Raw genomic sequence first — 56,741 nt, 5'->3', positions numbered from 1 at the left:
CAAGTAGCCGAAGAGATGGGCCATTAGCTCAGTTGGTTAGAGCGCTGTGTTGATAACGCAGAGGTCCCAGGTTCGAGTCCTGGATGGCCCATGATAAAAAAGGAAGACGTTTGTCTTCCTTTTTTTGTCCTTATAAAACAGTTATACTAAAAATATGAAAGAGCATATTGAGAAAAATTTATCCGTCTTTGACCGTACCGATTTTTCGGCTGAGCAAAGCCGGGTTTTAGATGAGTTACAAGAATATATTGTCAATTCCTTGGCAGATAAGGATCACTATGTCGCCATTATTCAAGGTGCAGCAGGGACTGGCAAGTCAGTCGTTTTAACGAAATTATTCAAAACAATTCGTGATGGAAAGTCCGATAAGCAGAGCCCCTTCTTTAATTTAAAAACGGCCTTTACAGTCAACCATCCCGAGTTATTAAAGGTTTATCAGGATATGGGGGCCAAGTACTCGAATATCTATAAGAAGGACTATCAACGTCCGACATCAATCATTAATTCTTTGGACAAAACTGGAGAAAATCTTGATGTGCTCTTTATTGATGAAGGGCACTTGTTATTGACGAAACCAGAACCATACATTAAGTTTACACAGGATAATCAGTTGACTGAATTGATTCGCCAAGCCAAAGTCGTAGTCGTTGTCTTTGACTTTGCCCAGGTTATTCAAAGTAAGATGTATTGGGACCAGGAATTGTTGGACGAAATTGTTAAAGATGTCCCACATAAGTTCTTTCATTTGGACTTTCAATACCGGATGGATGCGCCAGTTGCTGTAAAGGAATGGATTGACGCATTTGCTGAAGGTAAATTATTACCTTTGCCAAGTGAAGCGGAACAGCAGGGTTATGATTTGGAAATTTTTGCCCGTGCCGATGATTTATTCACAAAACTGAAGCAAGTCGACAGAGAAATCGGGATGGCGCGGGTCGTTTCAACGACTGGCTTTGATCACGATGAGTCCGGCAGGCATCACGTGGTGATGGATGGCTTTGACCAGCCTTGGGATGAGTATGACCCGCAGGAATTGACCTGGGCCAAACGGCCGGAGTCGATTAATGAAGTTGGTTCAATTTATACTGTTCAAGGCTTTGACTTAAATTTGGTCGGTCTTTTGTTGAGTCCGGCTTTTGAATACGATGCTGACCATGACCGGATTTGGGTGATCTCATAGAAAGTCATCCACCGAGAAATTTATAAAAAATCACCGCATTTGCAGGGCACTAAAGCGATTGCCCAGGCCAAACAAGACTTTATGCTGAATGCCCTAAATATTCTAGCTAAAAGAGGCCGTCATGGTTTGTACATTGCCGCGGCAGACCCGGCGCTGCGGAAACGATTATTAGAATTAAGCAAATAAAAAAACAGTCTTCGGACTGTTTTTTTTGTTTAATCAAATGACCATTCATCAAAGTTGTTGATTTCGTGAGAGGGTTTGTCACTTAGCTTAGCGATTTCCTCTGGCTTTGAGACGCCGGTATAAACCAAAAGAGTGTCTAAGTTATTTTTGATACCTGCTAGAATATCAGTATTATAGTTATCACCAACCATAATTGGCTTTTGTGGTTGGTTTAATCGAGCCAAAGCGCCCTCCATGATCGGTGCTTCGGGCTTAGCGATAATGGTCGGCTCAACACCAGTCGCGGTGACAACAGCTGCAACTAGTGAGCCAGCTCCCGGTAGCATGCCTTTTTCGCTTGGCAAATTTGTATCGGCATTGGTTGCGATAAATTTAGCACCACGGCTAATGGCAAAGGTTGCCTCTTGCAACTTTTGATAGTTAAATTCACGGTCGAGACCCATGACAACGTAACTTGCCTGATCAGCTGGTCCAACAGGAATTTCAGCTTTTGCAAAAGCATCCTTTAAACCAACTTCACCAATGAGGTAAACCGATTGGTTGTTGGTCCGTAAGCCCTTAACATAGTCCGCCGTTGCCAGTGCTGAAGTATAGACTTGGTCTGGTCGGGTTGGGATACCGTGTTGCTTGGTTAAGTTGTCAGCAACAGTTTCGGGCGTTTTTGTCGAATTATTGGTAACAAATAAGTAAGGAATTTCTGCTTGATTTAGTCGGTTAATAAACCGTTTAGCGGCCGGGATTGGTTGGCTACCGTGGTAAATTGTACCATCAAGGTCGATGAGATAGGCGTCATATTTCGGCATCAGAACGCTCCTTTGCTTCTTTCAGATTAGTTATATTGTCACGTATTTATGTTGAATTAGCAAGAAAAAGAGAATAGAATAAAAATCTGGTCTAGATGTAAATTTAGCTGAAAACCCTTAAAAATAAAGGTATAATAACACTATTATGAAAAATGTTTTTAAAAATTTGCCGAGCTTTGTGAAGCAAATCTTCACAAAAAGTTGCCAGGCAATCAATACACGGCTGGGCTTCTACGTCCTAGTCGTTATTTTAATGGTTCTTAAGACCTTATTTGCGTATGGAATGGACTTTAGTTGGTTACACGTTTCAAGCCCTTACCAGGTCTTTTTGATGTTGATTAATCCAATTGGCTTTAACATGCTTGTGTTAGCACTGCCGTTGTTCTTCAAAAATAAACATCTTTTTTATGGTGGCATGATGGCCCTTTCGGCCGGACTCACGACATTCCTGTATATTAGTATTGTTTACTTCCGTGAATTCACGGACTACATGAGTGTCAACGTTATCCTGAATTACTCTTCTGTCAATCAGGGAGGAAAAGCAGCCGGTGCCATTAGTTTTAACGGCCATGACTTCTTATACTGGATTGACTTAGTAATCCTCTTGGTTTTGTTGTTGACGAGGCGGATTAAGCAGGATGCGCGACCAATTCGGACTGGTAAGATTTTCACTTTAATGGCCGCCGGTTGGCTCGTGATCATTGCCAATTTAGCTTTGGCAGATATCGACCGACCACAATTGCTCACACGGCAATTTGACCGGGAATACCTGGTTAAGTATCTTGGAATCGGCCCATTTACAGCCTTAGATGGCTATAATACCTTTACGACCAGTCAAGTTCGTAAAAAGGCCAAGCCGGAAGAACTCGATAAGGTCAAGAAGTACGTTCAAGAAAACTATGCGGGTATGAATCCAACCTATGCTGGTAAGGCAAAGGGTAAGAATGTCATCGTCATTCATTTGGAATCATTCCAACAATTTGCTATCGATAAAAAGATCAATGGACAAGAAGTGACACCGTTCTTGAACTCGCTGTACCACAGCTCAGATTCAATCTCATTTGATAATTTCTTCCACCAGGTTGGTCAAGGAAAGACTTCTGATGCGGAAAACTTGATGGAAACCTCAACCTATGGTTTGCCACAGGGATCGCTCTTTGCCAAGCTTGGGAATGATCAAACCTTCCAAGCAATGCCGGCCATCTTGAACCAGCGGGAAGGGTATTCATCGGCGGTCTTCCACGGTAACACTGGTTCCTTCTGGAACCGGACAAATGTTTATAAGAACATGGGTTACCAAAATTGGATTTCTGGGGAATACTTCGATACTGCAGGGAAAAAGTCAACGGCTTGGGGTCTTAAGGATAAGTTGCTCTTTAAGGATTCTGTTCCGTATTTGGAACACTTGCAGCAGCCGTTTTACGCCAAATATATTACGGTCTCAAACCACATCCCATATGAAATTGACAAGGATGATCAGGACCCTAATTTCCAAACAACTAATTCTGGATCGAAGTATATTGATAATTACTTTGTTACTAACCATTACCTTGACCAGGCCGTTAAGGAATTCTTTGACTACTTGAAGAATTCTGGCCTGTACGACAATACAATGGTTGTCCTTTATGGGGACCACTTTGGCATTAATAATTCTGATAGCAAGTATTTGGCCCCAATCTTGGGTAAGGATCCAGATAATTGGACGGACCTCGACAATGAAAATCTGCAACGAACACCATTGATTATTCACGTACCAGGATTGAAGAATGGTGGCATTAACCATACTTATGGTGGGGAAGTGGATGTTGCGCCGACGATTGAACATTTGCTTGGTATTTCGAGTGAACGTTATATCCAATTCGGTCAGGACTTGCTGTCAACCAGCCGAAGCCAATTGGTGGTCATGCGTAATAAGGATTGGATAACGCCGGAATACGCTTCAATTTCCGGAACAATTTGGGATACGAAGTCCGGCCAAAAGATCACAGACCCTACTCCTGAACAACAAAAGTTGTTCAATAAGTATCAGGCAGAAGCAAATGAAAAGTTAGCAATGTCTGATTCATTGAACCAAAAGAACTTGCTGCGCTTCTACCATCCATTAGGATTTAAAGCAGTGGACGCAGCGGCCTATGATTATTCAAAGACGAAGACCTTGAATCGTTTGAAGAAGGCTAGTGAAAATAAGGATAGTACATCGTTGATTAGCCAAAATGGTGGACAAAGTACAGTTAGTGAGTATATTACTGACGCACCGGAAATCAACGACGATCCTTCATCGACAGCGACGGATTATGATGGGGCTGCCAAAGCCTTTCTTAATTAAGTCGTCAACAAAATCAGGAAGAAATTCCTGATTTTTTATTAGGAAAATGCCAAAAGAAATGATTTATCAAAAAAATATCACAATGGGTGCGGAATTTGCTGATTATTCTATTAAAGAATATTTGCAAAAAATATACCTTCCCAAACATTTAAAGGGATATCTCCGGCAGGAACGTCAATTTAAACTGAATGGCGTTGTCAGCTCTACGGCAGCGGTTTTAAAAGCGGGTGACAGTCTAACGCTGAGTTTTGAACAAAGCGCATTTGGCGAGGCTCAGGGCCCCTATCCAGCCAATCCTGGCAAACGAGTCGAGCTAGTCTATGAAGACGATGACCTAGTGGTAGCGGTCAAGCCAGCTGGAATGAAGATGCACCCACACTCGCCGACCGAGCATGATACGCTGTTAAATTACTTAACAGCAGACTTTAACCAGCGCGGTTGTCAATCGGCCGGGCAGCTCGCGCAGGCCTTCATGGTCCACCGGTTGGATCGGGCGACGTCGGGTCTGGTGATTGTGGCGAAAAATCCGATTGTGGTACCAATCCTAAACCGTTTGATTAAAGAAAAAAGAATCCAGCGACGCTACTTTGCCAAAGTCGTTGGCGAGTTTGAAGAAGCGGCAGGAGTTTTTGATCAAGCAATCGGGGCCCATCCAACTGATGAACGCTTGCGCTGGGTCAGTCAAGACGGGAAAGCGGCGCGAACGAGTTATTGGCTGCGCGCTGAAGAAGTGCATGACGGTCAGAAGCAGTCGTTAGTCGAACTGCAATTAGAAACGGGCCGGATGCACCAAATTCGTGTGCACCTCGCCGCGGCCGGTCATCCAATCCTTGGAGACGAGTGGTACGGTGGGTTGCCCGTTAACCGGTTATACCTACACTCAGAATGGTTGCTGTTGGTTCTTCCGTTTACGCAAGAAAAGATAAAGGTAGAATTACCGCCAAATTGGTAAACAAAAAAAGGATTGCTCATTTGAGCAATCCTTTTTTATGCGAATTTTATTCTTCAATTGGCTTTGGTGCGAGATACTTCATAACCAAACCAGCTAATGCTCCGGCAATGATTTCGACAATTAAGAAGAACCAAAGGTGAACAGAAGTTGATGAAAGGTTGAAGAACGCAGGGGCCAAGGCACGGGCTGGGTTAACCAATCCGGCAGTCAATGGGTAAGCAACGTAAGAAACAACCGCAAAAGTCATTCCCATAATTGCTGGGGCTTGCTTAGCATGCTTCTTCAATGCCAAGAGCGTAATCAAAACAAAGAGGAAAGTGAAGAAGAATTCAACTGCCAAACCAACTTGCAAAGAAGTAACCGTTGCAGATGGTTCAAGCGTTGTTAATACTTGAGAAGCCTTCACTGATGAGCTTGATGATGAAGAAGATGATGCCTGTGAGTTAATCACTGGGACCAAGGTGATAACGGCAAGTCCAAGACCAGCCAAAGCACCAAGGAGTTGTGACAAGATGTAAGCACCAAATTCTTTCCAAGTGATGTCCTTGTTGATTGCAGCACCAAGAGAGACGGCCGGGTTGAAGTGACCACCATGTGCCATTGGGCCAAAGATGAACATCAAGACAGCCAATGTCAGACCAAAGAGTCCCATGGCGTCAAACAGGTTACCTGTTTGGAATGTCTGAGTGTAAATCAAGGCCGTTGTCGTGAAAATCAACAAGAGGGCGGTTCCGAAGAATTCTGCAAAATATTTGCGCATAAAAAAAGCTCCTTTTTATTCTGTACAACTGCTAATTATACATTTTTAAAATAAAAGGAACTTTAAATTAAGAGAGATTTAACTTATTTTTATCTTTATCTTTATTTGTGCAAAGACAAAGCATTCACGGCAACCACGACTGTTGAAAGTGACATGACGATGGCACCAATTAATGGGTTGAGCATGATTCCAGCAAAGGAGAAGAGGCCAGCGGCGGTTGGAATGGCTAAGATATTATAGCCAGCTCCCCACCAAAGGTTTTCGACTTCCTTGCGGTTGGCGTTGTGGGCCAGGTTAATCAGATCGATAATTTTTGGTAGTGACTTAGAAATCAAAACCGCATCCGCCGAAGCTTGCGCCACATCGGTCCCTGCCCCAATTGCCACGGAAAGGTCTGCTTGAGCTAAGGCTGGTGAATCATTAATTCCATCACCAATCATCATGGTCTTGCCCTTTTGCTGATACTGCTTGACCAAATTAATCTTATCTTGTGGTGATACTTCGGCTTGAACGACGTCGATGCCGAGTTGTTCGGCCACTTTTTTGGCTGTTTTTTTGGCATCACCAGTGACTAAGACGGGTGTAATGTTATGGGCCTTTAATTGACTGACAAAGTCTTTAGCTGTTTCCTTAATGCTATCCCCAAGGGAGACAGCCGCTAGGACGCTGTTTCCATCAGTCAAATAAGAAATGGAACCGTCAGCGTTTAGTGGCTCAAAGCTAATTTGTTGCTGAGTGAGATAACGAGCTGAAACTAATGAGTATTTCTGACCACTAATTGTTCCAGAGATTCCGGCTCCGGCGATGGTTTGGACATCTTTACCGGCGCTAACAGTAATGTTTTCACTTTCAGCCTTTTGAACAATGGCTTCAGCCAATGGGTGAGAAGATTGTTGTTCAAGGGCAGCCATAATGGCTAAGGCATCCTTTTCAGCGATACCGTTAGTCACTAACTTTTGGACTTGGAAATGACCGTTGGTCAAAGTTCCGGTCTTGTCCATCAAAGCGTAATCAAGGTGCTTAGCGGAAAGAATGGCACCGTGCTTTTTGATCAAAATGCCATCCTTAGCGGCGATGGACTTTGTTTGTTGGATAACCAACGGAATTGCCAGGCCTAAAGCATGGGGGCAAGCAATAATTAAGGTAGTGACCGCAATGTTAAAGGCGGTCGTTAGGCCACTAATACTTGTCCAAATGATGAGAGCCAAGATGGCGGCGGTTAAACAAACCCAAAAGAGCCAGCCGGCAACTTTATTGGCCAGTGATTCGGCCTTTGAAGAACTCGCCTCGGTTTCATTTAAAGTCTGCTTGAGGTGACCGATAAAGGAATCGGCGCCAACCGCAGATACCTTGACGACCAGGGTTCCCTCGCCGTTGATGGTTCCACCGATGACAGTGGCGTTTTCAGCTTTCTTGACTGGCTTTGATTCACCGGTCATTAACGATTCATCGACTTGGCTGTTACCAGACAAAACGGTTCCATCGGCTGGGAATGATTCCCCTGCACGAACTTGCACTTCGGCGCCAGCCTTGAGCGAAGAAACGGGCATATCCATGTAGGAATCGCCGTGCTTCACGTGAGCAGTTGCCGGCGTCAACTTTGATAACTCGGAAGTGGCGTTACCAGCCTTCATCGTTGCCTGCATTTCAATCAAGTGACCGAGCAACATAATGACAACCAAGGTGGCAAATTCAAAGAAGTAGTCCATGGCATCGACCTTAAAGAAGGTCTTGGCGATAAAGGCATAGACGGAAACCCAGTAGGTCACCAGCAGCCCCATCGAAATCAGGGACATCATCGCTGGTTTTTTATTTTTAATTTCAATTTTAGCGCTGGAAAAGAATGGCTGGGTACCGACCACGTACATAGCGGTGGCCAAAATTAGAGTGACCCAGTTGGATCCAGGAAAAGTTAAGGTGAAGGGAAGGTCAACGCCCATGAAGGGGGCAACAAAGACGAGTGGAATTAGCAGGATTAATGACCACCAGAACCGTTGCTTCATGTTGCTATGATTCATTGGCATCCCACCCATGCCGGCCATGCTATGATCCATGTGCATATCACCCATATCGTGATTCATGTCCATGTGGGCCATCTCATTGCCTGAGTGGTCCATTTTCATGTCGCCCATGTCATGACCCATTTGCTGGTGATCCATGTGATGATTCATTTTTTCATGGTTCATCTGCATCGACTGGTCAGGTTGTGTGGAATGCTTGTCCTGATGGTCCATGTTCATTTGATGGTTTTCATGATGATCCATCTGCATGTGGTGGTTCTCTGATTTATCCATGTGGTCGTGGTTCATGCCAGCCATGTCCATGTCATCATGATGGTGATTCATGTGCATCTGAGCCATGCCATCATTTTGACGGTTTTGCTTTTTTTCGTCTGCCATATGAATTTTTCTTTCTAAAACTAATTTTTTCCTTTACTGGTCTAACTTAAAACAAAATATCAAAATATGCAAGGTATATGTCAAGAATCGGGCATAAAAAGATAAAGATGTCCCTTTAATAGCGAAAAAATCTGACAAGTTGAAAAAATTAAGAACAAAAACCAAATAAATGTAAGGGTGATTTTTTAGAATTGGTATAGTTTTTTTATGATAATAATAATGGTGATTTTATTGAGAAAATAGAGGGGAAAATCAACTTTATTTTGAAATAAATACCGGTAAAAATGCAGTCTAACAGCTTTTTTGTTAAAATTAATAGCGCTAATCAACACGATTAAAAAGAAACTACATATAAAAGAGGAAAATTATGTCAAAAGAAAAAGGTCAGGTGGCAACACCTGATGAGAAAGCAGAAGAAAGCGCCTTTTGGTCCTTGGGGATTACAACGCTTATCTTAGCCTTGGTTATTGGTTTGGCGGCTGTTTTGCTGTCACTCTTTTTAGACGTGGTCGAAGTGTTCTTTTTGAATTTTCATGAATCCTTTCGCCACTACAGTCCAAATGCGGCCAGCCCAATCCGCCGCTTGGTCTCATCGATTGTCGGAGCGGCCATTGCCGGTTTAGTTTGGTGGGCCATTCGTGCTCGTGGTAAGAAGATTGTTGGAATTAACGGCGCCCTCAAGGGGGAACAAATGCCACCAATCAAGACGGCATTGAATGTTTTGACCCAGATGTTTTTTGTTGGAACCGGTGGTTCAGTCGGCCGAGAATTAGCACCACGGCAGGCCGGGGTGATGTTGGCGCAAGTTTATCAGCAGAAAACCAGTAAGTGGGCCTGGTTGCACCTAAGCGCAGAAGACCAAAAGTTGCTGCTAGCGGCATCGGCTGGGGCCGGATTTGCCGGGGTGTATATTGCACCAATTACGGGGATGCTCTTTGCGGTGGAGTTACTGTTGAAGAAGGCTTCGGTCAAAACCATTTCGGTTTCCTTGATCATGTCGACCATTGCGGCATTGTTGGGGTCGTTGGTGAAGGGCTTTGATCCATATTATGCCTTGCTCCAAGACGGCCACTTTTCATTAATTCTATTAGTGGCTGCCTTGATTATTGGGCCGATTGCCGGAATCTTTGGTGCCTGGGCTAAGCAAGCTTTCGGTTGGGCTCAACAGTATCAAGCCAAGGGGCGGTGGTTGTGGTTAACGATGCCCTTGGTCGGGTTAGCCACTGGGTTGACTGCTTGGATTTTCCCTTACGTGATGGGCAATGGTCGGGCGACTGCTCAGTACGCCCTTTTACAAACTAACAATCATTTGTTGTACTTCTTTATCGCTCTGGGTTTGGCGAAGTTTGCCATGACCTTTCTGAGTCTTTATGGTGGTGGGACCGGTGGAACGCTAACGCCTTCGATTGCCTTGGGGGCAGTTGTTGGACTAGTCATGTCGGTCTTCTTGCAACCATTTTTGCCCGGGATTGCACCTTGGCAATTCGCTTTGATTGGGGCGGTGGCACTATTAGCCGCTTCACAACAGGCACCGTTAATGGCTATGTTCATGGTCTTTGAAATTAGCCATTTGGATTATTCGGCCTTAATTATCTTCGCCCTCGCCGTGGCATTGTCCTCAGCGACAGCTAAAATTTATTTGAACTGGTTTGACCGGCAACACAGTCAGACAGCGATGAACTAGATAAAAAGCAGCAGGTTTTCATAAACCTGCTGCTTTTTTTATTACAGATAATACATAGGAAAATAGCGGTTTTTTGACCAATGTTCGTCTTTTATGAATCAGAACGAAATTATATGAGAATTTTATTATTAAATAGCGAACACAAATTGTGTCAGTTTTGTTATCATGTGTTTAAAGCGAACTGCATTTTTATAAAGCGGATCTATTTCCATAAAAGACGAACAATTGGAGGAAAACGCATGACAGCGCGCGTAGCAGTGGTGATGGGATCAACCAGTGATTGGCCAACAATGAAGTTAGCCTTTGACCTGTTGGAAGAGTTGGGAATACAGGCAGAAAAGCATGTGATTTCCGCTCACCGGATGCCGGTTCAACTACAAGAATTTGGCCAAAACGCCCGAGAAAATGGCCTAGAAATTATCATTGCCGGAGCTGGTGGCGCAGCGCATTTGCCAGGAATGTTAGCGGCCAGCACAACGATTCCGGTGATTGGTGTACCGGTCAAGTCAAGTAACTTAAATGGCTTAGACTCGTTGCTTAGTATCGTGCAGATGCCAGGTGGTGTCCCAGTCGGCACCATGGCAATCGGAAATTCCGGTGCCAAGAACGCCGCCCTTTATGCCGCCTCAATCTTGTCCTTGCACGATGCAGCGGTTGCGGCCAATTTAGCCGACTTCCGTGCAGCTCAAACTGCTAGCTCGATTGAAAGCGAGGAGGACCTCAAATGACCGAAGCAAACCGTTACCTCCAACCAGGGTCGACCATCGGGATTATCGGTGGTGGTCAGCTCGGCCAAATGATGGCGCTGTCCGCAAAAGAAATGGGCTATAAGGTCGTGGTCTTAGACCCCACTCCTGACTGTCCGACTGCTCAAGTTTGCGATGAGCAAATTGTGGCCGAATATGACGACCAAGAGGCGCTCCAAGCCTTGGCAGACAAAGCGGATGTCTTGACTTATGAATTTGAAAACGTCAGCCAAGAGGCCTTGCGTAAGCTAACGCATGTCTACGTACCACAGGGCGTGCGTTTGCTGGAAATCACCAGTAATCGTTTAGCCGAAAAAACCTTTATTCGCGATGAAGCTCAGGTTCCCGTTGCCAAATTTGCCCGGGTAGAAAACCCAGCAGACTTGGACCAAGCCGTTGCCACAGTTGGCCTACCAGCCATCTTAAAAACCGTTAGTGGTGGTTACGATGGTCACGGTCAATTTGACTTAAACACGGCTGCTGATGTCACGAACTTGAAGGCCAACTGGCCGGGCGGCATCTTAATCTTAGAAGAAAAGATTGCCTTTACAAAAGAAATTAGTATTATGGTCAGCCAAACCCGTCAGGGACAGTTGATAACTTGGCCAATTTCGGAAAATGTCCACCAAAATCATATTTTGAAAACCTGCATGATTCCAGCAGATGTCAGTTCAGACTTGAACGACCGGGTTCACGCCATTGCTAAAACGATTGCGGAAAAGTTGGATTTGCGCGGCGTATTGGGAATTGAGCTCTTTGTTAACCAAGAAACTGATCAGGTTTGGGTTAATGAGTTGGCACCACGCCCTCATAACTCTGGGCACTATACGATTGAAGCATGTAATGTTTCTCAATTTGAGGGGCATATTCGCAGCATCGTTGGCCTACCAATCCCAACCATTACCTTGCACGGCCCAGCGATGATGGTTAACCTCTTGGGCGACGAGTTGCTTCAGGCCCGCCAAGCCTTCCCAGACTATCCAGAGTGGCACTTCCACGACTATGGCAAGGCTGCTGTTAAGCCAGGCCGAAAGATGGGCCACCTAACGGTGGTTGGCGCAACAGGAATCGACGATTTAAGCAAGTATTTCCAAACAATTTAAGCAGGAGAGTACGGAAAAATGACAGACAACGCAGTTGAATTCAACGGACAGACCATCACGAAGGGTGACTTGCTCTATGAAGGGAAGGCTAAGCAGGTCTTTGCTACGAGCGACCCAGCCATCCTTTGGATGCACTACATGGACCAGGTCACTGCTTTAAACGGTAAGGTCAAGGAAGAATATGCTGGTAAGGGACAGTTGAATAGTAATATTTCCAACCGTTTGTTCACTTACCTCGCTTCAAAAGGGGTGACACATCACTGGTTGGGCTCGGTTTCAGCTACGGACGAATTAGTTAAGAAGGTCGACATTATCCCGTTGGAAGTTGTCACACGGAACTACACGGCTGGTCACTTCGTGTCACGCTTTGGTGTTGAACCAATGCAAAAATTGACGCCCCGCGTTCAAGAACTTTACTACAAGTCAGACGAATTAGACGATCCATTCATGAATCAGTCACAGGCGATTTCACTTGGCTTTGCGAGCGAAGCGGATTTGAAAACCATCTTTGCTTTGGCTGATGAAGTCAACGAATTGTTGGTGGCTTTGTTTGAACAAATTGATATCACTTTGATCGACTACAAGTTGGAATTTGGTCGTTTGGCCGATGGACAAATCATCTTAGCTGATGAATTATCACCAGACAACATGCGTTTGGTTGACCAAAAAACTGGTAAATCTTTGGATAAAGATGTTTTCCGCCAAAAGCAAGGCGACTTGCGGGTTGGCTACCAAGACGTTTTGGAACGCCTTGAAGATGTGCTGAAGTAAAAGGAGTACAGCAAAATGTATTTGGCAAAAATCTACGTAACCTACAAGCCTTCAATCTTGGACCCGCAGGGTGTGGTCATCAAGTCAGCTTTGGAACGACTTGAATACCCAGGAATTGAAGATGTCAGTCAAGGAAAGTATTTCCAAGTGAAATTGACTGGTGCTGATCAGGCAACTGTTGCTAAGGAAGTTGAATCCTTAGTGGAAGCTTTGCTGATCAACCACAACACGGAAACCTATACTTACGATTTGGAAGAAATTTAAAAAGGAGAACACCCATGAAAGCTGCCGTTATTACTTTCCCAGGCTCAAACTGTGATATGGATATGTACCATGCGCTGGAATCTTTTGATGTGGCCGTTGATTTATTAGACGACCAGGCCAGCGATTTATCAGCCTACGACGCCATTTTTATTCCGGGTGGCTTTTCATATGGTGATTACCTCCGTTCTGGTGCCGTGGCAAAGTTCTCACCTGCGATGGATGCCGTTAAGGTCGCTGCTGACAATGGTCAGTTGGTGATTGGTATTTGCAACGGCTTCCAAATTTTGACGGAAGCAGGTCTGTTGCCAGGCCAATTGCTAGTGAACGAGCAACCCGGCTTTATCTGCGATGAAGTTAACTTGGTTGTCGAAAATGAAGATAGTAACTTCACGAATGTCTTGAAAAAGGGTGACGTCATCAAGGTACCAATCGCTCATGGCGAAGGGAACTACGTCACAGACGAAGCCACTTTGCAAGAATTGGAAGATAACCACCAGGTGATCTTCCGCTACCAGGAAAATGTGAATGGTTCAATGAACCGGATTGCCGGCATCACCAACAAGGCCGGTAATGTTTATGGCATGATGCCTCACCCAGAACGGGCCGTTGACGCCTTGACTGGCAATGACAGTGGCCGGGCCTTCTTTGAAAGTCTCTTAGCTGCCGTTGATCACAAAGCCCGCGCTTAAAGTTAAAACATCCGTTTTAAAGGAGAATTTGGATGAGTACCCAACAAACTAACCCAATGGCCAACGAGCCAAGTCCAGATATGATTGCTGAAAAGCGCATCTATGCGGATTGGGGTCTGACAGACCACGAATATGATTTGATTGTCGACCACCTCGGTCGCCGACCAAATTATACAGAGGCTGGTATTTTTTCTGGAATGTGGTCAGAACACTGCTCTTACAAGAAGTCAAAGCCAGCCTTGCGGAAGTTCTGGTCAAAAAATGACCGTGTTTTGCAAGGACCCGGTGAAGGGGCTGGAATTTTGGACATTGGGGATGGCCAAGCGGTCGTCTTTAAGGCCGAAAGTCACAACCACCCATCTTTCGTTGAACCATATGAAGGGGCTGCAACTGGAGTTGGTGGCATTTTGCGCGACATTTTCTCAATGGGTGCTCAGCCAATTGCCGTTTTGGATTCATTGCGCTTTGGTCAATTGGACAATGCCAAGACCCGGCAAATTGTTGACGGCGTAATTGCTGGAATCGCTGGTTACGGTAATGCGATTGGGATTCCCAATTTGGGTGGTGAAATTGCCTTTGATGAATCATACGCTGGTAACCCACTGGTCAACGTGATGTCCGTTGGGTTGGTGAACCAGGACGAAATGCAGGTCGGTCAAGCCAAGGGTTCAGGAAACACCATCATTTACGTTGGGGCTAAGACTGGCCGTGACGGGATTAACGGGGCTAGCTTTGCCTCAGCCGAATTCTCATCAACGGAAGAATCAGACCGTTCAGCCGTCCAGGTTGGTGATCCATTCTTGGAAAAGTTGGTGATGGATGCCACGATTGAGGCCATCCGCAAATACGGGCAAAGCATTATCGGAATCCAAGACATGGGGGCCGCTGGTTTGCTGTCTTCTAGTTCTGAAATGGCCTCAAAGGCGGGCACTGGAATCGAATTGAACCTTGATTTGGTACCACAACGTGAAGCTGCTTTGACACCCTATGAATTGATGTTGTCAGAATCTCAGGAACGGATGTTGATGGTTGTCCAAAAGGGTGAAGAACAACCAGTGATTGATCTGTTCAAGAAAGCTGGTTTGGACGCGGTTGAAGTTGGAACTGTGACCGACGATGAGCGCTACCGCTTGAACTTCCACGGAGAAACGGTGGCCGATGTTGATATCGACTTTTTGACGCATGCGCCAGAACCTAAGTTGGCCCAGGAAGAACCCGCTCGGTTGAAGACGGCCACGAAGGACCAGTACCAACCAAACGTGGCCGATGCCAAGCAGGTCTTGTTAGATTTGTTGGCCCAACCAACGATTGCTTCAAAGGCAAGTCTCTTCCGTCACTTTGACTCACAGGTGCGCGCCGATACGGTCGTTAAGCCTGGTGGGGATGCCGGTGTGACACGGATTCGTGGCACAAAGAAGGCCTTGGCCATGACCACCGATGTCAACAGTCGCTTTGCTTACTTGAATCCTTTTGTTGGGGGACAAATGGCCGTGGCCGAAGCCGCCCGTAATTTGGTGGCGACCGGGGCATTGCCAATTGGAATGACCGATTGTTTGAACTTTGGTTCACCTGATAATCCAGAAGTTTATTATGAACTCCACCAGTCGGTGGAAGGTATTACCGATATGGCGAAGCGCTTGAACACACCGGTCATTTCTGGAAACGTTAGTTTGTACAACGAAACCGACAACAAGGCCATTTTGCCAACGGCCATGGTCGGCATGGTTGGTTTGATTGCTGATAACCAAAACATTACCCGGGCTGAATTCCAGTCTGCTGGTGATCAAATTTATTTGGTTGGGGCAACGGCTGACAGCTTTAACGGAAGTGAAATTCAAAAGATGCAAACCGGTGAGATCGCCGGTCAGCTCTTTGACTTTGATGCGGCAGCCGAATTGGCAAACCAAAACTTTGTTTTGGCCGCAATCGAAGCGGGCAATGTTCATAGCGCCCATGATTTGAGCGAAGGTGGCTTGGCTGTTGCCTTAGCAGAGGCAACCTTTGCCCATGATTTGGGTGCTGAAGTGACCTTTGCTGGTAGCCAAGCCCAATTATTTGCGGAAACATCCGGTCGGTTTATTTTGACAGTACCGGCTGATAAAGTCGCAGCATTTGAACAACAAATGACCGAAACGTCCGCAATCGTGAACAAATTAGGCCAAGTAACGGCAGCTGGCGAAATTTCAATTCAGACCAATGATGGTCAATTGACGGTGGCCACAGAAACTGCCAAGGCAAGCTATCAAAATGCCATTCCGCAATTGATGGCTGAATAAGGAGTCGCACTGATGGATCAATATGTGAATGAAGTGACGGGGCAAGCCGCCTACTCATCATTAAATGAAGAATGTGGTATTTTTGGCGTTTGGGGTCGTGCCGACGCTGCTAATTTGACCTACTATGGCTTGCACGCTTTGCAACACCGTGGTCAAGAAGGGGCCGGGATCGTCGCCAACAACCAGGGCCACTTGTGGCAGGAACGCGGCATTGGCTTGGTGGCCGATGTCTTTGGTGACCCCCGCCGCTTGGAAGCCTTAAAGGGTGAGACCGCAATTGGCCACTTGCGCTATGCTACTGCTGGTGCCCATGGGATTGAAAATATTCAACCCTTGATGGCCAACTTCCATGATATGCAGTTGGCTTTGGCCCACAATGGGAATTTGACCAACGCGCAAACTTTGCGCAATCACTTGGAAGAAGAGGGGGCGATTTTCCAGTCGTCATCTGATTCCGAAATTATTTTGCACTTAATTCGCCGGTCAAAAGCCGACACATTTGATGAAAAAATTCAAGATGCCTTGAACCAGTTGCGTGGCGGGTTCGCTTTCTTGTTGCTGACGCCGCACGCCTTGTACGCCATGCTTGATCCCCACGGATTCCGTCCTTTTGTGATTGGGCAAATGCCGGATACCGGGTCATACGTGGTGACGTCAGAAACCGCTGCTTTGCACGTGGTGGGCGCCAAGTATGTCCGCGATGTTCAACCGGGTGAGCTGATTCGAATTGACCAAGACGGCATGAAGATTAGCCACTACACGGACAAGACGACTTTGAACGTCGACGTCATGGAATATGTTTACTTTGCCCGGCCAGATTCTGATATCCACGGGATTAATGTGCACCAGGCTCGTAAGCGGATGGGAGCAGCTTTGGCCAAGGAACAACCGGTGCCAAATGCGGACATCGTTGTTGGGGTGCCAAACTCAAGTTTGTCTGCCGCCAGCGGTTACGCCGAAGCGGCTGGTTTGCCAAATGAAATGGGCTTGGTGAAGAACCAGTACATCGCCCGCACCTTCATTGAAGCAACACAAGACAAGCGTGAACGTGCCGTGCGGATGAAGCTGTCAGCCGTTGAAGCGGTTGTCCGAGACAAGAACGTGGTCTTGGTCGATGATTCCCTCGTGCGTGGAACAACTTGCCGGTACATTGTCCGGATGCTCAAGGAAGCGGGTGCCAAGTCAGTTAACGTGCGCATTGCCAGCCCAATCTTTAAGTACCCAGCCTTTTATGGAATTGACGTGCAAACGCGCGCCGAATTGATGGGAAATAACCATACTTTGGCTGAAATGACGGAATTGATTGAGGCTGACTCACTTGAATTTTTGAGTAACGAGGCCTTGGTTGATTCGATCGGCCTACGTATGCCAAATGGGCAACCAGGTTTGACGACAGCTTACTTTAGCGGTCATTACCCAAGCCCAATTTATGATTACAGTCCAGAAATGGCAGAAGCAGCTGCTAGTGGGGAAGTTACCTTTGATGAGGAACCAATCAGCTTGTATGTTCCTGCCGATGCAGCGGAAGATTCAGGAAACTAAAGGAGCAAAGTAGATGGCAAAGAAGCAAAACGCTTACGAAGCCGCCGGCGTTGATATTGAAGCCGGTAACCAAGCGGTCGAACTCATGTCTGCTGCGGTACAAGAAACTTATACGCCAAATGTTCTTTCAGGCCTTGGTGGTTTTGGTTCAGTTTATGCCCTTGATGCTGGCCTCAAAGAGCCAGTTTTGATTTCAGGAACAGATGGGGTTGGGACCAAGTTGCTCTTGGCTATTGCCGCTAACCGCCATAACACGATTGGACAGGACCTGGTTGGGATGGTCGTTAACGACATTTTGGCCCAGGGTGCCAAGCCAGCCTTTATGCTTGATTATTTGGCAGTCGATAAAATGCGTCCAGCAGTCGCTGCTGAAATTGTGACTGGGATTGCGAAGGCTGCCAAGGAAGCCCAAATTGCCCTTGTTGGGGGTGAAAGTGCTGAATTACCAGGCCTGTACCAGCCACACCACTATGATTTGGCCGCCTTTGCCGTCGGAGTTGCCGAAAAGAGTCAACTGCTCAAGGCAGACGACGTCCAAGTTGGCGATGTTTTGATTGGTTTGCCATCTTCTGGGGTCCATTCCAATGGTTACTCATTGGTTCGCCAAGTCTTGGGCATTCATGACGATGCCAATGCCTTTAACGACTTGCCCGACTACTTGCAAGAGGAAGTTTTGGCACCAACCAAGCTTTATACCCACGCCCTGTGGCCTTTGATTCAAAAGGGTCTGGTTCACTCTGCTGCCCATATTACCGGTGGCGGTTTGGTGGAAAACTTGCCACGGGCCTTGCCGGCCAATGTGCAAGCCGAAATTAAATGGGGAACTTGGCCAATTTTGCCAATCTTTAAGAAGTTGCAAGAAGCTGGTCAATTGTCGGTTGACGACATGTTGCTAACCTTTAATAACGGTTTGGGAATGGTGTTGACGGTGAGCGCCGACCAGGCCGATGCCATCTTGGATTTGCTGGCAGAAAATGATGAACCAGCGTATAAGATTGGTGAAATTGTTGCCGCAGGACCGGGTGATGAAGCGGTAACCTTTACGGGGGATGCGCCATGGCCAGCCAAGTAGAAAAGCGGCCCGTGCGGTTGGCAGTCTTTGCCTCCGGGACGGGAACGAATTTTTCGGCCTTGCAGCAAGCGATTGTTGACCGGAATTTGCCGGCAGAAATTGTCTTGCTCGTTGTGGATCACCAGGATGCACCGGTGATTGACCGAGCCGCTAAGTGGAATATTCCGGTCTTTAAGGTCCGCTATCCCGGCTTTGAGAGTAAGACGGCGGCCGAAGAAGCGATTGTGGCCGAATTGAAGGCCTACCAAGTGGACGGGATTTTGTTGGCCGGTTTCTTGCGGATTATCACCGATACGCTGTTGGATGCCTTCCCACAAAAAATCGTCAACCTGCACCCGGCCTTGTTGCCGAAGTTTCCTGGGCGTCATAGCATCGAGGATGCTTATGAAGCTGGGGTCAGTCAAACCGGCGTGACGGTCCACTTTATCGATAACGGCATCGATACTGGTCCGGCCATCGCCCAAGAGGCTGTGGCGCGGTATCCAGAAGATTCCTTGGCCGACTTAGAAGAAAGAATTCATGCAGTTGAGCACCAACTTTATCCAGCAGTATTAGCTGATTTACTAGAAAAAGGGGTATTTTTACAATGAAACGGGCGTTGTTAAGTGTTTCAGATAAGACGGGCTTGGTCGACTTTGCCAAGCAGTTAGTGGCATTGGACTTTGAATTGGTATCAACTGGTGGGACCCACAAGGCTCTGGCCGATGCCGGTTTGGATGTGATTGGCATTGAAGACGTTACCAACTTTCCAGAAATGTTGGATGGTCGGGTTAAGACTTTGCACCCACGCGTCCACGGTGCCTTGTTGGCCCGGCGCGATTTGCCAGAACACATGGCCACTTTGAAGGAACATGACATCACACCAATTGACATGGTGGTAGTGAACCTTTATCCATTTAAGGAAACGATTTTAAAGCCAGATGTGACCGATGCGGATGCAATCGAAAACATCGATATTGGTGGACCATCAATGTTGCGTTCAGCAGCCAAGAACTTTGCGGCAGTCTTGCCAGTCGTTGATCCAACTGATTATGAAGCCGTTATCGCCCATTTGAAGAACGGTGAAGATGATCAAAAGTTCCGGCGCCAGTTGGCAACGAAGGTTTTCCAACACACTGCGGCTTATGATGCCTTGATTGCGTCATACTTAACTGACAAAGAATTCCCAGAACAATTAACGATTTCTGGTGAAAAGTTTGATGACATGCGTTATGGGGAAAACCCAGACCAAAACGCTGCGGTCTACACAAGCGCTTTGCCAGAAGAATATTCAATTTTGAATGCCAATATCTTGCACGGTAAGCAGTTGTCATACAATAACATCCGCGATGCCGATGCTGCCCTTCGGATTATTGCTGAATACGACGAGACAACGGTTGTAACGGTTAAGCACATGAACCCAGCTGGAATCGGTCAAGGGAAGAACATCGAAGAAACTTGGGACAAGGCCTTTGCAGCCGATGATATTTCAATCTTTGGTGGAATCGTTGCTTTGAACCGCGAAGTTGACCTAGCAACTGCCGAAAAGATGCATGCCATTTTCTTGGAAATCATCATCGCACCAAGCTTTACGGATGAAGCTTACGAAGTTTTGGCTAAAAAGAAGAACTTGCGTTTGTTGACTTTGCCATTTACAACAGACGTGCCAAACCGTACAGAAGTAACGTCAGTCTTGGGTGGCTTTGTTGCCCAAGACCGCGACTTGTTGTCTGAAACGGAAGCTGATTTCAAGGTTGTTTCAAAGGCTCAGCCAACTGCTGAACAACTCAAGGCAATGGTCTTTGCACAAAAGGCTGTTAAGCATACAAAGTCAAATGCGATTGTTGTTGCCCGCGAGGGTCAGACTCTTGGAGTTGGTGCGGGTCAACCAAACCGAATTGATTCCGTAAAGATGTCAATACAAAAGGCGAAGGCTAAGCCTGGCTTTGAAGATGCCGTTTTGGCATCGGATGCCTTCTTCCCAATGGACGATTCAGTGGCTTATGCCGCTGAAAATGGCATCAAGGCCGTTGTTGAACCTGGTGGCTCAATTAAGGACCAAGATTCAATCGCTAAGGCTGACGAACTTGGTTTGGTTTTGGTCTTCTCAGGTCGTCGTCACTTCAAGCATTAAGCAAGAGGAACAAATTCCATGTCAAAGGTATTAGTAATCGGTTCCGGTGCCCGGGAACATGCCCTGGCCCAAACATTTTTAAAGAGTCCGCAAGTTGATGAAGTCTTGGTTGCACCCGGTAATGACGGGATGCAAGAAACCGGACTAACTCGCTTGCCAATTGATGCCAACGATATCGTATCCTTGGTCCAAGCGGCCAAAGATCAACAAGTTGATTTGACCTTTGTTGGTAACGAGGACCCCCTCATCCTAGGAGTCGTTGACCGCTTTGAAGAGGCTGGTTTGAAAATTTTTGGTCCAAATGCGGTGGCAGCACAATTGGAGGGGTCAAAAACCTTTGCCAAGGAGATTTTGACAGCCAATGAGATTCCAACGGCCAAGGCTGTGACGGTGAATAGTCGTCAGGAAGCCAAAGATGCCATTTTGGAATTTGACTGGCCAATGGTCTTCAAGCTGGATGGTCTGGCTTTGGGTAAGGGTGTCACCATTATCAAAGACCAATCCAGTGCCGATGAATACTTGCAGAGCCTTTATCAGAAGGACCCAACGGCCAAATTGGTCATTGAGGAATTTCTCAATGGTGTCGAGTTTTCAATTTTCTCGCTCGTTGGTAAGGATGGGCAGGTCGTCCACGCACCGATGGCTCAAGACCACAAACGCCGTTATGACCACGACCGTGGTCCCAATACTGGTGGGATGGGGGCGTATAGTCCACTGTCATGGTTACGAGACAGCGATGCCGTTCAGACTGTTGATGAATTAGTCGATCCGATGTTGGCCGCAATGGCTGACCGTGGCACCCCCTTTACCGGGGTCTTGTACACTGGGGTTATGCTAACCGCTGCCGGTCCAAAGGTGATTGAATTTAACGTGCGCTTTGGTGACCCGGAGGCCCAGGTGGTCTTGCCCCAACTTGAATCTGACTTCTACCAAATGATTCTTGATTTGCTGGCCGGTAAGCGTCCAGAAGCCAACTGGCAAACAGATGATGTATACTTGGGTGTAGTGCTTGCTGCACCGGGTTATCCACAAGCACCTGAAAAAGGTGGTCAGGTACCAAGTGCTGCAGATTTGTCACCATTAACGGTGAATTATGCCGGGGCCAAAGCAACCGATGAAGGTTTGGTTGCTAACGGCGGTCGGGTGGCAACGGTGATTGCCCACGCCCAGGATACCCAAGCAGCTCAAGCAGCTGTTTACGATGTTTTGGATAAAACGTATGGAGACTTGGTTTATCGTCATGACATTGGTCATTGGGCGGTTGACCTTGGTAAAGAATAGGATGTGCCAATGAAAACAGATATCGAAATTGCACAAGAAGCGACAGCCTTACCCATCAGTGAAATTGCTGAAAAGGCTGGGTTGCAAGCACATGAAATCGAACCCTACGGCTACGATAAGGCCAAGATTAAGTTGGATCCTAAGGTTGCGCGTAAGCAGGACCTGGGCAAGCTAATTTTGGTGACGTCGATTAATCCAACGCCTGCCGGTGAAGGAAAGTCGACGGTCACAGTGGGCTTGGCCGATGCCTTGAGCCAAGCAGGTCATCAGACGATGATTGCCTTGCGTGAACCTTCTTTGGGCCCAGTAATGGGACTTAAGGGTGGGGCGACCGGTGGTGGCTACTCGCAAGTAATTCCGATGGCTGATATTAATTTGCACTTCACTGGTGATTTTCATGCGTTGACAAGTGCCCACAACACTTTGGCGGCGGCACTTGATAACAGCATTTACCAGGGAAATCCATTACACATCGACCCTCGTCGGATTTTGTGGAAGCGCGTTTTGGACATTAATGACCGTGCCTTGCGCCACACGACCATTGGACTTGGTGGTCCGACCTCTGGTGTGCCGCGAGAAGACGGCTTTGATATCACCGTTGCTTCAGAATTAATGGCGATTTTGACCTTGTCAACTGACTTGCAAGACTTGAAACACCGGATTGAAAAGATTGTTTTGGCCTACAACTATGATAAGGAACCGGTGACGGTTGCTGATTTGGGTGTGGCCGGCGCCTTGACCGTGCTGTTGAAGGATGCCATTAAGCCAAATTTGGTTCAAACTTTGGACCATACACCAGCCATTATTCATGGTGGTCCCTTTGCCAACATTGCCCAGGGAACGAATTCTGTTCAAGCAACCAAGACAGCTTTGCAGCTGGCTGATTATGTTGTGACGGAAGCAGGCTTTGGTGCTGATCTTGGTGGTGAAAAGTTTATGGACATTAAAGTGCCCCGCTTAGGCAAGGCACCGGATGCCGTAGTCGTCGTTGCCACTGTGCGTGCCTTGAAGCACCACGGGGGCGCAGCTTTGGCCGATTTGAACCAGGAAAACTTGTCTGCTTTGTCGGCAGGATTGGGAAATCTGGGACAAAATATTAAGGCGATGCAGCGCTATGGCCGGCCGGTTTTGGTGGCCGTTAACCGCTTTACGGCGGATACGGATGCCGAAATCAAGATGGTGGAAGACTTTGTTGCTGGATTAGGAGCACAAGCCTTCTTAGCTGACGTTTGGGCTCAGGGAGGAGCTGGTGCCGCTGACTTAGCCCAAGCAGTTGTGAAAACAATTGATGAAGCCAAGGCGGACTTTGTTCCCCTTTACCAAGCTGACGATGGTGCATTAGAGAAGTTGCAGGCCATCGTTCAAAACATTTATGGCGGCGCTGCCGTTGAATTATCTGCTAAAGCTGACAAGCAATTGAAGGACTTTGCCAAGCATGGTTGGGATAAATTACCAATCGTCATGGCCAAGACCCAGTATTCGCTGTCTGATGATCCGAAGAAATTAGGGGCACCAAAGGACTTTACGGTTCATATCCGTGAATTCGTGCCCAAATTGGGGGCTGGTTTCTTAGTGGCCCTCACTGGCTCGATTCTGACGATGCCAGGTTTGCCAAAGCATCCGGCAGCCTTGGACATCGATATTGATGAAAACGGTCAGATTACTGGTTTGTTTTAATTAGAAAAAAAGATTCTGTTGATTCAGAATCTTTTTTTATTTAATTGTTGACTCATCAAATTATCATGTTATAATAAATTTATCATTAAACAACGGTAGTAAAAGGAAAGGCGGTTCCTCATGAAGAATATCAAAATGAATCAAAATCAAATCGTCTCAACTCAATCTGCGTTGTTGCTCAACTTGCTTAGCTTGTCCTAGTAAGTTGATTATTTGAGTTGTCAGCTACTAGGAGGGAATCTTCTAGTAGCTGGGTCACAGGAAAAGGTCCTGACAGTTACTAAACTGTCAGGGCCTTTTTTATTTAGGAGAAGAGGGAAACGTATGGATATTAGTCGTCAATCAGGAATTGAAGAAGACATTCAGGACTTCGAAAAAGCGGAGCCAAACATTGTTAACCAGGGAGCTGGTCAAGAAAAAGAAACCGTTAAAGAAATGGTTTATAACGTGAGTGCGGCGGTTTCAAACGCCATCTTGGTGACGTTGGGAATGGGCTTGTTGCTGCAAACAATCGCGGGCTTCATTCATTGGGCACCAATGATTCAGTTGGGAGCGATTACTAAAATTATCTTGCCAGCAGCCTTTGGTGCGGCGATTGCCTCACAATTGAAGACGAATACGATGGTCATGTTCTCAGCGATGGCGGCCTCAACAGTCGGAGCCAACGCCGTCTTCTTCACAACATCTGCGATGAAGATTTCGACTGTGACCGGCTTTGCCAGCACACAGGCCGTCGGATCGGCTGTGATCACAACGGGGCAACCAATTTCAGCCGTCTTGGCTGGTTTGGTTGCGGTCTTGTTTGGTAAGTGGCTGTCAGGTAAGACGCCTTTGGATATGGTGATTGTGCCGGCTTTGACCACGATTGTTGGAACGGTTTCAGGTTACTACCTTGCTATCGTTACCACGCCAATCTTGATTAAGATGGGCGAAATGATCACTTCAAGTATTGCCATTAACCCAATTATTGGAACAGCCTGTGTCGCCATGGTCTTTGGTGCGATGACGATGACTCCCGCTTCAGCCGCTGCCTTGGCGGTTGCCATTGGGGCTACTGGTGTTAGTTCACCCGAAGCTGCTGGTGCCATTTTGATTGGAACTACCGCTGTCTTTGTTTCTTATCCAGCAATGTCATTCCACGAAAACAAGATTGGGGCAACGATTGCTCAAGGAATCGTCACGCCAAAAATTCAGTTCCCAAATATTATTAAAAACCCAATGCTTTTGATTCCACCAATGGTTGGGGCGGCGATTGCTGCACCAATTGCCACAATAATGTTCCATATTTCAGTGCCATTTGCCATGGCCGGAATTGGTTTCAACTCGTTCATTGTGCCATTAGCATTGTTTGGTAAGGGCTTTGGCGTCTTCGCAGCTTACATGATTTTTGGAGTGGCGGTACCGGCTATTACCTCATTTATTATTTACCGCATCATGCGCAAGATTGGCTGGATCAAAGCCGGTCAAACTCATTTGGAAATGGTTTAAGATAAAAATGAGAGTTGACTAATCTTTTTCTCATGATATAATAAATTTAACCATTAAGAAAAAAACCGAAAGAGAGGGTGAACATCATGAATAAGTTAATGCAAATGAACCAAGCCCAATCTCAAATTATTATTATCAGCTTACAAACAAATTAACTAGTAAGTTGGTTTTTGATTGTGCCGGTTACTAGGAATCTAGTAGCTGGTGTTAAAGAAGTCCTAACGCTTAGCGTTAGGACTTTTTTTATTTGAGCTTTCGGCTGGAGAGATAGTTAAAGGAGAAAGATTATGGATGCACAAGTACCACGAGATGAAATGGAGGAGGCGGTCGCTGATTTTGAAAAATCAGAACAAGCCGTTGAATCACAACCAAAAGACCACGAAACATTGAAGGAAAAGGTCTATAACGTTAGTGCCGCAATTTCAAATGCCATCTTAGTAACGCTGGGAATGGGCTTTTTGATGCAATCCGTTGGTGGCTTGGTGCATTGGGCCCCGCTGGTTCAGCTTGGTCTGATTGCCAAGGTGATGTTGCCAGCAGCCTTTGGGGTTGCGATTGCTTCCCAATTAAAGACCAATACAATGGTCATGTTTTCAGCGATGGCTGCCGCAACGGTTGGGGCTAATGCCGCTTTCTTCACGACTTCAACAATGAAGTTAGAGACGGTGACGGGTTTTGCCAGCGTACAGGCACCGGGATCAATTGTGCTGACCACTGGTCAACCAATTTCGGCCGTGATGGCCGGTTTGGTTGCCGTGTTATTTGGTAAGTGGTTAACCGGTAAAACGCCGCTCGATATGATTATCGTGCCAGCGTTAACGACTTTGGTGGGAACCGTTTCAGGTTACTACTTGGCCCGGGTTACGACCCCATTGCTGGTTGGAATGGGTAAGGGAATTGCTGCAACGGTTAATTGGAGCCCAGTCCTCGGAACGGCGTTGGTAGCAATGTTGTTTGCCGTCTTCTTGATGACCCCAGCTTCTTCAGCTGCTTTGGCGGTTGCCATCGGTGCGACCGGTGTTAGTTCACCAATGGGAGCAGGAGCAATGTTGGTTGGTACGGCAGCAATGTTTGCTGCTTACCCAGCAATGTCTTTCCATGAAAACAAGCCAGGAACGTTTATTGCCCAAGCATTCGTTACGCCAAAGATTCAATTCCCAAATTTGGTCCGCAACCCATGGCTCTTTTTGCCACCAGTTGTTTCGGCGTCCGTTTGTGCACCGCTTGCTGCCGTTGTCTTCCATTTGACGGTGCCATTCTCCTTGGCAGGAATGGGCTTGACCTCTTTGATCGTGCCACTTGACTTGGCCAGCAAGAACCCAGCAATGTTGGGCACCTTCTTAGTCTTTGGTGTTTTGTTGCCAGCACTGATGTCATTTGTGATGTACCGTGTTTTGCTCAAGATGGGGCTTGTTCAGGCTGGACAAACACACTTGGATGTTATCTAATCGTTATCAAAAATCCCGCTTGGGATTTTTTTATTGGACAAAAGTTGACACAGTGTCATAAAGTGTTAAAGTATTCGTTGAGGAAATGACACAGTGTCATTTTGAAGGAGAAAAGCAATGCCAAAACAAACGTTCTTGAATTTAAATCCAGCTAAGCAGGAAAAGATTGCAAAAATTTTGCTCGATGAATTCTCAGCCAATTCGCTTTTGGATGCAAATGTGAACCGAATCGTGAAGGCCGCCGGCATCGCGCGCGGATCTTTTTATACTTATTTTGAAGATCTTGACGACGCCTACCGTTATAGCTTGGGCCAAGTTATGAAAAGTATTCATGGCAGCTTAGCGGCCACAAATCCATACCAAGCCACGATTAACTTTATTGAGACAGTTCAAGATAATCCATACTACAACTTTTTGAGCAATTACTATGTGGTTGATGAAGCCATTTTAGAGGCTCACCATCGTGAACAAAATGGGTTAGACGTGGCGCAAGCCCAGGCAGATGTACCCAAATGGCTTGCTGAAGTCGCGGTTCATCACCTGATTCGGCAATATTTCATGGCACCGGCAGAAAAGGAACAGATTCTGCAGCTGCTGGCAGCACTCAATGAGTGGCAAACAAACGAGGCATAAAGATGTTTTTAGCACTACACGAAATTAAAAAAGAAAAGTTACGTTATGGCCTAGTGATTGCCGTCATCATGATGATTGCTTACCTGATTTTTATCCTGAGTTCGTTAGCCTTGGGCCTGGCTAATGAGAATACGGCTGCGGTGAATAGTTGGCAAAGTCAGTCGGTGGTAATGAGCAAGGATGCAAACGGCGACTTGAGCCAGTCGTTGCTGACTCAGGCGGATGTTAACAAAGTTGGGGATAAGCAGGCTGATTTGCTCGCCTTAACCCCAGGCATTTTAAAGCATGGTTCGACACGGGATTCCGCCATGTTTGTCGGCGTTGATCAGACGGCGCAGGTAAGCAAAACAATCAAGCTCAGTCAGGGACGCCTGTGGCAAAAGCCAACCGAAGTGGTCGTCTCCTCAAAGTTGGCGGACCAAGGCGTTCGATTAGGCCAGCAAATTACAGTTGGCTTGAGTCAACAGAAGCTAACGGTTGTCGGCTTTGCTAAAAATGCGGAATACAATATGGCTCCGATTGTTTATGGTGACCGTTCCCAATGGTCAGCCATCAAAGGGGTCACGAACAGCTTTGTTGGCTCTGGTTTAGTCAGTCAAAAACAATTAAAGACGCAGCAATCCGGTTTACAAGTCTATAGTAAGGCAGCGCTTTTCGACAAAATGCCGGGATACAGTGCGCAGAATAAGACCTTTGTCTTTATGATTGCCTTTTTGATTATCATTTCGATTGTGATTGTTGCGATTTTCCTTTACATTTTGACCGTACAAAAGATGGAAAACTTTGCCGTCTTGCGGGCCCAGGGGATTCCAAGTTCGTATTTGATTTTAAATACTTTGGTCCAAACGATTGTGATGATGGTTGTTGCCGTTGTGATTAGCATGGCCTTGGCCCTTGGCACCAGTGCGATCATTCCGGCCGCCGTGCCAATGTACTTTGACTTTACCCTAATTGGGTTAACTGGCTTGGCGTTGGTGGTCATGGGGATGATTGGTGCCATTATTCCAATGCGAATTATTGCTAAAATTGACCCAGTCACGGTGATTGGAGGGTAATCGAATGGAAAGTTTGGAATTAAAAGAAATAAATAAGACGTTTGGTAGTCAAACCAACCTAGTTCATGCCCTAAAAGACGTTAATTTTTCCGCGCAAAGTGGTCAACTAACCTTAATTTTGGGCCCTTCGGGCTCAGGGAAAAGTACCTTATTGACAATTTTAGGCGGTTTGCAACGGCCAACGAGTGGGGATGTCAGTATTAATGGAAAAAACATCAACCGCTTAACTAGTAAGGAAGCGGACAATTTCCGCCTGAATCATATTGGTTTTGTGCTCCAATCCTATAATTTGGTGCCATATTTAACCGTTGCTGAACAATTTGCCTTAGTTAATAAGGTAAAGAGGTCCGGTAATTTGGACCAAACAGTCTTTGACAGCTACCTTGATCGGTTGGGGATTACCCAACTATTAGCAAAATATCCTGGCGAATTATCCGGTGGTCAAACGCAGCGAGTGGCGATTGCGCGGGCATTATATACGAATCCGGACTTCATCCTGGCGGATGAACCGACTGCAGCGCTTGATAGTCATCGAGTTGATGAAGTGGGGCAATTATTTAAAGATATCGCAGTGCAAGAGGATAAAGCGGTGGTGGTGGTCACCCATGATTTACGGTTGAAAAATTACGCAGATAAAATTTATCAACTGGTCGATGGTCAGATTAATATTTCAGAACTGTAACATAAACAACGTTTAACCAATAGGCAATCTAAAGTAAAAACGAGCGAAATTTCGCCCGTTTTTACTTTTTTTATTCTAAAAAAGCCTCTATTAGTCTACTTTCACGATAAAAACATAATATTTTTTAAAAATAGCAAAAAGACGAAAAAATTTTTTTGATTAGAACGGTTAACACGTGTCACAATATAGACACAATGTGAATTAATTGTGTGATGTTTAAGTCTTAAATTAATTTTCACGAAAAAAATATTGGCTTTTCGTCTTTAAAGTCAATCTAATCCAACATAATCAAGTTTATGTGATGTAGGGGTGTCAAAATTACATAATAACTGTCATTTATGAGTAATAGCTGACAGAAAAAGGAGCAGGTGGACACAATGTTATACAACAAGAATAATCTTCGCAAAGTTGAGGATAAGAAGGTTCTACGGAAGGTAAAGCGCCAATGGGTTGTTATGTCATTGGCTAGTTTTGCGTTCATTGGTGGAATGGGCGCCGTCCAACAGGTATCGCGGGTATCTGCTGATGTTACTCCGGCGGCAACTCAAACAAGCGGAACGAGCGGAACAACTGGAACGGGTTCCAACAGTAGCTCGTCAGGGAATACTGCGTCGGTAGGAGCGGATTCGTCTAATACAACAAGTAACGGGACGTCAGCTGGTACGACAAGCAATGGAACGTCAGCTAATACAGCAAGTAATGCAACGCCAACTGTAGCTGATACACCCGCAAACTACCAGGCACAGATTACTCAAGGACAGCAGGATGCCTATGCAGGGAAGGCAAGTGCAGCTTCCTCACTGTCTGGTCGTGCAGCAGATTATTACACTGCCGCTTATAACGGTGCCAAGGCAGCCATGGCTGCCTATAACACTGCAACCCAAAATAAGGGTGCTGGAACACAGGATTACACTTACTATGGTAATACTGCATCTAAAAAAGATGATAACGGCAATACTTATACACCTGCACAACAGAACCCGTCTGATGGTTCACAACAGTATGGAAGCGCCGATGACCCAAACCAAGGTGGGGCAAATGATCCAAAATCTGCCTCAACCAGCTCTAGTCAATACGAGCAAAATTTAAACAATAAGTTTAATAGCGCGAATAACGTTTCTGTTAAAGGAAATTCAGCCAATGCAGCTTTGAACATTCCAACGAGTAGTGATTCAACAGTAACAAGTGCACGTTCGGCATACACAAATGATGCTAATTTAGCGTCAGCATTTGATACTGGTGTTAACAACACCTTTGCTCAATATGGGCAGCAAGATGCTGAAAGTGGTAAATGGCGCGGGGTCGTAGCGGGTAACTCAACGCCACAAGACTGGTATTTAACTACACACAACTGCTGATACTACTAATGCGTATGATCAGGCCTATCGTGGTGCGGTTGCTGCCATGAATGCTTATTTTGATAAGAATAATAATTATCAAGGAATAAAGTCAGTACAACAATCAACAACTGGATCAGCTTACTATCAGCAAGGATTTAATGATGTTGTTTTTCAGGCCGCTCAGGGAATTGCTTATGTTCAAAACGGATATCAATACGTTTCAGTTTTGACAGGAAATACAAATACTTCGACTGGTGGTAACGTTGCTTCCGGTGTTAACACAATTCGCCTAGCAAGCGATATTGATTTAACGGGTGCAGGTAACACTGAGAATAATTTGAATGTTAGCACAAATACAAGTACATTCACGATTGACGGTCAAAACCATTTGATGGATACCCATGGAAACGGTTATATTATTGGCGGATCATTAAGTAATTTGTATGTGCAAAATTTCCAGACTATTTACGGTTATAACTATTTTGGTCCCTTCCGCGGGCAAAATGGATCAACGGTACACTTTGGTAATTTGAATTACGTTGGTCCTCAGTTATTGAGTTCATACAATAACGATGCTTATTTCTTTGGTAACGTTAATGTTGTGGCACCTATCAACAACAATGCATCTTATACTTCACCGTTCCAATCAAATGTTGTCGTTGAAGGTAATGGAAACCAAGAAAACCTTGAAGTTAAAAACCTTGTTTTGCAAGCTGGTGCTCATTACTTTGGAGCAACCGCATATGTATCTGGTGGTACAAATATTGTTGTCCAGGGTAATTTGACCATGGATGTCGGTTCAAAAATGACCTTGGTTTCACGTGGTAATGGAACGGGTGCAACTTCTCCAGATTCTTCAAGCTTCGGTATTTATTTGCAAAATGGTGGTGATTTAAACATTAAAAAGAATGCCACTTTGAACATCATCCCAGCTTCGTTTAAGGGCAATAGCCAGGTTCTGGGTGGTGCCGTATATGCTGATGGAAGTTCAAGCCTTAATATTGATGGTGGTTCCCTTAACTTCGAAGGATACCAAGGTACCATTAGTTTTTATAATCAGCCAATTGACTTGAAGGGGCAAAGTTCGATTAATGTTATTAATGGTGGTTTGCTACAAGTTTTGGCGGATAGTATTCCAGCAAATGTGAACGGCGTATCTAATAATGCAAAATCATTTTCTGGTTTCATTAATAATAATAATTCGAGTGCCACCTTTAATATTGGTTCTAAAGGTAGTTTGAATGTGGGAAGCACTAATTCCGATTCAAATACTAGTACGCTCTACTATGGTCCTATTAACATTAACTCTGTTGGTGGAAACCACGTGATTTTCACGAAACCAAATTCGGCACCTTATTTTCAGACTAACGGAAATGGTATCAATGCCTACTCAGTTGCTATGACACTGCAAGGTCAAACAAAGCCGACCTATTTCTATAACTTTGTTTTGAAACCAAACACCATGAATTACACGGCCACAGATTTCTATGGTAATACGGTCAATGGAACTATTACAGGGAATGTCTTGGATTTGGCCAATGTGCCAGCTGTTCAAATTGTTGGCCCTCTAACGAAAACCACGAACGCTGATGGAAGCACTAAAGTGACCGCTAACATTAAGGTTTCAAATTATAACCAAATTCCGGGTCAAAAAATTTATGTGGGTGTTGGTTCTAATAGTGGAACGGCATCGGACTATTCTGGTTTGAATCAAGTTAAGGGACAAAACTTGGCAAGTGTTGATGCAAATGGAAATGCTACTGCTGATCCAAATGTATATACAACGAGTGTTTCATTACCAGACGGCTATAGTGGTGGACTTTTCCAAGTCAGTTATGATTTGCCAACAGGGTCATCAGTGGATAGTGTTGGAATGCGTTTCCACTACGGTGTGAACACAGTTAATACAATTTTGACGCCAAAGGGATATAAGACAACCGTTGAAGCCTATAGTGGTGCGTCTAATAATAAAGTATCGCGAACTACATCTGGAGATGTAGTTTCTGCCAATGGTGACACTGGTTTAGTTGCTAAGGGTCTTCAAGATGCTAAGGCTGATATGCAAAATCAAAATACGGCCGCTCACGATGCAGAAGACTTTAATACTAAGACGGATCCTGGATATCAAGCTAGTTACGAAAGTGCTAAAGCTGGGTATCAAGCCTTTGTTAATAATCCGGGACAGGATTACACCAAGACAGATGCCTATCAAAATAGCGATAGTCCGGATGCCTTTAAACAAGGGTATGAACAAGCAGCCACTGCGGCTGCGATAAGTGACGCACAAAAGAATGTTACAAATCAAGCGGCTTATAACAACACTGCAAATACTGCTTATAAACAAGCGCATGATGACTATACACACGCATATCAGGATGAACTAAATAATCCTGGTAAAACAGCGCCTGCCGGCTCGTCTGCGGCAGCAACACAAGCTTATTCAGATGCACTGGGTGCCGCTACTTTTGTTGCTGATGAACAAGCAGGAACCATTAAGGGATCAAAGTATGCCAGTTTGAACTCTTCGCAACAGGCTGCTTATAATGATGCTTATAAGGGTTACCAACAGGCGGGAAGTGTCAAGCCTACTGCCGATAATCCTGATACTAATCCTTCGTTGGCTGAGACAGCCGGATTTGACTATGGACAATCATTGATTAACGGTGGTTATTCAAAGACACGTCCTACTGATGCAGATGCTACCGCTGCCAATCATATGAACAACTTGACTGCCGCTCAAATTGGTTGGGATACCGCACAAGCAGCGATTAAAACTGCAAATGCTAACTATAAAGCAAACCCATCAAGTGCCGAAGTTACAGCAACTGACCCAAGTAAACTATCAACTGATAGTGGAACTACTGGTGTGAAGGATGTAACCTTTAATCAATACGTCAAGTTTGGTGCTTATACTGCTTTAAAGCAGCAATCAGATAATGGCTTGAACCAATATGAAGAAGTTGGTTATACACCAGCTGCTACCACAGCCTCTTATCAGGCTGGGTTGCAAGCTTATAAAAATAATCCTAGTGCGACGACACCGGCACCAACTGGTATTTCAGCTCAGTCAGATGCTGGTAAGGCCGCCTTTGCCAAAGGATATCAGGCAGCACAGGATGCAGCTGCGCAAGGTGTGCAAAACTTTAAAAATGGTACACCTAATGTAACTGGCACAGATGATGCTTCGCAAATCACTAACCAGGCTAGCCAAGATGCAAGTAATGGATTTAATGATGCGAATGGTAATAAACCAGCGGCTTATCCAAATAACCCATCCTATATGGCAGGTTACAACGCAGCAAAATCAGCACAACAAGCAGCTGCTGATGATAAAGCGGGAAATACAAGTCAACAAAGTGGAACCCCAGATTCAGCAGAATATACGAATGCTAAGACGGCCTATGATGCTGCGATTGCTGCTGCGAAAAATGGTAATACAACGCCATCAACATCATCTGACCCAGTTTACAAGCAGGCTTACAATCAAGCATTGAACGATATCGCTGCCGCTAAACAAGCAGCCATTACAAACGCCATAGCAAATCACGGACAAGCAGATAGTAATAATACAACCTACGCTGGTAATCCAACTATTCAGCAAATTGCTCAACAAGCCTATGCCACTGCCCAAAAGGCATACACTGACACAGTTAATGGCAATGCTCCAACAACACCAACAGCTGATCAGTCAGCTGCTGTTACAGCAGCTACACAGGCTTTGAATTATGCAAAGGATGCTGAAGCGGGGAATGCCGCCACATCAACTGCTCAACCAACTACTACCGAAAAAGCTGTTGTTGATAAGCAAGTGGCGGATGCCCAAGCTGCCTTTAATAGTGATCCTGGCGCTTCCGACACCTTGAATTCAAACGATCCGTTGGCTAATAGTGTTTATAAGCAAACAATGGACACCTTGAAAAACAAGTATCAGCAAGGTGTAAATGATGCCGCTCAAGCACAAACAGAGCCTTCATCGGATTCATCGGATTCAGCAGCTAATAAGGGTTATCAGGACTTCATCAATGGGTTGAATTCTAAGGTAAATGGACCAGCACTGACAACGCCGAATACAGGTGAAACAGCCGGAATCAATGCCTATAATTCTTTCAGTAAGGGATATGAAGCAGCTGAAGTTACAACTTCTACTCCAAGTACTAGTACTGATCCTATCCAAAATAAAGTTCAAACTGCTGCAACAAAGGGATTCCAAGATGCTCAAAGTGGTAAAACAACTGATACAAGTAGTTGGGATCCAATCTCAAAAATGGCCTATGATAAGGCTCAATCAGATTATAAGAATGCACAAGCCAACGGAGTTCAAGACTTTTTGACGGGACAGCAGGTGCGAGGCGATAATACCTATACTGGTCCGAATGAAAAAATCGGACATGATGGTGCTCAAAATGGTTATGACACAGCCGAAAAGGGATTCGCGGCTGGATCAAGTTCTACACCGTTAACAGATGACGAAAAGAATGATAAGAACTTTATGGCTGGGTACAATGCAGCGCAGTCAGCTAAATTAGCGGAACAGGATGCGGAAAACAATAATACAAGTCCAACGGGTTCTACAGATACAACAACAAATCCAGATGCTGCATCTTATGCTAATGCTAAGCAGGCCTATGCAGATGCTGTAAAAGCTGCTGCAGCGGCAAGCCCCATTGGAAGTGCTGCACAATCAACCGCAAATGGTCCTGTTTACAATGCTGCCTATAACAAGGCGTTAGCTGACATGAATGCTGCTAGTGCAGCCGGAATTCAAGCTGCGCAAAATGGCGGCAGTGCAACGCCATCTGCAGCATATTCTAATTCAGATGCTAGCAAAGCTGCCTACATTCAAGGCTATAACGCTGTCAAAAACGCTGAAAATGCTGGTATTCAAAACTTTAAAAACGGTACTGGGCATGTAAATGGTACGGATGCCGTATCACAAGCTACTAATGATGCTTATGATAAGGCACAACAAGGCTTCACTGATGGTGCTGCTGGTACGGCAGCAACATCAAATGACCCAGCTTATAAAGCTGGTCATGATGCTGGTGATTCAACTAAGCAGGCGATTGCTGATTCTAAGAGTGGTACTACTACTCCTGCTACACCAGCTGATTCAGCAGCTTACAACGATGCTAAGAAGGCCTATGCAGATGGTGCAGCCGCCGCTGCTGCCGCAGTAAAAGCAGGAACAACCCCAACAGAATCACAGTCAAACGATCCTGTTTACAAAGCAGCTTATAACCAGGCCTTGGCGGACGCCACTGCTGCTCAAAACAACGCTATCCAGGATGCAGACAATAATCATGGTAAGGACCCCGCTTCAACAACGACCCCAACAAACGCTGCTCAACAATCTGGTAGCGATACTGCAGCTAAAGATAAGGCTTATGCCGATGCCCAGGTTGATGGAACAGCATCAAGCTCAACCCCAACGGTCTCATCAGATAAGCAAACAGCGGTAGCTAATGCTATTCAGGCTGCGAAGGACGCTGTCGCCGCTGATCCATCTGCAAGCGACACAATCCCAGCCAATAGTTCATTAGCAAACGATCCATTGGCCGCTTATACGTATACGAAAGCTGTTGATAAGGCTAAGAGTGATTATCAAAAGGGTATTGCTGAAGCTAAGGCCGGAACGCAGGTCCCTGATACAGCAAGTGATGCTGAAATGAAGGGTGCACAAGACTTTACCACTGGCTTCAACAATGGTAATGGGGCAACAAACCTTACTACTCCAAATGCTGGTCAAAAAGCTGGAATTGATGCCGCTACATCGATGAACCAAGGTTATGAAGACGCTGAGAATAATAAAGATGACAGCAATGTTTCTGATCCTATTCAAAAGGAAGCGGCCACTTATGCAAAGCAAGCCTTCACGGATTACTCAGCTGGTGGAAATCCTATGTCGGATGCCCAAGTTAACGCTTTGGATCCAATTGCAAAAGCTGCCTATCTAAAGGCCAAGAATGCTATGCAAAATGGTGCGGCAAATGGTGCCCAGGAGTTCTTGGCCGGTAAGGCTGCTCCATCTGCTAATACAGTTACGGGTCAGGCGGAGTTAGCTGGTTATAATGCCGCTCAGAGCGGTTACGAAGCGGCTAAAGCCCAAGCTGCAGATCCTAATAACGCTCCATCGGCAGAACAATTAAATGATCCTAATTTCAAGGCTGGTTATGATGCTTATAACAACGGCCAAAAGGGATATAATGACACAACTGCTCCTACTTCGAGCGACCCTCAAGCTGAGCAAGACGGTTACAATGGTGCCGCAGCCGGTACCGCAGCCGGTATTGCTGGTCAAAAAGCTGACGTGTCAGGTAAGTCAAAGGCCTACCAAGATGCTTATAACAAGGCCTATGACCAAGCTACTAATGGATACAATGCAGGTTATGCAGCCGGTCTGAATAGTACAACTGCACCAACGGATGCCCAACAAAAAGATCCTAACTATATGAAGGGTTACCACGCTGGTCAATCAGCTAAGCAGGCTGTTGCCGATGAACAAAATGGTGCTACTACTCCAGCAACTACACCTTCCGATCAATCGACCTATGACAAAGCCAAGCAGGCATATGCCCAGGGTGTTGCTGACGCAACTACTGCCGAAAAGAATGGCACAACGCCAGCTCAATCACAGTCAACTGATCCTGTTTATCAAAAGGCTTATAACCAGGCTTTGACAGATGCAGCTGCTGCACAAGCTGCTGCTATCAAGGATGCAGATAATAATTCTGCTAAGGACCTTGATTCAACAGCTAAGCCATATTCTACAAATCCAGCTGTTCAGGCTTTGGCAAAGCAAGCTTATGCTGATGCACAAACTGGTTACAAGAACGTTTTGAATGGGTCAACAGCGACCCCGGCAAACGCTGCTCAAAAAGCAGGTAGTGATACTGCAACTGCAGATAAGGCTTATGCCGATGCTCAAGTTAACGGAACAGCATCAAGCTCAACACCAACGACCTCATCAGATAAGGAAGACGTAGTAGCCCAAGCTCTTAAGGCTGCGAAGGATGCTGTCGCCGCTAACCCAGGGGCAAACGATACTTTGCCGGCTGATAACCCATTAGCAAATAATCCATTGGCTGCTTACACATATAAGCAATATGTGGATAAGGTAACTGGTGCCTACCGGAATGGTATTGCTGAAGCTAAGGCCGGAACGCAGGTCCCTGATTCAGCAAGTGATGCTGAAAAGCAAGGTGCACAAGACTTTATCGCTGGCTTCAACAATGGTAATGGTGCGACAAACATTGCTACTCCAAATGCTGGCCAACAAGCTGGAATTGATGCCGCTAAGTCGGTGGCTCAAGGTGTTACAGACGCCAAGAATAATACGGACGATACTAACGCTTCTGATCCTATCCAGAAGGAAGCAGCCACTTATGAAAAGCAGGCCTATACGGACTACTCAGCTGGTGGAACTCCTTTGACGGATAGCCAAGTCAATGCTTTGGATCCAATTGCCAAGGCTGCTTATCTAAAGGCTAAAGCTGACGCTGCTACGACTGGTCAGAATGCATTTATCAATGGAACCGGTCGTCCTAATGATTCGACACCGGCTGGTGCAGCCGCAGCTGCAGCTTACGACAAGGCAAAGCAAGGTTACGAGGACGCCAAGTCTGGTCAGACTTCACCTAATGTTGATCCAAATGACCCATCATACAAGGCTGGAGAACAAGCCTATACTGATAGTCAAACCGGTTATAACAGTAAGAGTGAGCCATCTGCCGATGCTTCTCAACCAACTAAGGATGCCTACAGTGGTGCCAACAATGGGGCAGCCGATGCCGTCGCTGGTAAAGCGGTGCCAAGTGACTTAGCAAATAAGTCACAGGCTTACCAAGATGCCTACAACAAGGCATATAGTCAAGCTCAGGCCGGAATCGCTGCTGCGATTGCCAATACCACGCCAACGGACGCTCAAAAAGCTGATCCAAACTACATGGCTGGTTATAACGCAGCAAAGGCTGCTATCCAAAACGGTGGACAAACCTTCCTGAATGGTCAAAACCGTCCAGATGATTCAACACCTATGGGTAGAGCTGCAGCAGCTGGATATGACGCTTCAAAGAAGGGTTATGAGGATGCTGAAGCAGGTAGGACGCCAACGGCTGATGAAGTAAACAATCCTGCTTACCAAGTTGGAAAGAAAGCATACACGACGACAACCAATACTGCGCAAGCCGATGCGCTATCTGGTAATGGGCCTCAAGATGCTAATATGAACCCAGTTGATAAGGCAGCTTACGACCAAGCCTATAAGATGACAATCGACGGCTTCAACGATGGTAACAATGGTGCTTCTGAAGCATTCCCTAATGATCCAAACTATCAAAAGGGTTATGCAGCGGCACAAGCTATTCGCGCATTGTTCAACGATAAGAAGAACAATACCCAAACAGCCGTTACTGACCAGGCTGATTATGACTTGGCTGCTAAGGCTTATGAACAAGCGGTCGACGATGTTAAGAATGGTCGTCCAATGTCAGCAAATGACAAAAACCTTGTTTACGTCTTTGCTTATCAACAAGCTTATGAAATGTTGATGAAAGAAAAGCAAACGGTTACGCCAACAACTACACCAGCACAAGTTGAACCAACTGCTGCTGTCACAACAAGCAAAGAGTCTGGTTTGCCAGAAACAAGAGCATACAAGAACTTTGCATTTGATAATGGTATTCTTGCTGTCATCGCAGTAACAATCGCTGGATTGTTTGCAACGGCAAAGCGGAAGAAGGATGAAAAGTAAACAATTATCTTTGTAAAAAGATGGTTGTGATGAATTTCCCCTCATCATTATCGTTAATAATCATGGTCAAACATGATGGTTTGAACCTCAGGATTTGTCAAAAGACAGATTCTGGGGTTTTTACTTTGCAATCAAAAAGATTAAAATTTTCTGAATTATTTGTTTTAGATTAGAAAAATCTGCTTCTAAAAAATAAATCTCAAAAAAATATTGGCCGAACGATTCCCTTTAAATCAACCTTTTCGTCTGATTTTTCCATAAAATCAGCAGAAAAATACGAAAAGGGGGTTGCAAGATTAGGTGCTGGTGCTATAATTATTAAAAACTAATAATAAAACGTTAATTAGGAAGTAGTAATCCCCGTTTTGTAGCTCAGTGAAGTGTTGGTTGGTGTGAAACACGTGCAGGCGAAGATGAACGTCACCTAAAGTTGTATGCGATGAAAACCATACTGGGCGCTCCCATTACAGAGCTGACGATTTGAAGTTTAGATCGAAAAACGAGAGATACTCTTTTTGAGTATAAGTAAGGTGGTACCGCGTCCAAGAACGTCCTTTAGTCGAAAGACTAAAGGGCGTTTTTTTATTTATTAGTTGAATTTGGAAAAGAGGGAAAGAAGATGGGAAAGATGAAGATGTGGCTCAAGCAAGTGCTTGTAACCATTACGGTTTTGGTGGTGGCCGGGTTTGGAATGACCCAAGTCGCCCATGCGGATAGTTTACAAAAGATTAAGGATAAGGGTGTTTTGACGATTGCCACTTCACCAGATTATCCTCCTTACGAATTTCAGGTGAACCAAAATGGTTCTTCCAAGGATGTTGGAATGGACATTGACATCGCCAAGCAAATCGCCAAAGACTTGGGTGTGAAGTTAAAGATTAAGAACATGGACTTTAGTTCATTGCTTGTTGCCGTTGAAACTGGCAAGGTCGACATGGCCATTGGTGGAATCAACCCAACCGATGAACGTCGTCAAAGTGTTGACTTCTCAAATGTTTACTACAACGGTGGTCAAAGTTTTGTGATTAACAAGGCCGACGCTGCAAAGTATAAGAAGCGGAGTGATTTGCAAGGCTTGAAGATTGGTGCTCAAACCGGAACCTTGCAATATGATCTTGCCCAACAAAAGATTAGCGGTGCGACCGTTGTTGGAATGGACAAGACGCCAAACTTGATCTTCGCCTTGAAGACGAACAAAGTTGCTGCCGTTGGTATGGAAAAGCCAGTCGCTGAAGCCTACGTCAAGAATGACAAAGACTTGAAGATGATTGATTCAGGCTACGACTTGGACATTAACGAAACCGGAGCTGCTGTTGCCTTTGCAAAGGGTAACCCTGATTTGGTGGCTGCTGTTAACAAGTCAATCACTAAGATTCAAAAGAACGGCTGGATTGCTGGTTACATTAAGAACGCCGGAAAGCACATGTCAGAAAACACCGTTGATACTTCAATGTTGCGGTACTGGCACTACTTCTACAATGGTTTCTTGAACACAACCTTGATTGCCATTGTTTCAGTTGCCTTTGGAATTATTCTTGGAATTGTTTTGGCTTTGATGAAGATGTCAAAGTTCAAGTTGTTGAGCTGGCCTGCTATCTCATACATCGAAATCGTCCGTGGAACACCAATGATGGTTCAAATTCTCTTAGTTTACTTTGGACTTGGTGCTTTGATTAATTTGCCAGCCTTGACTGCCGGTATTATCGCTGTTTCTTTGAACTCAGGTGCTTACGTTGCTGAAATTATCCGTGGTGGAATTACCTCATTGGATAAGGGACAAAAGGAAGCCGCCAAGAGCCTTGGTTTGAGCCAAAAGGATGCGATGCGCTTTGTTATTTTGCCACAGGCCTTCAAGAACATCTGGCCAGCATTGGGTAATGAATTTATTTCAGTTATCAAGGAAAGTTCAATCGTTTCAATTATCGGTGTGACGGATTTGGTATATGAATTGAACATCGTTCGTGCCGATACTTACCGTGGAATTGCACCAATCGTCGTCGTGATGGTGATCTACTTCTTGATGACATTCATTTTGACACGGGGCTTGAACTACTTAGAAGGGAAGATGAACCATGACTAATCCAATTATTTCAGTAAAGCATTTGAAAAAAGATTTTGAACAAAACCATGTCCTCAAGGACATTAACGGCGACATTAACGCCGGCCAGGTAATCTGCATTATCGGCCCTTCCGGTTCTGGTAAAAGTACCCTATTGCGCTGCATTAACCAGTTGGAACGCCCAACCAGTGGTGTCGTCGACTTCAACGGCGTTGACCTAGTCCAGCAAACTGACCAGGAATTGGCCAAGTTGGGTGAACAAATTGGGGTGGTTTTCCAAAACTTTAACCTCTTTCCAAATATGTCGGTCCTAGCCAACCTAAAATTGGCACCAATGCGTGTTAAGGGACTATCGGATGAAGAAGCGACCAAGATTGCCATGAAGTATTTGACGAGTGTCGGCTTGGCCGATAAGGCCGAGGCCTTCCCAAACAGCTTGTCTGGTGGTCAAAAGCAGCGTGTCGCCATCGCCCGTGCGTTGGCAATGCAGCCAAAGGTGCTCTTCTTTGATGAACCAACTTCAGCTCTTGATCCTGAAAACGTCGGCGAAGTTTTGAAGGTTATGCAATCATTGGCCGATGGTCAGATGACGATGGTTGTGGTCACTCACGAAATGAACTTTGCCAAGAAGGTTGCCGACGAAATCTGGTTCATGGCTGATGGCGTTATCCAGGAAAAGAATACGCCAGCAGAACTCTTCAACAATCCACAAAATCCAAAGACGCAAGACTTTATCAGCAAGGTCCTTGTCGCTGACTAACCCGAAGGAGAACAAAGCATGACAAAGAAAATCGTACTTGCCTACTCAGGTGGACTAGACACCTCAGTTGCTATCCCATGGCTGATTGATAAGGGCTATGAAGTAATCGCCGTTGTCCTAGACGTTGGTCAGGGGGGCAAGGATTTGGAAGCCATCCAAAAGAAGGGGCTTCAAGTTGGGGCCGTTCAATCAATTGTGGTCGATGGTAAGGAAGAATTTGCCGACAAATACGTTGCGCCAGTTATCAAGGCCAATGCCCTTTACGAAGGCGCTTATCCCTTGGTTTCAGCCCTTTCTCGTCCGTTGATTATTGATAAGTTAGTCGATATTGCTCACGAAAATGGGGCGGATGCGATTGCTCATGGTTCAACTGGCAAGGGAAACGATCAAGTACGTTTTGAAGCGGCCATCCATGCCCTTGATCCGGATTTGGCTATCGAAGCCCCAATTCGTGACTTCCACTGGTCACGTGAAGAAGAAATCGATTATGCCAAGGACCATAACGTGCCGGTACCAATTGGTAAGCAGTCACCATACTCAATTGACGCCAACCTATGGGGCCGGGCCAATGAAGCTGGTATCTTGGAAGACCCTTGGAACGTTGCGTCAGACGATGCCTGGGGGATGACGGTTGCGCCAGAAGAAGCACCGGACGAAGCCACTTTGCTCGACTTGACCTTTGAAAAGGGCCTGCCCGTCGCCTTGAACGGTGAGAAAATGACCTTGGCAAATTTAATTGTCAAGCTCAACAAAATTGCCGGTGAAAACGGTATTGGCCGAATCGATAAGATTGAAAACCGTTTGGTGGGAATCAAGTCTCGTGAAGTTTACGAAGCACCGGCCGCGGCCGTGATTATGGCTGCCCACAAGGATTTGGAAGACCTGACGCTCGAACGTGATGTCGCCCATTACAAGCCATTGCTTGAACAAAAGGTGACTGATTTGATCTACAATGCGTTGTGGATTACACCACTTTTCGATGCCTTGCAGGCCTTCATAGACCATACGCAAGCCGTCGTGAACGGAACAGTTAAAATGAAGTTGTATAAGGGCCAGGCAGTTGCTATCGCCCGTCAATCAGAGGAAAACTCGCTCTACAACAAGAACTTAGCAACTTATACGGCTGCCGATAGTTTTGATCAAGTTGCTGCTGGCGGCTTCATCAAGCTCTGGTCGCTACCAAGCATGGTCTTTGAGCAGGTTAACCACGTGCACTCAGTTGAAAAGAAGTAAGGAGAGAATCAATGTCCGATAAGTTATGGGGTGGCCGGTTTACTGGCAAAGCAGCAGAATGGGTCGATGAATTTGGTGCCTCAATCGGCTTTGATTATCGCTTAGCAGCAGAAGATATTGAGGGCTCGCTGGCCCACGTCAAAATGCTTGGCCAGCAGGGCATCATTAGTCAAGCTGAGGCCGACCAAATCACGGCGGGTCTCCATGCCATCGAAAAAGATCTCGCCGTTGGCAAGGTTGAATTCTCGGTTGCAAATGAGGACATCCACCTCAATATCGAATTGCTGCTCACGAAAAAAATCGGCCCAGTTGCCGGTAAATTGCACACGGGCCGGTCCCGCAATGACCAAGTTGCGACCGACTTTCACCTTTGGGTAAAACACCGCCTGCCGGCGGTTCAAGACGCCATCACCGAATTGCAGCAGACGCTACTCGATTTGGCAAAGAAAAACGCTGAGGTGATTATGCCCGGCTATACCCACATGCAGCATGCGCAGCCAATCAGCTACGGCCATTATCTTTTGGCCTACTTTGAAATGTTCCAGCGCGACTTTGAACGTTTTGAATTTAATAAACAGCATACTGATAATTTGCCCCTCGGTGCGGCCGCTTTAGCTGGGACAACTTTCCCAATTAACCGGCAAACGGTGGCCGACGAATTGGGCTTTGCTAGCATTTACCACAATAGTTTAGACGCCGTTTCAGACCGAGATTTTGCCCTCGAATTCTTGTCGAACGCGTCGATTCTGATGGTTCATCTATCACGGATGGCTGAAGAGTTAATTCTGTGGGGTACCTACGAATTTAACTACATCGAGTTGTCGGATAATTTCTCAACCGGGTCATCAATCATGCCACAAAAAAAGAATGCCGACTTCGCCGAACTCGTTCGGGGAAAAACCGGGCACGTCTTTGGTAGCTTGATGGGGCTGCTAACGGTGATGAAGGGGCTGCCACTTGCTTATAACAAAGACATGCAAGAAGATAAGGCGGCCACATTTGAAGTGATGGATACGATTTTAGCATCTGTTAAGGTCTTTACGGGGATGCTTTCCACGATGACGGTTCACGCCGATCGGATGGAAGCCGCCACCAAGGATGACTTCTCGAACGCCACGGAGTTGGCCGACTATTTGGCAGCTAAGGGGGTGCCGTTCCGCCAAGCTCATGCCATTGTTGGTGAGCTGGTCTTGAAGGGAATTCAAGAAGGAAAGACACTGAATCAGATGCCTCTGGCAGAACTACAAGCTGCCGATAGTCATATTGAGGCTGACGTTTATGCCGAATTGGAATCAAAAACAGCGGTTAACCGCCGGACCTCCCTCGGTGGGACGGCCGTTGTGAACGTTCTAAAGGAAGTCGACCGTGGCCAGCAGATTTTAGCTGACCGGTCATAACCGGCGTAACCTCCAAATTCGGCTCATAGTAAAAGGCTTAGAACAATTCGCTCTAAGCCTTTTTTGTTGTGCAATTTAATTTGCTTGTGTTCGTTGGTTGTTCCACTTTGCAATGAAGTAGAATGGTACTGCAATGACCAAGCCACCAAGACCCCAGACAAGGCTCTTAACATCAACGTGCCAGAGAAGCCAACCAGAAGCGGCCAAGGCAATCAATGGAATGGTTGGACCAAGTGGTGTCTTGAAGGAATGAGCGACATCTTTCTTTGTCCGCCGGAAGACCAATACCGCAATACATGTCGGAATGAACTGGGCGAAACGGGAAACGGCACTAATTTGTGCCAAGGCCGTAAAGGTATCTGAGTAGGCAATTGCCAAAGAAATCAAACTTGAAACGATGATGGAAACATAGGGTGCTTCACGCTGATTAGTCTTAGCAAGGACCTTTGGCATCATCTTATCTTCAGCCAAGGCCACACCAGAACGTGGGGTAATGAAAGAAGATGAGATACAGATACCACCGATTGAAAGAAGAGTTCCAAGGGTAATCAGGTTACCACCGAAGTTTCCAGCAATCTTGGTGAAGGTGTCCTTTAATGGGGCGGCTGAGTTCTTCAAATCAGGACCCAAAACACCGATACTTGTGACCATGATTAAGATATAAATAATCACAACTGTTCCAACTGAAATCATCAAGGCCTTTGGCAAGTTCTTTTTGGCATCCTTTAGTTCACCGGCAATCACAACCGTTCCTTCAAATCCGGTAAAGACGTAGAAAAGGGTGATGGCTGCAGCAGCAAAGTTTGGCGCAGTCGTCAATTTCTGAACAAAGAAGGGTTCAAAATTCTTGGTGTTGATAAAGAAAAGACCCACGATAATGACGAGCAAGATTGGCACTAATTTGCTGACAGTGGCAACGTTGGCGACCCAAGAAGTAATCTTAGCACCACTAATATTAAGCAAGCCCAGGAGAACAAACATGATCGTCACAATTACGTCCTTGGCGACGGGGCCGGCCAAGGCAGGGAAAGCAGCGCCGAGGGCTGTCGCGAAGGCCACGTACAAAGTGGCTTCGGCAATGATTCGGATCGCCCAGGTAACAAAGCCGACCTCAAAGCCGACAAACTCACCGAAGGCTTCCTTGGCGTAAAGGAAAGGGCCACCCGTCTTACTAAAGAAGCTGGCACATTCGGCGAAACACATCGCAATTACGAAGGCCAAAGCGGCATCGAAGAGCAGGACCAAGATACTGGCTGGTCCAAACAACTTCATTCCGGTTCCGGGCAAAAGGAAAATTCCAGAACCAATGATGCCGTTAATCCCCAAGAAAATAATACTCAAAAAACCAATTTTATGTTTTGAATCTGTTGTCATTGTGCTTTTTCCTTTACTAAGTCAAAGAAAGTTGTAAACAAACGCTCCTCTGCTGAATCGTTTTGCCACAAGTTTTCAGGGTGCCATTGAACACCAACGACCGAATCGTCCAAGTTTTCAATCGCCTCAATCACGCCATCTTTGGCTTTAGCGGTGACGGTCAAACCGGCTCCGACTTGCTGGATGGCTTGGTGGTGGCGAGAATTGACAAAGGCAGTTGCACCAAAGACTTGGCCCGTGAAACTATCAGCCGTGACGTCCACAGAGTGAATTGGGACAAAGCCTCGGGAAGCCTGAGAGTGCTGGATCAAATCGCCTTGGTATTGACTTGGCAAATCTTGGTAAAGGTTACCGCCATAGTAAACGTTAATGAGCTGTGTTCCACGGCAGATTCCTAGAACTGGTTTGCCCTGATCGATACAGGCTTTAATGACAGCTCGTTCAAAGTAGTCACGGGCGGGGTAGAGTGTCCCGATATGTAAGTTTGGTTCTTCATTAAAGAATGAAGGAGAAACATCGGGACCCCCGGGGATGATGACACCATCGACAAGACTGACATAGTCAGCGGCCAATTCTTCAGGAGCAATGGGGAAAACCACGGGAAGATGGCCGTTTTTCGTCACGACGTCTAAGAGTGGTTTTGGAGCAAAGCTTGCTAGTTGCAAATTAATAATCGGGGTTTCTTGCAAATTGACATCTGCAGTGATTCCAATCTTCATAATGTTCTCCTTTTTCATATATTTTTCTCATCATATTTTAATTTATCCGACATGTCAACGATAGTTGTTGGCTTTTAAGGTTAAAATCATGTTCAAATTCTCACGATTGTTCGTATCTTTCAAAAGAATTAAAAAAGTTGAATAAAAAAGCGAAAGTCTAACGACTTTCGCTGTGAAATTTAATATTGTAATTGATAGGTTCCATTACTTCTGACGGTGTAGATGCCAACAGTTCCTGTGCCTCCCTGGGCCCGGATGGATTTGGAAACTACTTTGATGACAAAGTCGTTTGGGGCGGCCGAGAGGACAGAGTAACCGAGATCTGTGTTATTACCGAGACCAGCGGTCAGAACTGCGATGGCTTGTTGAGCGGATGTAACCTTCGCGGTTGAAGTGACAGCTGAAGTAGATTTTGCAGAGGAGGCTGTGCTTTGCGCAGCCGTCGTTTGGTTATTGCTATCATTGCCTTGATTGCTATTGGCAGATGTTACGGCTTTTTTAGCAGAGGAAGTAGCAGAACTGGTGCGTTGTGCTTGGGGATGGTTAATGGTGCCAATCCCAAATCCGACCAAAGCAGATGCGACTGCTGCAACTAAAAAGGCAAAAAACTTTTTCATTGTATTTCTCCTCCACAATAATTACTCTCACTAAGAATAATTCTAACAGTAACAGTTTGAAAGAGCAATTTGCATGTTTTAAATGGTCTTTTGTCAACCAAAAAAGCCTGACCAAAAAGGCCAGACTTCATCAAATTTAATCAAAACATTATTTAACCACAATGTTTTGAATTTGCTTCAATTCACTGAGCTTCCAATCAACGTAAGAAGTGTTGTTTGGTGATGTTTCAGTCACCTTGACGATTGGAACGTTGTTATCCTTGGCCAACTTCACAATCTTATCAACTGTGCCACCCGTTGTTTGGGTGTTGTAGACCAGGAAGGCCAATTCGTGGTTCTTAATCTTGCTTTGGATGTCTGAAAGGACAGCGGGTGAAGGATCGTTTCCTTCTTCGATGGCTTCGGCAAATTCGTCGCCAACGACCTTAGCCCCTAAGGCATCAAGCATGTATTCGTAAACTGGTTCCGTTTCGATGACTTCCTTGCCGGCCACCTTAGCAGCGAGTTCGTCAATCTTGTCGGTAACGGGCTTGAGCTTGTCGGCATAAGCCTTAGCGTTGGCTTGATAGTCGGCCTCGTGCTTAGGGTCCTTCTTGCTCAAAGTATCGGCTAAGCCTTGGGCGGCTTGAATCATGTTGTCAGGGTCGTTCCACAAATGTGGGTTAGAACCAGACTTTTTGTTTAAAATATCTTCCCCAACATACAGTACTTGGGTGTCTTTTGAAGTCTTTGCTAACTTTTTGAGCCAAGCATCGTAACCTAGGCCGTTTCCAAAGGCGATGTCTGCGTTAGACACCTTCTTCGCAACAGCATTGGTTGGTTCGTAGTCTTCCGGTGAGACAGATTGCTTGGTGATAATTGCTGAAACATCGGCATGTTTTCCAGCAACCGTTTTTGCCAATTCGGCATAAACGTTAGTTGAAGCGACAATTGTTAAACGGTCGGACTTCTTTCCTTCTTTTTGGTTAGCGCCTTGCCAGGCAACTAATCCTGCGATTGCAGCCAAAACTACCAGTAAAATGGCCACAACGGCTGTGGTTTTCTTCTTTTGCATCATCATTCCTCCAGTGGGGGTATTCGGTGATCCGGCCGTCCATATTTGGTGGCGGCCAAAAGCTCATTAAAGATTTGCTGTTGCTCGTCGGTTAACACTAGGTCCTTCCGATAGGCAAAGCCAACCTTAAATAGGGGCTGGTCGTCATCTGTGATTGGCAAAGCGGTGACACCCGGAAAAGTTAACGCTGGGTGAGCAACCATGAAGCCAATTCCACGATTTTGTTGAATCAGGCTAAGAATTCCGTACGGTTCTGAGGAATTAAACAAAACGTTGGCTTGAATATGGGCGGTACGGGCCAACTGGTTAAAAGCCTGGGTATGAACGAAGTTACCTTTTAACAGGATGAATTTTTCGTCTTTTAAATCAGCAAACGATACGGACCCTTGTTGAGCCAAGGGGTAGTCGTCAGCAGCTAAGATAGCAAAGGGCTGCTCATCAAAGGGAATCAAATTAAATTCACTTTGATCGATATCGTCGAGATAACTAACAAAGGACGCGTCAAGCTCACCATTGCGTAATTGGTCGATGGCCTCTTGGGCACCAACTTCGACCGTTTTCAAATGGGTCAGCGAGTCATCAGATAAGACCGTTGCAATGGCAGGAAAGTAAGCAACTTGAATAATTGGAGGTAAACCAATTAACAATGATTCTTGATTAATTCGTTTAATTTCGGTTTGCGCAACCTGATATTGTTCAACCATCGCCGCTGCGTGCTGCCGTAAAACCTTACCGGCGTAGGTAAGGTGAACGTTTTTTTGCGCAGCATGCCGCAAGATTAATTTGGCGCCCAATTCCTTTTCTAGACGTTGCATTGCCAAAGAAATCGTGGGTTGGGAAACACCAAATTTATCCGAAACCTGTGAAAAATTTCGGTAATCCGCTAGGGCTAAATAATATTGTAGGTCGGTTATCCTCAAAAAAAGTTTCTCCAAATTCAGTTCTTAACATTCTGCCTATTTCCATTATACCAAAATCTGTCAAGTCTACGGCCTTGCTATAAATAAAAGTGAGGATAAGGGTGGTGTTTGACTATAATTTTCCCCTGGTTATAGAATGATGGTGTTAAAAGGTTCAGAACGCGTCTGAATCAAAAAAACAAAAACTAAGGAGCCTATCTCATGACACCAATTGAGATTTTAAACAACCCTTTCTTGAATAAGGGAACTGGTTTTACGATGGAAGAGCGTAAGGAACTTGGCATTGCCGGTCTTTTGCCTCCTCGTGTTCAAACTTTGGAAGAACAAACAGAACAAGCTTACGCACAATATCAGTCGAAGCCTTCTGATTTGGAAAAGCGTTTGTTCTTGATGGAAATCTTCAACACGAACCATACGTTGTTCTACAAGTTGTTCAGCCAACACGTGGTTGAATTTATGCCAATCGTTTATGATCCAGTTATTGCTGACACGATTGAAAATTACTCAGAATTGTTTGTGGACCCACAAAACGCGGTTTACTTGTCGATTGACGAACCTGACGTGATGGAATCAGCTTTGAAGGCTGGTGCCAATGGTCGTGACATCAAGTTGATCGTTGTGACTGATGCCGAAGGTATCTTGGGTATTGGTGATTGGGGAACGAACGGTGTTGATATCGCCGTTGGTAAGTTGATGGTTTATACAGCCGCAGCTGGTGTCAACCCTGAAAACGTTTTGCCTGTTGTCTTGGATAACGGAACAAACAATCAGTCATTGTTGGACAACCCAATGTACTTGGGTAACCGTCACGAACGTGTTCGCGGTGAAAAGTACACTGAATTCGTCGACAGTTTCGTTGCCGCAGCCGAAAAGCTTTTCCCTAAGTTGTACTTGCACTGGGAAGACTTTGGTCGTTCAAACGCCGCTGTGATCTTGGACAAGTATAAGGACAAGATTACGACATTTAACGATGATATCCAAGGAACTGGAATCATCACTTTGGCAGCCGCTTTGGGTGCCATGACCATCACTGGTGAAAAGTTGTCTGACCAGACTTACTTGACTTTTGGTGCTGGTTCAGCCGGTGCAGGAATTGCTAACCGGATGTTTGAAGAAATGTTGCAAGAAGGTTTGTCAGAAGAAGAAGCCCGCAAGCACATCTACATGGTTGATAAGCAAGGATTGCTTTTCGATGATATGGATGATTTGACACCAGAACAAAAGCCATTCGCCCGCTCACGTTCTGAATTTGCCAACGCTGATTCATTGACGGACTTGGCTTCCGTTGTGAAGGAAATCCACCCAACAATCATGGTTGGAACTTCAACACAACCAGGTGCCTTTACGAAGGAAATCGTTCAAGAAATGGCCGCTCACACAGAACGTCCAGTTATCTTCCCATTGTCTAACCCAACAAAGTTGGCAGAAGCAAAGGCTGAAGACTTGCTTGAATGGACTGATGGTAAGGCTTTGATTGCTACTGGTATCCCTGTTCACCCTGTCGAATACAAGGGTGTAACTTACGAAATCGGTCAAGCAAACAACGCCTTGGTATACCCAGGTCTTGGTTTGGGAACGATTGCATCAACTGCTACTGTCTTGAATGATGAAATGATTTCAGCAGCAGCTCACTCATTGGGTGGAATTGTTGATTCAACAAAGCCAGGGGCAGCCGTTTTGCCACCAGTTTCACAGTTGACTGTCTTCTCAGAAACAGTCGCTGTTGCCACTGCTCAATCAGCAGTTGACCAAGGAATCACGAAGGAAAAGATCACCGACGTGAAGAAGGCCATCGCTGACTTGAAGTGGGAACCTAAGTACTAAAATTTATTTATAAACAAAAAAACAAAGCAAAGCAACAATAGAAAAGGGCGAAAGTCCTTTTTTATGTACAATAATTGATAATAAATAGTGAAATTCATGGAGAGTCAGCGCTGCAGGCGCTGACTGCAGATGGATGGGGCTAGGATTAGCGCCACCCTGGAAAGGGAGTTTTTATGGCATTTTGGAATACCATTGAAAGTGTTGTGACAATCATTTTAATGATTGCCCTCGGTTATATTTTGCGCCAGCGGGGCTGGTTTGCTGATAGTTTCGGCGGGAATATCTCCCGCTTAATCACGAATGTGGCGTTACCTGCGTCCATTTTTGTGTCTGTTTTGAAGTTTTTAACCCGTGACAAATTGGTCTCGTTATCAGGTGGCTTAGCTTAGTGTATGCCTTGATTTCCTTTGCCCTGAGTTACGCGGTTGCCTACCTATTGGTTTGGATTTTTAAGATTCGTCCTGGCCGCAAAGGGACGTTTATTAATGTCGTTGCCAATGCTAATACGATTTTTATTGGTTTACCGCTAAACGTGGCTTTATTTGGAAACAAGGCGCTGTCTTACTTCCTGGTTTATTATGTGATGAACACGATTTCAACTTGGGCCGTCGGTGCTTTGATCATTGCCAATGATAGCCCGGAAAAGCAGGGCAATGCCTTTAATTGGAAGAAGCTACTGCCAGCACCATTGATTGGTTTCTTGGTGGCCTTGGTTTTCTTGCTGCTAGCGCTACCTGTGCCAGAATTTGCCACCTCAACATTGACTTACGTCGGCAACTTGGTAACACCGCTCTCATTGATCTACATCGGAATTGTTTTGTCTGATGCTGGTTTGAAGAGTATTCGCTTTGACCGCGATACAATTGTTGCCTTAGTTGGGCGCTTCATCTTTACGCCGGCGATTATGTTGACCCTACTCGTTTTGGGTGGGGACATTCTTGGCCATCTGCCTCACTTGGAGGCCCAAACTTTGGCCGTCCAGGCAGCGACGCCAGCACTGGCCGTCTTGCCAATCTTAGTGAACCAGGCCAAGGGGGATGTCAAATACGCTACGAATGTGGTGACGACTTCAACCTTGCTGTTTATCGTTGTGGTGCCAATCGTCAATATGGTTGCGACAGCTTTGCTTTAAGATTTTAAATTAGAAAACCCCGTCTTTCTCGGTCGTGAGAGAGGCGGGTTTTTTATTTGATTGACTTTAAAAATTATCAAGAAGAATCAGAAAAAGACGAGGGTGGCGAAATATTCTAAATTATGATAAGTTGTTTATAATATTTTTTTAGAAACGAACTAGTTTAGAAGTCGAGAGGAGATCTAAATGTTTCAAAATAAAAAGAAGCTTGTGTCCCTATTAGTTTTTGCCACTGTGGCAGTAGCTGCTTTTGCTATTGTGCTGAGTACAAATGCTAACCAGAATAAGGACACTGCTGATTCTCGTTCTGAAGCACAGTCGTCCAGCAAAGTTTCTGTTAGTAATGATTCAAAGTTTGATGGGTACACCAATCAAAACTCATCGAACGGTTGGTGGCTGAATGACACAACTTATAAAGCCGGTAATTTGAGGTTTGATTTTGAAGATTCAGAGGTCATCACTGGTACCGATAACAGTAAAATTTTGGTGATGCATGCCAAGATGTCCAATGTTTCCCAGAAAAATATTGATTCTGTTGTCATCTATTCGGACACAATTTGGGCAAAGCAAAAGTCAAATAATCAAGAAGTCAATCTCCAGAATGTTGATGCTAAATTGCCAAAGGATAGCCCTGCTTTTCAGGAAGCAAAGAATTTCCGTAAGCAGCTGTTGCCTGGTCAGTCGACAGAAGTCGTGCTCAATTTTGAGCTGGTCAATGACGGCCCAATCACGGTTCACTTTGCCGGGGCTGCTGATGGTCTGGAATTAGGTCAAAAAACACTTACTATCCAAAAATAATTCATTTATCCTTATTAAAATAATTAAGCTGTATCGATTCAATAAAAATCGATACAGCTTTTTTTAGAAAGAAGGTTGCTATTAATGAAAAATATAAAAAGTAATGTAAGAGTACAGATGTTTACGAAAAAAGGCTTGATTCATTTTTGCTATTTTTTGGATACGCTGAATTAAGCTTGTTATGAAAGCATGATTAGCATAGTTGTTCAAATCATCTTTTTTGATGGTCAATTTAATTAATTCATGACCGTTTGAAAAATCAATAATAAATAGTTGGTAGGCATCGGTGGACTCGATGCACCCCCAGGCAACATAAGTGAATTTCATCGTGAAAGAATGATGCCAAATATCAGACTTAGCAAATGAGTCTTGCCTTTGTTGAAACCACTGATTGACTTCATCAAAGTCACTGATATCAATCATTCTCGCAAGGGCGCCGCCTTTAACAGCAGCGTTAACGCCGTTAACTAATTTGATATTTCGAACCACTAGGTAAGTGATTGGGATGAAAGAAATGATACTTAGTACCCAATCAAAATCCATCTTTTGAAAACCCGTAAGAATCATTAGTAGTAGAAGAAAATCAATCAATAAGACAAAGCTGAGCGCAATTATCCAATTTTTGTGGTTTCTTGGTTGATTTTTTAGTACTTTAGTTTTAATTTCTAAAAATTCGTTCATTCTTACTCCAATATCATCAATTTTTAGTCTACCATTCGCCACTTTTTATCTAAGATAAAGCGGGCAACAAAGAGACCAAATGGCAAAAATAACATGATCAAGCCGGCCCGGGTCAACCATTCCGCACCAGTGCCGATGTTGTTGAGGCCAAGGTTATAAACACCGCGATAAATATACAAACCAGGCACCATAATCACGATTGATGGTACTGTTAAGGTAATCCGAGGAAAACGCATTGTTCGGTTAATCATTGAGGCTAGTAGACCGGCAATTAAAGCACCGCAGAAGGCCGCTGCCGCCGGTTGGAAATGCGCCAGGTCGACCAGTTCTAGCCGTGACGTATTTGCCACCGCACCAATCAGACCAGCGGTAATCGCCATTTTTTGCTTTGAATTAAACATCATCGAAAAGCCATAGACCCCGGCAAAAGAGGCCAATAATCGGCAGAAAATGAGGGGATACAATGACAGTCCCTGTGGCAAAAAGTTTTCGGGACGAAGACCAAAGATCAGTGCGAGTAACCAGCCAATCAGCGTTGCTGTAATGATAATCATCAAGGCAAAGGTCAGCCGTTCTAACCCTGACCGCATATCATTTTTGGTAATATCCAAAATGCTGGTGATATAGGGGAAGCCGGGGATGACAAAGAGCATGGCACCAATGTAGCCGGCTTCGTGGGCAGGTGCGAGCGACCAAATTAGTCCCAGTGCATGCAGACTAATAAAGTAGGTGAGGCAAGCTGCGCCGACTCCCAAAGCTGTCGTGGTAATCGGCGTCCAGTGACGCGCTCCCAGCAGTTTGCGGGTGTATTGGCCGACACCGGCCCCTAGGAAGCAGCACAACATTTCGATGGGGCCGCCGCCAAGTAGAAAAATAAAGCCGGCACAGGCAATTGCGGAAGCTAGGGCAGATTGGATTGCCGTGTAGTTCGCTGGTTCTGCTTTAATTCGATCCAGTTTTTGGTGGATAACTTGAGGTTTTTGGTCAGCATATTCACTGGCAAAATTTTGCACGAAGCCTTGCAGCAACGTCAACTGATGCGTGTTTACGCCAGCGCTGGCCAGCGACAAGCTTTCGGTGAAGGATTCGACCCCGTCAAAGCAGGTAATGGTGAGAGAGGTGAACCCAATATCAGCAGAGCAAGTCATTTGTAAGGAGCGAGCGATGGTATTCATGGCATCGCGAACTCGCCAGGCACCGGTACCGCATGCCAGTAACAAAATTCCAACGCGACCAACAATCGAGGCGCGCACCCGTAAGGAAGCGTCTCGGGCAGCCACTTGCTCATCGTTGACAACCCTTTCCCAGCGGATGGCCATGTGGTGGTGCAGGCGGTCGGGGTGGAGGTTATCGTCAATTGCTGCTTGGTTGATCGGGCTGGTCATGTTGTTTTCCTTATCTAGAAAGTCTCTTAACTAAGAGTAATATAGGTCTTATGATAGGCTTTTTAAGCCTCATTTTCAAGAATTCAGCCATAAAAAAAGCGCTCTAATAGCGCTTTTTAAAATATATTATAGTTGATCTTTATAAATGGCTTGACCCGTATTACCAACGAGCAAAACGTCGCACACATCGATGAACAAACCGTGTTCGACAACACCTGTGAGGCCCTTGAGGTCGAGGGCCAGTTGGGCCAGGTTATCCTGTCCGGTGATATCGACATCGATGATGTAGTTACCAGAATCGGTTGTGAGGTAGTTACCATCTTCTTGCTGACGATAAACGGGCTTTAGGTCGCGTGTTTTCAAATAGTTATAAACGTGGTGAACCCCAAATTTAACAACCTCGACGGGGAGGCGGTAAGAGCCAAGGTGTTGGTGCTGCTTGGAAGAGTCTACCACCCAAATGTTTTTCGTTGAGTTCATGGCGACAATTTTCTCAAACAAGAGGGCGGCCCCGCCACCTTTAATACCATTCAAATCGCCATCAACTTCATCAGCACCATCGACGGTGACATCAATCCGGTCAACAGCATCGATATCCACCACTTTGAGACCAAAGCCCAGGGCTAACTGTTGTGTTTGAACGGAAGTCGCCACACAGGTGATATCGAGTGATTCTTCATGAGCTCTCTTAGCGAGCAAATCAATAAAAATAGAAGCGGTCGAACCCGAACCAAGGCCAACAATGGCTTGGTTGGGAATCAGCTCGACAGCCATTTGAGCGGCTTTTACTTTATCATCGTTCACGTTAAGGCCTCCAACAACCGGCAAAGAATTTTCATTACTTTTATTATATCAGAAATAAGCGGCAATCAAATTGTCAGATTGGTTCATTTTTCTGATATTTACCGCTATTTCTTGTAAAATATAGGAGGAAAAGAAAGTGACAAATGCGAAAGGATTTTAGCATGGTCAAAAAAGTAGCAATCATTGGCTCAACCAACTTGGACCGCGTGACCCGGGTGCCACGCTTGGCTAATAGTGGAGAAACCCTCTCAACACCACAGCACCAAGAAGAGGTGATGGGTGGCAAGGGCTTGAATCAGGCGGTGGCCGTGGCCCGGTCGGGTAGTCAAGCCAATTTCATTACCAAGGTTGGCGCAGGTTTTGACCTCGCCGCGCGGGTGGATGAAGAAAATTTGAATTTGGAATATGTTTTGCATAGTGAGGACGCTGAAACTGGGCAGGCCTATATCACGGTTTCTAAGGCGACCGGCGATAACATCATTTATGTTTACGAAGGAGCTAACGGTCAGTTGTCTGCTAAAGATGTCTGGAACCAACGAACTGCCTTAACTGAAGCTGATTTTTGCTTGGCTCAACTGGAAATCCCCTTGGAAACAGTCTCATCGGCCTTTAAAATGGCCCATGACCAGGGCGTGATGACGGTCTTGAACACCGCCCCAGTGCCAGATCAGGAGAACTTTCCTCATGAACTGCTGGCCGAATCTGATTTGGTGATTCCAAATGAGCATGAAGCCGAGTTGATTACCAACATTCCGGTCACAGACC

41 protein-coding genes, 1 tRNA gene, 1 pseudogene and 1 other annotated feature (1 of these 44 only partly in view) are annotated in these 56,741 nt (G+C 45.5%); of the genes and pseudogenes, 32 read left to right on the top strand and 11 right to left on the bottom strand.

Annotation, left to right across the window (positions count from 1 at the left end; all coding sequences use genetic code 11):
- The first annotated feature begins 17 nt into the window (after nt 1-17).
- Together BLW39_RS04820 and BLW39_RS04815 are read left to right on the top strand one after the other, a co-directional pair.
- A tRNA-Ile gene (locus BLW39_RS04820) sits at nt 18-91 on the top strand.
- Nucleotides 92-154: 63 nt separating this feature from the next.
- Entirely contained in the window at nt 155-1,180 is a 1,026-nt protein-coding gene (locus BLW39_RS04815) for a DUF2075 domain-containing protein (RefSeq protein ID WP_083377484.1), read from the top strand.
- A gap of 215 nt (nt 1,181-1,395) precedes the next feature.
- Here BLW39_RS04815 and BLW39_RS04810 read toward each other — a convergent pair whose 3' ends face one another.
- Nucleotides 1,396-2,169: a TIGR01457 family HAD-type hydrolase gene (locus tag BLW39_RS04810; protein WP_059378835.1), complete on the bottom strand. Its 774-nt coding sequence runs from the start codon at nt 2,167-2,169 to the stop codon at nt 1,396-1,398.
- 145 nt (nt 2,170-2,314) lie between these two features.
- Here BLW39_RS04810 and BLW39_RS04805 point away from each other — a divergent pair, with 145 nt between their 5' ends.
- Both BLW39_RS04805 and BLW39_RS04800 read left to right on the top strand, forming a co-directional pair.
- Nucleotides 2,315-4,495, top strand: a complete 2,181-nt coding sequence (locus BLW39_RS04805) for an LTA synthase family protein (protein ID WP_059378833.1) — start codon at nt 2,315-2,317, stop codon at nt 4,493-4,495.
- A 58-nt stretch (nt 4,496-4,553) separates the two neighbouring features.
- On the top strand, nt 4,554-5,447 hold the full coding sequence (locus BLW39_RS04800) for an RluA family pseudouridine synthase (protein ID WP_059378860.1): 894 nt from the start codon (nt 4,554-4,556) through the stop codon (nt 5,445-5,447).
- A gap of 46 nt (nt 5,448-5,493) precedes the next feature.
- Here the strand turns inward: BLW39_RS04800 and BLW39_RS04795 are convergent, their stop codons facing one another.
- Both BLW39_RS04795 and BLW39_RS04790 read right to left on the bottom strand, forming a co-directional pair.
- Entirely contained in the window at nt 5,494-6,207 is a 714-nt protein-coding gene (locus BLW39_RS04795) for an aquaporin (protein WP_059378832.1), read from the bottom strand.
- A gap of 101 nt (nt 6,208-6,308) precedes the next feature.
- Nucleotides 6,309-8,378, bottom strand: coding sequence for a copper-translocating P-type ATPase (locus tag BLW39_RS04790; RefSeq protein ID WP_409360011.1), 2,070 nt, complete (start codon nt 8,376-8,378; stop codon nt 6,309-6,311).
- A 595-nt stretch (nt 8,379-8,973) separates the two neighbouring features.
- On the opposite strand from BLW39_RS04790, the gene BLW39_RS04785 reads away from it, so the two are divergent.
- The 24 genes from BLW39_RS04785 (at nt 8,974) to argH (ending at nt 44,668) form a co-directional block, all read left to right on the top strand.
- Nucleotides 8,974-10,290, top strand: a complete 1,317-nt coding sequence (locus BLW39_RS04785) for a chloride channel protein (protein WP_059378830.1) — start codon at nt 8,974-8,976, stop codon at nt 10,288-10,290.
- A 239-nt stretch (nt 10,291-10,529) separates the two neighbouring features.
- The gene (purE, locus tag BLW39_RS04780) at nt 10,530-11,018 is read left to right on the top strand and encodes a 5-(carboxyamino)imidazole ribonucleotide mutase (protein ID WP_059378825.1); all 489 of its coding nucleotides are present in this window, start codon (nt 10,530-10,532) and stop codon (nt 11,016-11,018) included.
- Nucleotides 11,015-12,139 (top strand): 5-(carboxyamino)imidazole ribonucleotide synthase, encoded by a 1,125-nt coding sequence (gene purK / locus BLW39_RS04775; protein ID WP_059378823.1) that lies wholly within the window; start codon nt 11,015-11,017, stop codon nt 12,137-12,139. Before purE ends, purK begins: the two co-directional genes overlap by 4 nt.
- 18 nt (nt 12,140-12,157) lie before the next feature.
- A complete protein-coding gene (locus tag BLW39_RS04770) occupies nt 12,158-12,910 on the top strand; it encodes a phosphoribosylaminoimidazolesuccinocarboxamide synthase (RefSeq protein ID WP_059378822.1) in 753 nt (250 codons plus the stop codon).
- A gap of 15 nt (nt 12,911-12,925) precedes the next feature.
- A complete protein-coding gene (purS, locus tag BLW39_RS04765; protein ID WP_059378821.1) occupies nt 12,926-13,174 on the top strand; it encodes a phosphoribosylformylglycinamidine synthase subunit PurS in 249 nt (82 codons plus the stop codon).
- A 14-nt stretch (nt 13,175-13,188) separates the two neighbouring features.
- Nucleotides 13,189-13,863: a phosphoribosylformylglycinamidine synthase subunit PurQ gene (gene purQ / locus BLW39_RS04760; RefSeq protein WP_059378819.1), complete on the top strand. Its 675-nt coding sequence runs from the start codon at nt 13,189-13,191 to the stop codon at nt 13,861-13,863.
- Nucleotides 13,864-13,895: 32 nt separating this feature from the next.
- Nucleotides 13,896-16,139 carry a phosphoribosylformylglycinamidine synthase subunit PurL gene (purL, locus tag BLW39_RS07060; RefSeq protein WP_242975640.1) on the top strand — a complete coding sequence of 748 codons (2,244 nt, stop codon included), beginning with the start codon at nt 13,896-13,898 and terminating at the stop codon, nt 16,137-16,139.
- Between the two features lie 12 nt (nt 16,140-16,151).
- On the top strand, nt 16,152-17,681 hold the full coding sequence (gene purF, locus BLW39_RS07055) for an amidophosphoribosyltransferase (RefSeq protein WP_059378817.1): 1,530 nt from the start codon (nt 16,152-16,154) through the stop codon (nt 17,679-17,681).
- Between the two features lie 13 nt (nt 17,682-17,694).
- Nucleotides 17,695-18,753, top strand: coding sequence for a phosphoribosylformylglycinamidine cyclo-ligase (gene purM / locus BLW39_RS04750; protein ID WP_059378815.1), 1,059 nt, complete (start codon nt 17,695-17,697; stop codon nt 18,751-18,753).
- Complete coding sequence (gene purN / locus BLW39_RS04745; RefSeq protein ID WP_059378813.1) at nt 18,738-19,343, top strand: phosphoribosylglycinamide formyltransferase; 606 nt, start codon at nt 18,738-18,740, stop codon at nt 19,341-19,343. The genes purM and purN overlap by 16 nt, the downstream gene beginning before the upstream one ends.
- The gene (purH, locus tag BLW39_RS04740) at nt 19,340-20,866 is read left to right on the top strand and encodes a bifunctional phosphoribosylaminoimidazolecarboxamide formyltransferase/IMP cyclohydrolase (protein WP_059378811.1); all 1,527 of its coding nucleotides are present in this window, start codon (nt 19,340-19,342) and stop codon (nt 20,864-20,866) included. The genes purN and purH overlap by 4 nt, the downstream gene beginning before the upstream one ends.
- Nucleotides 20,867-20,884: 18 nt before the next feature.
- On the top strand, nt 20,885-22,147 hold the full coding sequence (purD, locus tag BLW39_RS04735; RefSeq protein ID WP_059378809.1) for a phosphoribosylamine--glycine ligase: 1,263 nt from the start codon (nt 20,885-20,887) through the stop codon (nt 22,145-22,147).
- Between the two features lie 9 nt (nt 22,148-22,156).
- Nucleotides 22,157-23,824, top strand: coding sequence for a formate--tetrahydrofolate ligase (locus BLW39_RS04730; protein WP_059378808.1), 1,668 nt, complete (start codon nt 22,157-22,159; stop codon nt 23,822-23,824).
- 435 nt (nt 23,825-24,259) lie between these two features.
- The gene (locus tag BLW39_RS04725) at nt 24,260-25,312 is read left to right on the top strand and encodes a PTS sugar transporter subunit IIC (protein ID WP_242975642.1); all 1,053 of its coding nucleotides are present in this window, start codon (nt 24,260-24,262) and stop codon (nt 25,310-25,312) included.
- 287 nt (nt 25,313-25,599) lie between these two features.
- Nucleotides 25,600-26,760, top strand: coding sequence for a PTS sugar transporter subunit IIC (locus BLW39_RS04720; RefSeq protein WP_409360010.1), 1,161 nt, complete (start codon nt 25,600-25,602; stop codon nt 26,758-26,760).
- Between the two features lie 117 nt (nt 26,761-26,877).
- On the top strand, nt 26,878-27,393 hold the full coding sequence (locus BLW39_RS04715) for a TetR/AcrR family transcriptional regulator (RefSeq protein ID WP_059378804.1): 516 nt from the start codon (nt 26,878-26,880) through the stop codon (nt 27,391-27,393).
- A gap of 2 nt (nt 27,394-27,395) precedes the next feature.
- Nucleotides 27,396-28,448 carry an FtsX-like permease family protein gene (locus BLW39_RS04710; RefSeq protein ID WP_059378802.1) on the top strand — a complete coding sequence of 351 codons (1,053 nt, stop codon included), beginning with the start codon at nt 27,396-27,398 and terminating at the stop codon, nt 28,446-28,448.
- A gap of 4 nt (nt 28,449-28,452) precedes the next feature.
- The gene (locus BLW39_RS04705) at nt 28,453-29,130 is read left to right on the top strand and encodes an ABC transporter ATP-binding protein (protein ID WP_059378801.1); all 678 of its coding nucleotides are present in this window, start codon (nt 28,453-28,455) and stop codon (nt 29,128-29,130) included.
- Nucleotides 29,131-29,507: 377 nt separating this feature from the next.
- Nucleotides 29,508-30,488 (top strand): hypothetical protein, encoded by a 981-nt coding sequence (locus BLW39_RS04700; RefSeq protein WP_059378799.1) that lies wholly within the window; start codon nt 29,508-29,510, stop codon nt 30,486-30,488.
- Nucleotides 30,489-30,534: 46 nt separating this feature from the next.
- Nucleotides 30,535-39,219 carry a hypothetical protein gene (locus BLW39_RS04695; RefSeq protein WP_059378797.1) on the top strand — a complete coding sequence of 2,895 codons (8,685 nt, stop codon included), beginning with the start codon at nt 30,535-30,537 and terminating at the stop codon, nt 39,217-39,219.
- Between the two features lie 330 nt (nt 39,220-39,549).
- Nucleotides 39,550-39,778: a binding site (T-box leader), on the top strand.
- 60 nt (nt 39,779-39,838) lie between these two features.
- A complete protein-coding gene (locus tag BLW39_RS04690; protein WP_059378795.1) occupies nt 39,839-41,299 on the top strand; it encodes an ABC transporter substrate-binding protein/permease in 1,461 nt (486 codons plus the stop codon).
- Nucleotides 41,292-42,038, top strand: coding sequence for an amino acid ABC transporter ATP-binding protein (locus BLW39_RS04685; RefSeq protein WP_059378789.1), 747 nt, complete (start codon nt 41,292-41,294; stop codon nt 42,036-42,038). Before BLW39_RS04690 ends, BLW39_RS04685 begins: the two co-directional genes overlap by 8 nt.
- Before the next feature lie 18 nt (nt 42,039-42,056).
- On the top strand, nt 42,057-43,271 hold the full coding sequence (locus tag BLW39_RS04680; RefSeq protein ID WP_059378787.1) for an argininosuccinate synthase: 1,215 nt from the start codon (nt 42,057-42,059) through the stop codon (nt 43,269-43,271).
- 11 nt (nt 43,272-43,282) lie between these two features.
- Nucleotides 43,283-44,668 (top strand): argininosuccinate lyase, encoded by a 1,386-nt coding sequence (argH, locus tag BLW39_RS04675; RefSeq protein WP_059378786.1) that lies wholly within the window; start codon nt 43,283-43,285, stop codon nt 44,666-44,668.
- 75 nt (nt 44,669-44,743) lie between these two features.
- Here the strand turns inward: argH and BLW39_RS04670 are convergent, their stop codons facing one another.
- From BLW39_RS04670 to BLW39_RS04650, 5 genes are all read right to left on the bottom strand, one after another.
- Nucleotides 44,744-46,042 carry an APC family permease gene (locus BLW39_RS04670; RefSeq protein ID WP_059378784.1) on the bottom strand — a complete coding sequence of 433 codons (1,299 nt, stop codon included), beginning with the start codon at nt 46,040-46,042 and terminating at the stop codon, nt 44,744-44,746.
- Nucleotides 46,039-46,761: a gamma-glutamyl-gamma-aminobutyrate hydrolase family protein gene (locus BLW39_RS04665; protein WP_059378779.1), complete on the bottom strand. Its 723-nt coding sequence runs from the start codon at nt 46,759-46,761 to the stop codon at nt 46,039-46,041. Before BLW39_RS04665 ends, BLW39_RS04670 begins: the two co-directional genes overlap by 4 nt.
- Nucleotides 46,762-46,940: 179 nt before the next feature.
- The gene (locus BLW39_RS04660) at nt 46,941-47,378 is read right to left on the bottom strand and encodes a hypothetical protein (RefSeq protein WP_059378775.1); all 438 of its coding nucleotides are present in this window, start codon (nt 47,376-47,378) and stop codon (nt 46,941-46,943) included.
- A gap of 148 nt (nt 47,379-47,526) precedes the next feature.
- Nucleotides 47,527-48,432: a metal ABC transporter solute-binding protein, Zn/Mn family gene (locus BLW39_RS04655; protein ID WP_059378771.1), complete on the bottom strand. Its 906-nt coding sequence runs from the start codon at nt 48,430-48,432 to the stop codon at nt 47,527-47,529.
- Nucleotides 48,433-48,434: 2 nt separating this feature from the next.
- Nucleotides 48,435-49,352: a LysR family transcriptional regulator gene (locus BLW39_RS04650; RefSeq protein WP_059378770.1), complete on the bottom strand. Its 918-nt coding sequence runs from the start codon at nt 49,350-49,352 to the stop codon at nt 48,435-48,437.
- A 201-nt stretch (nt 49,353-49,553) separates the two neighbouring features.
- On the opposite strand from BLW39_RS04650, the gene BLW39_RS04645 reads away from it, so the two are divergent.
- The 3 genes and pseudogenes from BLW39_RS04645 (at nt 49,554) to BLW39_RS04635 (ending at nt 53,106) form a co-directional block, all read left to right on the top strand.
- Complete coding sequence (locus BLW39_RS04645; RefSeq protein WP_059378765.1) at nt 49,554-51,176, top strand: malolactic enzyme; 1,623 nt, start codon at nt 49,554-49,556, stop codon at nt 51,174-51,176.
- 173 nt (nt 51,177-51,349) lie between these two features.
- Nucleotides 51,350-52,308: pseudogene (locus BLW39_RS04640) on the top strand (AEC family transporter).
- Between the two features lie 186 nt (nt 52,309-52,494).
- Nucleotides 52,495-53,106, top strand: a complete 612-nt coding sequence (locus BLW39_RS04635; protein ID WP_059378759.1) for a DUF5067 domain-containing protein — start codon at nt 52,495-52,497, stop codon at nt 53,104-53,106.
- 81 nt (nt 53,107-53,187) lie between these two features.
- On the opposite strand, the gene BLW39_RS04630 is transcribed toward BLW39_RS04635, so the two are convergent.
- The 3 genes from BLW39_RS04630 to rpiA form a co-directional block, all read right to left on the bottom strand.
- On the bottom strand, nt 53,188-53,787 hold the full coding sequence (locus BLW39_RS04630) for a hypothetical protein (protein ID WP_059378757.1): 600 nt from the start codon (nt 53,785-53,787) through the stop codon (nt 53,188-53,190).
- A 23-nt stretch (nt 53,788-53,810) separates the two neighbouring features.
- Nucleotides 53,811-55,172, bottom strand: coding sequence for a threonine/serine exporter family protein (locus BLW39_RS04625; protein ID WP_059378754.1), 1,362 nt, complete (start codon nt 55,170-55,172; stop codon nt 53,811-53,813).
- Nucleotides 55,173-55,298: 126 nt separating this feature from the next.
- A complete protein-coding gene (rpiA, locus tag BLW39_RS04620; protein ID WP_074717791.1) occupies nt 55,299-55,976 on the bottom strand; it encodes a ribose-5-phosphate isomerase RpiA in 678 nt (225 codons plus the stop codon).
- Between the two features lie 161 nt (nt 55,977-56,137).
- On the opposite strand from rpiA, the gene BLW39_RS04615 reads away from it, so the two are divergent.
- On the top strand, nt 56,138-56,741 hold the 5' portion of the coding sequence (locus BLW39_RS04615; protein ID WP_059378843.1) for a ribokinase. The gene runs 332 nt beyond the window's last position; the window shows 604 of its 936 coding nt (coding positions 1-604); the start codon lies at nt 56,138-56,140; its stop codon lies off the right edge, out of view.

The sequence above is a fragment of the Fructobacillus pseudoficulneus genome, from assembly GCF_900108455.1.
Taxonomy (GTDB): domain Bacteria; phylum Bacillota; class Bacilli; order Lactobacillales; family Lactobacillaceae; genus Fructobacillus; species Fructobacillus pseudoficulneus.
Note: the sequence above shows the minus strand (reverse complement) of the source record. Positions and strands in the feature narration are given on the sequence as shown.

Bases quoted from the DNA above. Each gene is read 5' to 3' on its own strand.
- BLW39_RS04815 (WP_083377484.1), top strand. From the start codon at position 155: ATGAAAGAGCATATTGAGAAAAATTTATCCGTCTTTGACCGTACCGAT.
- BLW39_RS04810 (WP_059378835.1), bottom strand. From the start codon at position 2,169: ATGCCGAAATATGACGCCTATCTCATCGACCTTGATGGTACAATTTAC.
- BLW39_RS04805 (WP_059378833.1), top strand. From the start codon at position 2,315: ATGAAAAATGTTTTTAAAAATTTGCCGAGCTTTGTGAAGCAAATCTTC.
- BLW39_RS04800 (WP_059378860.1), top strand. From the start codon at position 4,554: ATGATTTATCAAAAAAATATCACAATGGGTGCGGAATTTGCTGATTAT.
- BLW39_RS04795 (WP_059378832.1), bottom strand. From the start codon at position 6,207: ATGCGCAAATATTTTGCAGAATTCTTCGGAACCGCCCTCTTGTTGATT.
- BLW39_RS04790 (WP_409360011.1), bottom strand. From the start codon at position 8,378: ATGAATCATCACATGGATCACCAGCAAATGGGTCATGACATGGGCGAC.
- BLW39_RS04785 (WP_059378830.1), top strand. From the start codon at position 8,974: ATGTCAAAAGAAAAAGGTCAGGTGGCAACACCTGATGAGAAAGCAGAA.
- purE (WP_059378825.1), top strand. From the start codon at position 10,530: ATGACAGCGCGCGTAGCAGTGGTGATGGGATCAACCAGTGATTGGCCA.
- purK (WP_059378823.1), top strand. From the start codon at position 11,015: ATGACCGAAGCAAACCGTTACCTCCAACCAGGGTCGACCATCGGGATT.
- BLW39_RS04770 (WP_059378822.1), top strand. From the start codon at position 12,158: ATGACAGACAACGCAGTTGAATTCAACGGACAGACCATCACGAAGGGT.
- purS (WP_059378821.1), top strand. From the start codon at position 12,926: ATGTATTTGGCAAAAATCTACGTAACCTACAAGCCTTCAATCTTGGAC.
- purQ (WP_059378819.1), top strand. From the start codon at position 13,189: ATGAAAGCTGCCGTTATTACTTTCCCAGGCTCAAACTGTGATATGGAT.
- purL (WP_242975640.1), top strand. From the start codon at position 13,896: ATGAGTACCCAACAAACTAACCCAATGGCCAACGAGCCAAGTCCAGAT.
- purF (WP_059378817.1), top strand. From the start codon at position 16,152: ATGGATCAATATGTGAATGAAGTGACGGGGCAAGCCGCCTACTCATCA.
- purM (WP_059378815.1), top strand. From the start codon at position 17,695: ATGGCAAAGAAGCAAAACGCTTACGAAGCCGCCGGCGTTGATATTGAA.
- purN (WP_059378813.1), top strand. From the start codon at position 18,738: ATGGCCAGCCAAGTAGAAAAGCGGCCCGTGCGGTTGGCAGTCTTTGCC.
- purH (WP_059378811.1), top strand. From the start codon at position 19,340: ATGAAACGGGCGTTGTTAAGTGTTTCAGATAAGACGGGCTTGGTCGAC.
- purD (WP_059378809.1), top strand. From the start codon at position 20,885: ATGTCAAAGGTATTAGTAATCGGTTCCGGTGCCCGGGAACATGCCCTG.
- BLW39_RS04730 (WP_059378808.1), top strand. From the start codon at position 22,157: ATGAAAACAGATATCGAAATTGCACAAGAAGCGACAGCCTTACCCATC.
- BLW39_RS04725 (WP_242975642.1), top strand. From the start codon at position 24,260: ATGGTTTATAACGTGAGTGCGGCGGTTTCAAACGCCATCTTGGTGACG.
- BLW39_RS04720 (WP_409360010.1), top strand. From the start codon at position 25,600: ATGGATGCACAAGTACCACGAGATGAAATGGAGGAGGCGGTCGCTGAT.
- BLW39_RS04715 (WP_059378804.1), top strand. From the start codon at position 26,878: ATGCCAAAACAAACGTTCTTGAATTTAAATCCAGCTAAGCAGGAAAAG.
- BLW39_RS04710 (WP_059378802.1), top strand. From the start codon at position 27,396: ATGTTTTTAGCACTACACGAAATTAAAAAAGAAAAGTTACGTTATGGC.
- BLW39_RS04705 (WP_059378801.1), top strand. From the start codon at position 28,453: ATGGAAAGTTTGGAATTAAAAGAAATAAATAAGACGTTTGGTAGTCAA.
- BLW39_RS04700 (WP_059378799.1), top strand. From the start codon at position 29,508: ATGTTATACAACAAGAATAATCTTCGCAAAGTTGAGGATAAGAAGGTT.
- BLW39_RS04695 (WP_059378797.1), top strand. From the start codon at position 30,535: ATGAATGCTTATTTTGATAAGAATAATAATTATCAAGGAATAAAGTCA.
- BLW39_RS04690 (WP_059378795.1), top strand. From the start codon at position 39,839: ATGGGAAAGATGAAGATGTGGCTCAAGCAAGTGCTTGTAACCATTACG.
- BLW39_RS04685 (WP_059378789.1), top strand. From the start codon at position 41,292: ATGACTAATCCAATTATTTCAGTAAAGCATTTGAAAAAAGATTTTGAA.
- BLW39_RS04680 (WP_059378787.1), top strand. From the start codon at position 42,057: ATGACAAAGAAAATCGTACTTGCCTACTCAGGTGGACTAGACACCTCA.
- argH (WP_059378786.1), top strand. From the start codon at position 43,283: ATGTCCGATAAGTTATGGGGTGGCCGGTTTACTGGCAAAGCAGCAGAA.
- BLW39_RS04670 (WP_059378784.1), bottom strand. From the start codon at position 46,042: ATGACAACAGATTCAAAACATAAAATTGGTTTTTTGAGTATTATTTTC.
- BLW39_RS04665 (WP_059378779.1), bottom strand. From the start codon at position 46,761: ATGAAGATTGGAATCACTGCAGATGTCAATTTGCAAGAAACCCCGATT.
- BLW39_RS04660 (WP_059378775.1), bottom strand. From the start codon at position 47,378: ATGAAAAAGTTTTTTGCCTTTTTAGTTGCAGCAGTCGCATCTGCTTTG.
- BLW39_RS04655 (WP_059378771.1), bottom strand. From the start codon at position 48,432: ATGCAAAAGAAGAAAACCACAGCCGTTGTGGCCATTTTACTGGTAGTT.
- BLW39_RS04645 (WP_059378765.1), top strand. From the start codon at position 49,554: ATGACACCAATTGAGATTTTAAACAACCCTTTCTTGAATAAGGGAACT.
- BLW39_RS04635 (WP_059378759.1), top strand. From the start codon at position 52,495: ATGTTTCAAAATAAAAAGAAGCTTGTGTCCCTATTAGTTTTTGCCACT.
- BLW39_RS04630 (WP_059378757.1), bottom strand. From the start codon at position 53,787: ATGAACGAATTTTTAGAAATTAAAACTAAAGTACTAAAAAATCAACCA.
- BLW39_RS04625 (WP_059378754.1), bottom strand. From the start codon at position 55,172: ATGACCAGCCCGATCAACCAAGCAGCAATTGACGATAACCTCCACCCC.